At 63.8% G+C, this 56,907-nt stretch carries 53 protein-coding genes (2 of these 53 only partly in view); 28 read left to right on the top strand and 25 right to left on the bottom strand.

Going from position 1 to position 56,907, the window contains the following annotated elements; translation table 11 throughout:
• Together H6718_10315 and H6718_10310 are read right to left on the bottom strand one after the other, a co-directional pair.
• A protein-coding gene (locus H6718_10315) for a nucleotidyl transferase AbiEii/AbiGii toxin family protein (protein ID MCB9585785.1) crosses the window boundary here: on the bottom strand, positions 1 to 340 show its 5' portion. 248 nt of this gene lie to the left of the window's left edge; the window shows 340 of its 588 coding nt (coding positions 1–340); it begins with the start codon at positions 338 to 340; the stop codon falls past the left edge of the window.
• Positions 330 to 533 (bottom strand): hypothetical protein, encoded by a 204-nt coding sequence (locus H6718_10310; GenBank protein ID MCB9585784.1) that lies wholly within the window; start codon positions 531 to 533, stop codon positions 330 to 332. Before H6718_10310 ends, H6718_10315 begins: the two co-directional genes overlap by 11 nt.
• Positions 534 to 628: 95 nt before the next feature.
• On the opposite strand from H6718_10310, the gene H6718_10305 reads away from it, so the two are divergent.
• Both H6718_10305 and H6718_10300 read left to right on the top strand, forming a co-directional pair.
• The gene (locus H6718_10305) at positions 629 to 1,000 is read left to right on the top strand and encodes a hypothetical protein (GenBank protein ID MCB9585783.1); all 372 of its coding nucleotides are present in this window, start codon (positions 629 to 631) and stop codon (positions 998 to 1,000) included.
• Positions 993 to 1,424 carry a hypothetical protein gene (locus H6718_10300; protein ID MCB9585782.1) on the top strand — a complete coding sequence of 144 codons (432 nt, stop codon included), beginning with the start codon at positions 993 to 995 and terminating at the stop codon, positions 1,422 to 1,424. Before H6718_10305 ends, H6718_10300 begins: the two co-directional genes overlap by 8 nt.
• On the opposite strand, the gene H6718_10295 is transcribed toward H6718_10300, so the two are convergent.
• Positions 1,425 to 2,030: a TetR/AcrR family transcriptional regulator gene (locus H6718_10295; protein MCB9585781.1), complete on the bottom strand. Its 606-nt coding sequence runs from the start codon at positions 2,028 to 2,030 to the stop codon at positions 1,425 to 1,427.
• 213 nt (positions 2,031 to 2,243) lie between these two features.
• On the opposite strand from H6718_10295, the gene H6718_10290 reads away from it, so the two are divergent.
• Positions 2,244 to 3,800: an NAD(P)/FAD-dependent oxidoreductase gene (locus H6718_10290; protein ID MCB9585780.1), complete on the top strand. Its 1,557-nt coding sequence runs from the start codon at positions 2,244 to 2,246 to the stop codon at positions 3,798 to 3,800.
• 16 nt (positions 3,801 to 3,816) lie between these two features.
• Here the strand turns inward: H6718_10290 and H6718_10285 are convergent, their stop codons facing one another.
• Positions 3,817 to 5,103, bottom strand: coding sequence for a hypothetical protein (locus tag H6718_10285; protein MCB9585779.1), 1,287 nt, complete (start codon positions 5,101 to 5,103; stop codon positions 3,817 to 3,819).
• A gap of 88 nt (positions 5,104 to 5,191) precedes the next feature.
• Here H6718_10285 and H6718_10280 point away from each other — a divergent pair, with 88 nt between their 5' ends.
• Positions 5,192 to 5,716 carry a hypothetical protein gene (locus H6718_10280; GenBank protein MCB9585778.1) on the top strand — a complete coding sequence of 175 codons (525 nt, stop codon included), beginning with the start codon at positions 5,192 to 5,194 and terminating at the stop codon, positions 5,714 to 5,716.
• 7 nt (positions 5,717 to 5,723) lie between these two features.
• Here H6718_10280 and H6718_10275 read toward each other — a convergent pair whose 3' ends face one another.
• From H6718_10275 to H6718_10260, 4 genes are read right to left on the bottom strand one after another with little or no spacing between them, the layout of a single operon-like run.
• Positions 5,724 to 6,587 carry a hypothetical protein gene (locus H6718_10275; protein ID MCB9585777.1) on the bottom strand — a complete coding sequence of 288 codons (864 nt, stop codon included), beginning with the start codon at positions 6,585 to 6,587 and terminating at the stop codon, positions 5,724 to 5,726.
• Positions 6,588 to 6,629: 42 nt separating this feature from the next.
• Positions 6,630 to 7,460, bottom strand: coding sequence for a hypothetical protein (locus tag H6718_10270; protein ID MCB9585776.1), 831 nt, complete (start codon positions 7,458 to 7,460; stop codon positions 6,630 to 6,632).
• A gap of 34 nt (positions 7,461 to 7,494) precedes the next feature.
• A complete protein-coding gene (locus H6718_10265; GenBank protein MCB9585775.1) occupies positions 7,495 to 8,625 on the bottom strand; it encodes a hypothetical protein in 1,131 nt (376 codons plus the stop codon).
• 28 nt (positions 8,626 to 8,653) lie between these two features.
• Positions 8,654 to 9,826 carry an SGNH/GDSL hydrolase family protein gene (locus tag H6718_10260; protein MCB9585774.1) on the bottom strand — a complete coding sequence of 391 codons (1,173 nt, stop codon included), beginning with the start codon at positions 9,824 to 9,826 and terminating at the stop codon, positions 8,654 to 8,656.
• A 402-nt stretch (positions 9,827 to 10,228) separates the two neighbouring features.
• On the opposite strand from H6718_10260, the gene H6718_10255 reads away from it, so the two are divergent.
• Together H6718_10255 and H6718_10250 are read left to right on the top strand one after the other, a co-directional pair.
• Positions 10,229 to 10,900, top strand: a complete 672-nt coding sequence (locus H6718_10255) for a hypothetical protein (GenBank protein MCB9585773.1) — start codon at positions 10,229 to 10,231, stop codon at positions 10,898 to 10,900.
• 88 nt (positions 10,901 to 10,988) lie between these two features.
• Positions 10,989 to 11,639, top strand: a complete 651-nt coding sequence (locus H6718_10250) for a GNAT family N-acetyltransferase (protein ID MCB9585772.1) — start codon at positions 10,989 to 10,991, stop codon at positions 11,637 to 11,639.
• 64 nt (positions 11,640 to 11,703) lie between these two features.
• Here H6718_10250 and H6718_10245 read toward each other — a convergent pair whose 3' ends face one another.
• The gene (locus tag H6718_10245) at positions 11,704 to 12,573 is read right to left on the bottom strand and encodes an SUMF1/EgtB/PvdO family nonheme iron enzyme (protein ID MCB9585771.1); all 870 of its coding nucleotides are present in this window, start codon (positions 12,571 to 12,573) and stop codon (positions 11,704 to 11,706) included.
• Between the two features lie 16 nt (positions 12,574 to 12,589).
• Here H6718_10245 and H6718_10240 point away from each other — a divergent pair, with 16 nt between their 5' ends.
• Both H6718_10240 and H6718_10235 read left to right on the top strand, forming a co-directional pair.
• On the top strand, positions 12,590 to 12,886 hold the full coding sequence (locus H6718_10240; GenBank protein MCB9585770.1) for a hypothetical protein: 297 nt from the start codon (positions 12,590 to 12,592) through the stop codon (positions 12,884 to 12,886).
• Between the two features lie 257 nt (positions 12,887 to 13,143).
• Positions 13,144 to 14,055, top strand: a complete 912-nt coding sequence (locus H6718_10235; protein ID MCB9585769.1) for a hypothetical protein — start codon at positions 13,144 to 13,146, stop codon at positions 14,053 to 14,055.
• 153 nt (positions 14,056 to 14,208) lie between these two features.
• Here H6718_10235 and H6718_10230 read toward each other — a convergent pair whose 3' ends face one another.
• Complete coding sequence (locus tag H6718_10230; protein ID MCB9585768.1) at positions 14,209 to 14,646, bottom strand: hypothetical protein; 438 nt, start codon at positions 14,644 to 14,646, stop codon at positions 14,209 to 14,211.
• A 244-nt stretch (positions 14,647 to 14,890) separates the two neighbouring features.
• On the opposite strand from H6718_10230, the gene H6718_10225 reads away from it, so the two are divergent.
• Positions 14,891 to 16,963, top strand: a complete 2,073-nt coding sequence (locus tag H6718_10225) for a S9 family peptidase (GenBank protein MCB9585767.1) — start codon at positions 14,891 to 14,893, stop codon at positions 16,961 to 16,963.
• Positions 16,964 to 17,289: 326 nt separating this feature from the next.
• Entirely contained in the window at positions 17,290 to 17,994 is a 705-nt protein-coding gene (locus tag H6718_10220) for a metallophosphoesterase family protein (GenBank protein ID MCB9585766.1), read from the top strand.
• Between the two features lie 6 nt (positions 17,995 to 18,000).
• Here the strand turns inward: H6718_10220 and H6718_10215 are convergent, their stop codons facing one another.
• The 5 genes from H6718_10215 to H6718_10195 all read right to left on the bottom strand — a co-directional run bounded on the left by H6718_10215 (position 18,001) and on the right by H6718_10195 (position 24,817).
• Positions 18,001 to 18,618 (bottom strand): hypothetical protein, encoded by a 618-nt coding sequence (locus H6718_10215; protein ID MCB9585765.1) that lies wholly within the window; start codon positions 18,616 to 18,618, stop codon positions 18,001 to 18,003.
• Between the two features lie 191 nt (positions 18,619 to 18,809).
• Complete coding sequence (locus H6718_10210) at positions 18,810 to 19,430, bottom strand: hypothetical protein (protein ID MCB9585764.1); 621 nt, start codon at positions 19,428 to 19,430, stop codon at positions 18,810 to 18,812.
• A gap of 118 nt (positions 19,431 to 19,548) precedes the next feature.
• Positions 19,549 to 22,110 (bottom strand): hypothetical protein, encoded by a 2,562-nt coding sequence (locus tag H6718_10205; protein MCB9585763.1) that lies wholly within the window; start codon positions 22,108 to 22,110, stop codon positions 19,549 to 19,551.
• A gap of 56 nt (positions 22,111 to 22,166) precedes the next feature.
• Positions 22,167 to 23,153: a hypothetical protein gene (locus H6718_10200; protein ID MCB9585762.1), complete on the bottom strand. Its 987-nt coding sequence runs from the start codon at positions 23,151 to 23,153 to the stop codon at positions 22,167 to 22,169.
• A gap of 53 nt (positions 23,154 to 23,206) precedes the next feature.
• Complete coding sequence (locus H6718_10195) at positions 23,207 to 24,817, bottom strand: protein kinase (protein ID MCB9585761.1); 1,611 nt, start codon at positions 24,815 to 24,817, stop codon at positions 23,207 to 23,209.
• 761 nt (positions 24,818 to 25,578) lie between these two features.
• Between H6718_10195 and H6718_10190 the strand changes: the two genes are divergently transcribed.
• On the top strand, positions 25,579 to 26,601 hold the full coding sequence (locus H6718_10190; protein ID MCB9585760.1) for a zinc-binding dehydrogenase: 1,023 nt from the start codon (positions 25,579 to 25,581) through the stop codon (positions 26,599 to 26,601).
• Between the two features lie 64 nt (positions 26,602 to 26,665).
• Positions 26,666 to 27,622 carry a hypothetical protein gene (locus H6718_10185; protein MCB9585759.1) on the top strand — a complete coding sequence of 319 codons (957 nt, stop codon included), beginning with the start codon at positions 26,666 to 26,668 and terminating at the stop codon, positions 27,620 to 27,622.
• Here H6718_10185 and H6718_10180 read toward each other — a convergent pair.
• Together H6718_10180 and H6718_10175 are read right to left on the bottom strand one after the other, a co-directional pair.
• Positions 27,619 to 28,521, bottom strand: coding sequence for a hypothetical protein (locus H6718_10180; GenBank protein ID MCB9585758.1), 903 nt, complete (start codon positions 28,519 to 28,521; stop codon positions 27,619 to 27,621). The genes H6718_10185 and H6718_10180 overlap by 4 nt on opposite strands.
• A gap of 948 nt (positions 28,522 to 29,469) precedes the next feature.
• Entirely contained in the window at positions 29,470 to 29,814 is a 345-nt protein-coding gene (locus tag H6718_10175) for a hypothetical protein (protein MCB9585757.1), read from the bottom strand.
• 256 nt (positions 29,815 to 30,070) lie between these two features.
• Here H6718_10175 and H6718_10170 point away from each other — a divergent pair, with 256 nt between their 5' ends.
• Positions 30,071 to 31,420, top strand: coding sequence for a DEAD/DEAH box helicase (locus tag H6718_10170; protein ID MCB9585756.1), 1,350 nt, complete (start codon positions 30,071 to 30,073; stop codon positions 31,418 to 31,420).
• Between the two features lie 232 nt (positions 31,421 to 31,652).
• A complete protein-coding gene (locus tag H6718_10165) occupies positions 31,653 to 32,330 on the top strand; it encodes a hypothetical protein (protein MCB9585755.1) in 678 nt (225 codons plus the stop codon).
• A gap of 243 nt (positions 32,331 to 32,573) precedes the next feature.
• Here the strand turns inward: H6718_10165 and H6718_10160 are convergent, their stop codons facing one another.
• Positions 32,574 to 33,581, bottom strand: a complete 1,008-nt coding sequence (locus H6718_10160) for a 3-oxoacyl-ACP synthase (GenBank protein ID MCB9585754.1) — start codon at positions 33,579 to 33,581, stop codon at positions 32,574 to 32,576.
• Between the two features lie 652 nt (positions 33,582 to 34,233).
• Here H6718_10160 and H6718_10155 point away from each other — a divergent pair.
• The 4 genes from H6718_10155 to H6718_10140 all read left to right on the top strand — a co-directional run bounded on the left by H6718_10155 (position 34,234) and on the right by H6718_10140 (position 39,720).
• On the top strand, positions 34,234 to 34,980 hold the full coding sequence (locus H6718_10155) for a hypothetical protein (protein ID MCB9585753.1): 747 nt from the start codon (positions 34,234 to 34,236) through the stop codon (positions 34,978 to 34,980).
• Positions 34,981 to 35,046: 66 nt separating this feature from the next.
• The gene (locus H6718_10150) at positions 35,047 to 36,774 is read left to right on the top strand and encodes a hypothetical protein (protein MCB9585752.1); all 1,728 of its coding nucleotides are present in this window, start codon (positions 35,047 to 35,049) and stop codon (positions 36,772 to 36,774) included.
• A complete protein-coding gene (locus tag H6718_10145; protein MCB9585751.1) occupies positions 36,774 to 37,994 on the top strand; it encodes an alpha/beta hydrolase in 1,221 nt (406 codons plus the stop codon). The genes H6718_10150 and H6718_10145 overlap by 1 nt, the downstream gene beginning before the upstream one ends.
• A gap of 187 nt (positions 37,995 to 38,181) precedes the next feature.
• On the top strand, positions 38,182 to 39,720 hold the full coding sequence (locus tag H6718_10140) for a PHB depolymerase family esterase (GenBank protein ID MCB9585750.1): 1,539 nt from the start codon (positions 38,182 to 38,184) through the stop codon (positions 39,718 to 39,720).
• A gap of 60 nt (positions 39,721 to 39,780) precedes the next feature.
• On the opposite strand, the gene H6718_10135 is transcribed toward H6718_10140, so the two are convergent.
• A complete protein-coding gene (locus H6718_10135) occupies positions 39,781 to 40,413 on the bottom strand; it encodes a hypothetical protein (protein ID MCB9585749.1) in 633 nt (210 codons plus the stop codon).
• A 188-nt stretch (positions 40,414 to 40,601) separates the two neighbouring features.
• On the opposite strand from H6718_10135, the gene H6718_10130 reads away from it, so the two are divergent.
• On the top strand, positions 40,602 to 41,969 hold the full coding sequence (locus H6718_10130) for a PHB depolymerase family esterase (protein ID MCB9585748.1): 1,368 nt from the start codon (positions 40,602 to 40,604) through the stop codon (positions 41,967 to 41,969).
• Here the strand turns inward: H6718_10130 and H6718_10125 are convergent.
• The 4 genes from H6718_10125 to H6718_10110 are packed head-to-tail and all read right to left on the bottom strand — an operon-like array spanning position 41,919 to position 46,036.
• On the bottom strand, positions 41,919 to 43,025 hold the full coding sequence (locus H6718_10125) for an alpha/beta fold hydrolase (GenBank protein ID MCB9585747.1): 1,107 nt from the start codon (positions 43,023 to 43,025) through the stop codon (positions 41,919 to 41,921). The two genes, H6718_10130 and H6718_10125, sit on opposite strands and share 51 nt — an antisense overlap.
• Entirely contained in the window at positions 43,022 to 44,827 is a 1,806-nt protein-coding gene (locus H6718_10120) for a long-chain fatty acid--CoA ligase (protein ID MCB9585746.1), read from the bottom strand. Before H6718_10120 ends, H6718_10125 begins: the two co-directional genes overlap by 4 nt.
• Positions 44,802 to 45,122 carry a hypothetical protein gene (locus tag H6718_10115; protein ID MCB9585745.1) on the bottom strand — a complete coding sequence of 107 codons (321 nt, stop codon included), beginning with the start codon at positions 45,120 to 45,122 and terminating at the stop codon, positions 44,802 to 44,804. Before H6718_10115 ends, H6718_10120 begins: the two co-directional genes overlap by 26 nt.
• Positions 45,119 to 46,036, bottom strand: coding sequence for an alpha/beta fold hydrolase (locus H6718_10110; protein MCB9585744.1), 918 nt, complete (start codon positions 46,034 to 46,036; stop codon positions 45,119 to 45,121). Before H6718_10110 ends, H6718_10115 begins: the two co-directional genes overlap by 4 nt.
• 259 nt (positions 46,037 to 46,295) lie before the next feature.
• Between H6718_10110 and H6718_10105 the strand changes: the two genes are divergently transcribed.
• The 4 genes from H6718_10105 to H6718_10090 all read left to right on the top strand — a co-directional run bounded on the left by H6718_10105 (position 46,296) and on the right by H6718_10090 (position 49,579).
• Entirely contained in the window at positions 46,296 to 46,700 is a 405-nt protein-coding gene (locus H6718_10105) for a hypothetical protein (GenBank protein MCB9585743.1), read from the top strand.
• Between the two features lie 23 nt (positions 46,701 to 46,723).
• A complete protein-coding gene (locus H6718_10100) occupies positions 46,724 to 47,473 on the top strand; it encodes an SDR family oxidoreductase (GenBank protein ID MCB9585742.1) in 750 nt (249 codons plus the stop codon).
• A gap of 43 nt (positions 47,474 to 47,516) precedes the next feature.
• Positions 47,517 to 49,199 carry a sodium:solute symporter family protein gene (locus H6718_10095; protein ID MCB9585741.1) on the top strand — a complete coding sequence of 561 codons (1,683 nt, stop codon included), beginning with the start codon at positions 47,517 to 47,519 and terminating at the stop codon, positions 49,197 to 49,199.
• A 119-nt stretch (positions 49,200 to 49,318) separates the two neighbouring features.
• Positions 49,319 to 49,579 carry a hypothetical protein gene (locus H6718_10090; GenBank protein MCB9585740.1) on the top strand — a complete coding sequence of 87 codons (261 nt, stop codon included), beginning with the start codon at positions 49,319 to 49,321 and terminating at the stop codon, positions 49,577 to 49,579.
• Positions 49,580 to 49,603: 24 nt separating this feature from the next.
• Here H6718_10090 and H6718_10085 read toward each other — a convergent pair whose 3' ends face one another.
• The gene (locus tag H6718_10085; GenBank protein ID MCB9585739.1) at positions 49,604 to 50,887 is read right to left on the bottom strand and encodes an ergothioneine biosynthesis protein EgtB; all 1,284 of its coding nucleotides are present in this window, start codon (positions 50,885 to 50,887) and stop codon (positions 49,604 to 49,606) included.
• Positions 50,888 to 51,075: 188 nt separating this feature from the next.
• Between H6718_10085 and H6718_10080 the strand changes: the two genes are divergently transcribed.
• From H6718_10080 to H6718_10065, 4 genes are all read left to right on the top strand, one after another.
• A complete protein-coding gene (locus tag H6718_10080) occupies positions 51,076 to 51,426 on the top strand; it encodes a YciI family protein (protein MCB9585738.1) in 351 nt (116 codons plus the stop codon).
• A 173-nt stretch (positions 51,427 to 51,599) separates the two neighbouring features.
• Entirely contained in the window at positions 51,600 to 51,947 is a 348-nt protein-coding gene (locus H6718_10075) for a YciI family protein (protein MCB9585737.1), read from the top strand.
• A gap of 6 nt (positions 51,948 to 51,953) precedes the next feature.
• On the top strand, positions 51,954 to 53,309 hold the full coding sequence (locus H6718_10070; protein MCB9585736.1) for a sigma-70 family RNA polymerase sigma factor: 1,356 nt from the start codon (positions 51,954 to 51,956) through the stop codon (positions 53,307 to 53,309).
• Between the two features lie 139 nt (positions 53,310 to 53,448).
• Complete coding sequence (locus H6718_10065; protein ID MCB9585735.1) at positions 53,449 to 54,588, top strand: EAL domain-containing protein; 1,140 nt, start codon at positions 53,449 to 53,451, stop codon at positions 54,586 to 54,588.
• Positions 54,589 to 54,638: 50 nt separating this feature from the next.
• Here the strand turns inward: H6718_10065 and H6718_10060 are convergent, their stop codons facing one another.
• On the bottom strand, positions 54,639 to 56,069 hold the full coding sequence (locus tag H6718_10060; protein ID MCB9585734.1) for a hypothetical protein: 1,431 nt from the start codon (positions 56,067 to 56,069) through the stop codon (positions 54,639 to 54,641).
• Between the two features lie 89 nt (positions 56,070 to 56,158).
• Between H6718_10060 and H6718_10055 the strand changes: the two genes are divergently transcribed.
• Positions 56,159 to 56,907, top strand: partial view of a YcxB family protein gene (locus H6718_10055; GenBank protein MCB9585733.1) — the 5' portion only. It continues 223 nt past the right edge of the window; the window shows 749 of its 972 coding nt (coding positions 1–749); the start codon lies at positions 56,159 to 56,161; its stop codon lies beyond the right edge, outside the window.

The raw sequence follows: 56,907 nt of genomic DNA, 5'->3' as shown, positions 1-56,907 counted from the left end.
TGGACGCCGCATTGACGACCTCCGCCTCGATGCCACAAGACGCAAAGATCAAGTCCACGACCAGACCCGACGGGGAACGCAACCTAGCGGTGGCAAGCCGCTGGTGCCTCTCATGCTCCACGGTCGTGACCGGCGAGTACCCTGCGGCACGAAGGCGATAGATCACATCCTCCGCCTCGACATCATTGGCGACAGCCACGGCAAGGTCCACGTCCCGCGTAAAGCGCACCTCACTCCGCACGGAAATCGCTAACCCACCAACCAAAGCGAAACGGACGCCCAAGCCCTGCAGTGTGGCGGCGGCGTGCGCAAGCGCCGCCTCCGTCGTTTCACTCTTCACGGCACAGCCAGGCAAAGAAGCGCGCTTCTAGCTCCTCCTCGGAGGCGTTCGGATGGCGTATGCGAAGCTTGGCGCGCTGGAGGCGAAAGCCAGCGTCCATCAGCTCCAGCGCTTGGCGTAGCTTCTCCGCCGGAGGGGTCTCCCGACTGCGCTTGATGGCGTCCTCGTCCAACGCGTCCACGAGGTCCAGCATAGCGCACTCCTCACCCGTCGCTCGCCGAGTTTCGCGTACACTTACTGAATGCGGCGCCCGGGTTCCCCAGAGGTCGTGGTCACGGAGCTAGGGAAGTGACCCGCCCGCGCAAACGCCGCGGCTACCGTCGCATCAGCGTCGAGGGGCGCGAGTACTGGTGGCGCCTGCAGCCGGGCTACGACTCGAGCGAGCTGCGCGTGAGCGGGTCCGATTCCTCGGGGCAACGGCTGGTGATCAAGCTCAAGGACTGGCGGGACCCCTGGCTGAACCTGTGCGGGTTCGAGGAGCGCGACGGGATGCTCCACTTGCACAGCTCAGCGCGGAACACCCCCGCGCTCATCACGCCAGCCTTCGTGGCTCCGTTGATCCGGCGTGCACTCGCAGAAGGCTGGTCACCCGAACGCCGCTTGCCCACGTTTCGCCTCGAGCACACGGCGACGCCTAGCGTAGACTCGCCCCATGGGTGACTGGGGACCAGGACCGTTTCAAAACGACCACGCGATGGATCTGTTGAGCTTCGAGACAGAGCGCTGGCGCGAGGCGCTCACGGTGCTCGACGATGAAGAGTCGCAGTGGGACGACGTGCAGGGCTTGCTGGGCTACGTGGCGTTGCTTGGCTTCGCCGCGAAGGAAGCGGGTGCCTTTGGCTTGCTCGTAGACAAATCGAAACCCGAATCGAGTCGCGAAGTCGCCAAGCGCTGGAAGGCGCGCTTTCTCCAGATCGAGGACAAGATCAAAGAGGAGCCCGACTTTGAAATGAGCGACGGCTTCAAGGCGCGTCGCAGAGCCGTGACCAAGACCTTTGATGCCTTGATCCGGGCGCTGGATGAAGACGACGCGCCTCCCCCCCAAGAACCAAAGCAGCGCGCGAAGAAGGCTACCAAGAGGTAACTAATCCGCGCGGAAGAGCGCCACCAAATGCTGAGTGACGCGCTCAGCCGCCTTCTCGGCGCTCAGGGGCTTGCCATCGCCGACCAAGCCATCCAGGTAGAGCATGGCCACGCCGTGCACCAGCGCCCAGGCGAGCTCGGTCAGCTCTTGAACGCTAATGCTGGTGGCGATGCCTTCTTCATGCAGGCGCATCAGGGCGCGGGGCAAGTGCTCTGCCGACTGGCGACACGCCTTGTCAAGCTCGGGGTCGTGACCACTGGCTTGACCGATGGGACTGAAGATCAAGCGAAACAGATTTGGGTTCCGCGCGGCAAATCGAACATACGCGACGCCTAGTTGTTGCACAGCTTCAAGCGCGGAGGTCTCCGCGCACTGCTTGCTGACCTTGCCGAGCGCCTGATCGAAACGCTGGTAGCCCCGGGCGGCGACCCCCCGCAGCAGCGCGTCCTTGTCGGGAAAGTGACGGTACGGAGCGGCGCTGCTCACCCCGGCGCGACGCGCCAGCTCACGCAGGGACAAGGCGTCGATGCCAGCTTCTGCTACCAGCTCCACACCGGCATCGAGCAGCGTCTCCCGCAGGGAGCCATGGTGATAGGTCGCGCCCATTGCCGCATTCATATACCGGTCAAAGCTCGCGCTCGCAGGCTTTTGCGCGCGTTCGGCTGCGCTTTCAGCCAGATCGAGAGTTGGGGGAGAGGAAAAGCGTTTGCCCAACTTGACGTGCCCAGGGTCGCAATGTAAACACCAATAACATTGTTATCGCCGTTTACATGAGGCTCCGGGTTGACCGAGGCTAGGCGGCGAGTCCAGGAGATCGAGATGGCGAAGCGAGCGGTGGTGATCGGTACCGGGGCGGGGGGACTAACGGCAGCCGTCGGTTTGGCTCAAGCCGGCTTCGAGGTCGTGGCGCTCGAACGCGAAAAGCAGCTCGGCGGCTTCCTGAATCCGTTCAAGCGCAAGAAGTTCCACTTCGACCCCGGCGTGCACTACGTCGGGCAGTGCGATCCGGGCGGCGATATGTACCGCGTGCTGGAGCGCTGTGGGGTCGACCCCAGCGCACTGATGGCGCCGATGGATCCCGAGTGCTTCGACTTGCTGCGCTTCCCCGACTTCGAGGTGAAGGTGCCTCAAGGCGCCGACAACTATCGGGACAACCTGCTCGCGCTTTTCCCCGAGGATCGAGCGGACGTCGACCGCTACTTCAGCGTGGTGAAGGCCATGCTGCCGTTGATGCGCTCCGACGTGAGCGGCGCGAAGAAGCTCATGCAAGTGCCGAAGATCGCGCGCCTAGCCCTGGAGACGTATGGGCACTACCTGAACCGCGCGATCCAGAACCCGAAGCTCAGGAGCGTGCTCGGCGCCCAGTGCGGTGACTACGGACTACCGCCGAGCCAGGCACCTGCGCTGCTCGGCGTGGGCCTGCTCGCCCACTACCTGGATAGCGGCGGTTGGTTCCCCCGCGGCGGCAGCGGCACCTTGCGCGACGCCTTGGTCGACGCGGGCCGCAAGCTGGGTGTGGTGTACAAGCGGCGTGCAGAGGTCGCGAAGATCCACACCGAGGGCGGCAAGGTCAGCGGTGTGACGCTGAGCGACGGCGAACATTTCCCCGCGGATGTAGTAATCAGCGCGATCGATCCGACGCTCACCTACGGGCGCTTGCTCGAGCATGACGTGGTTCCCCAGAAGCTGCGGCGGAAGGTCAGCAAAAACATGCCGTCGGTGGGCTCGCTGTGCCTCTACTACGGCATGAACCGCGATCTACGCGATCACGGCATGGGCGCGTTCAATGTGTGGGACTACCACACCTGGGATTTGGACGAGGCGTTCGGCTACGCGCAGAAGGGTTCGAAGCTGCCCGAGGACCACGCGTTCTTCCTCTCCCCCAACTCGTTGAAGGACGACACTCACCAGATGGCGCCCGAAGGCATGAGCACCCTGGAGGTCGTCACGTTGGTGCCCTTTGCTCCATTCGCGAAGTGGCAGGACGCCAAGGCGCTCAAGCGCGGTGACGAATACGAAACCTTCAAGGCGGAAGCCGCGGCCACGCTGCGCGCCGCGGTCGACCGGCGCTGGCCAGGGATCATCGGAGACGTCGTGGTGGAGGACGTCTCGACGCCCCTCAGCAACATGCACTTCGCCGGGGTCGTTGCCGGAGGGATCTACGGCCCAGCCGTGATCCCCAGCCAGTTTGGCCCCAACGCCTATCAGACCAAGGGCGCGGTGGAGGGCCTGTACCTCGCCGGCTCCGGTGTGACGGGGCCCGGTGTCTCACCTTGCTTGGCTTCCGGCATCAAAGCGGCGCGCGCCGCGGCGAAGTCCCAGAGCAAGCGCTTTGGCTGGCTGCCCATGCGCACTCTAGCGCTCGCGAGATCCTAGGCTAGGCGCCAGGCCCTCATCCGGGGCGGCCACCCAGGGCGGTTACCAACGCCACGCAGCCCGTCACGACAGACGTCCATTCTGCCAATAGCTCCGGGTGCTTGCGCAACTGCTTCAGGCGCTCACCCTCGGCAGAAACGCTAAGGCCAGCTTCACTCACCCGGAGCTCGAAGCCAGCCCGCTCCAAGCCGAATCGCAGGTCACTCGCCGTTTGGTTTCCCTGAGGTAATGGAGCGCCAAGAATCGTCAAAGCGGCTTGGTGGTCGATATCCAGGGGCTTCACCCCGGGGATCTCCGCGGCGACGTGCAGCGTCGCACGCGTCACCATGTGCTGCGCCTTGCTCGGGTTGAAATCGATCAGGAACGGAAAGCCGTGGCAGTTGCCCGCCATGAACTGGTGGTTGACTCCGGTGTAGAGGCGCTGGATCGGAAACGGACCTGCCCAGTGCGTCAGAATCCAATCCGCAAGACCGCGGGTGCCGCTACCGCGCCTAGCATTGAAGGCGCGCTCGAGGGGCGCCATGCCACGCGCCGTCGCCTGTTGCTTGGACCAGCGTAGCCACAGGATGAGCCCAATCGTCCCCCACAGCCCGAGACTCACGCCGAGCAGAATCAGCAGCGGGGGCAACGGCAGCTCTTTGCCCTGCTGCAGCTGCTCAGCGGTGATCATCAGCGTCGGTAGCGTGAGCATCACCGCGAAAGGCACCAGCACGAAGAACACCACGTGCTTCCCGGAGCCACCACCGTACACGCTCGCAATCGTCTTTATTTCCGTACGATAGTGCCTCAGGGCCGCCTTGCGCCGCGCGCGAGCCGCGGCCTCCAACCCTTGCTGGATGGCCGTGCTGCCTGGGACCAGCGCAGCGTGACAGTGCGCGCAGGTGTCGATGGAGTCTCCCGGTGTGAGCTTGCCGGGTGCGCCACAGTTGGGGCAGGCCACCACGAGTTCGTCCAGCTGGCCGGGTTGAACGTTCCCCTTGCGGAACATGCTGATGAACATTCGGGCGTAAACCACCAGCGCTCCGCACATGAAGCCGCCCATCAGGACGACCGTCGGCATCAGCATCCAGTTCATCAGCCCCAAGCTGGCGAGTACTGCGCCCACCACGCCAGCGATCACGGCGCATACACCCGCGATCAGGAAGAACTCGGACGTTGTGTTGCGGCGATCCTCCGGGGTGCCGTACCACTTCTCGTACGCAGCCTGCTGGTCCGCGTGTTTCTCCGCGGCAATAAGATCGTGCTCGACGTTCGCTTGATAGTGCTGAAGTGCACGCAGCTTGTGGGGGTCCAACGCCTGCACGTGGGCGCAATACGGGCAACTCACGGCGTGCGCCAGCTGGGGCGGCCGGAACGCAGCTCCGCAACGCTCACATAGAACGGTTCCGGCGGTGGAAGGCGACGTGGGCGACTGCAAGAACTCGAGATTAGCCGACAACGTCGCCCACCGATACGGAATGCCGTGCGGTATCTCGAGCGGAGGCAGAGAGCAGAGCGTGCGTCGCAGCTCGGGACCGGCGAAGACGCGCGACGCGTGTCACACTACGTCCACCGTGTTCTGCCCCAACTGCAAGCGCGCGATGACGCCCCTCTTCGTTTCGTTCGTCTGCGACTTCTGCGACGGACTGGCCACCGACTCCAGCTATCACTGCGGGTTCGTGGTGTGGCGCAAGCGCCCCACGCCCGCAGAAGAGTACGTCTTTCGCACACGCCAAGATGCCGAAACTTGGCGGGCCGCCCGCGCCCTCAGTACGTGTGAGGTCGTCGAAGTGCGGTCCGTACATCCGTTTCGCTGGCGCACGAGCACCGGTAGCGTGCCGGATCTGGAGATGGCTGACGCCCTGATCAGCATCTGGCCAGATCATCGTTTCCCCGCGGTACCAAACAACGCCTTCCTGGTCGGTTCCGCAGCCTGACCAGTTGTCAGTTACAGCCAGGGAACTGACCGGCTCCGCTGACTTCCTGCGCCTCGGCGAACGCAATGTTGCTGTCCGTCAGCTGGTTTCCGTACACGTCGGTGATGCGGAAGGTGTAGGGCCCAGGGCCCATACCGGATGCCTGCACGAAGTAGTTGTAGTTCTCTCGAGGTATTTCGACGAAGGTGCCGCCGCCTGAGTCGTACTCGAACTTGGCGATCGCGTTCTTGTGGTTGCGCACCTGCACCGCGCTCCACCACTGGTTGGAGCCCTCCTTGAAGCGGTACTTCACGTTACCCGAAACGCCGCAGGGCACGTACTTCCAGCTGATGGCCACGCGCCCCGCCGAGATTGCCGCGACTTTCTCGAACGCCTGAGGGCTGAGGTCGATGTCGCCAGGTGCGCACTCTGGACACCGATCGACAATCCGTACGGTAACACTGCCGTTCGGTCCGGTGATGGCGGCGCAGCTCCCGCAGGTCGCCGAGCCTTGGTAGTCGGTTTGGTTCATCGCTCCGACCATCAGGTCGTTGGGCGACGCATCGAAGCTGCAGTTACCTGAGCCATCGGCGTTGTAGTAGGTGCCCTCGCCGGTGTGTTCCGGCTCGCCATCACAAGGCACCTGATTGCCTGAGCCCCCATTCCCACTGCCGCCGCTCGCGGTGCTACCGCCATTTGCGGTACTGCCGCCGTTGGCAGTCGAGCCGCCGTTTGCGGTACTGCCACCGTTAGCAGTACTACCGCCGTTCGCACTGGATCCGCCATTCCCGCTGCTTCCAGAGGTGCCGCCGGAGCCCCCAGTCGAGTTCCCATCGCTGCCACAGCTCAGGCACAACGCGCCTAACCCCCAAACCACGTGGGAAAGCTTCATGGCGATCATTCTGCCATGCATCGCGCCTTCGCGAACCGGACTTCAGCGACAGACGTAGTTTCCAAGGGTTGCGCACTCGGAGTCGCCGTTGCAACCGATGTAGCGGCACACCCCCTGGTCGCATTCGTAGTTGCTCGCGGTGTAGCCAGGCTGGCCGTTCGAGCAGTCTGCGGGCGTGGTGCACTCCGGGAAGCAGAAGGAGCCGCCGCCCAGATCGGCGCATGCGTAGGGCTTGTTCACCAACGCGCCGAGGGCGTCGCACTCCGCCTCGTTGTTGCAGCCTTGATAGAAGCAGCCGCCGTTCTCGCAGCTGTAGTTGTCGGCATCGTCATAGGCCTGACCGCTTCCGCAGTTGCTCGCGGAGCTACAGCCTTTCACGCAGGTGGACAGGCCGTATTGTTCTCGGCAAACGTAGTTCCCCAAGGAAGCACAGTCGGAGTCGGCCTTGCATCCCTGCCATTTGCAGACACCGGCGTCGCACGCATAGTGAGCCGCATCGTAGGGAGCCGGCCCGGACGCGCAGTCAGCAGGGGCGGAGCAGGCAAGCTGACAGACGGGAATGCTCTGGACGCTCCCGCCCGCCCCACCAGTCCCGTTCCCCGAGGAACCGCCGTTTGCACCTGAGCCACCGTCCGCGCCACTCCCACCCTGACCGGAGCCGGCGCTGCCACCCTGTGCGCCGCTGCCACCCTGTGCGCCGCTGCCGCCCTGTGCCCCGCTACTGCCCTGTGCGCCGCTGCCGCCTTGGCCTGAACCGCTGCTACCACCGCTTGCAGCGCTCCCGCCTTGGCCACCGCTCCCACCCGAAGAACTGTCGTCAGAGCAACCGACTCCGAGAACCAAAACCAAGACGCACCCAACCAAGCGACTCATGGCGAGATGGATACCGCTTTCCGGCGGCGTGTCGCTACTCCTCTTGGAACTCTACGATTTTGTCCAAGATCTCGGCGAAGCGATCAGGACCGAAGTGCGCACCGGAGGTCATCCAATCCGTATGCAAACTCCCGGGTGAGTCGTCGTGGAAGTGGCCGAGCATATCGAGGTGATCGCCCTCACCGACCCATAAGAGCTTGCCCCACAGCATGGAGAGTGTCGGCACGACGCCGTCGTTGCTGCGGTCGTCGACGTCAGTACGCACCCCATCAGCGATGCGCTGCTTCTCCTCAGCGGTGGGTGCGGCGTAGGGGTAACGCTTGTGAGCCTGAGACGCGAAGGTGTAGAGCGTGGTGTACACGCCCGCGGTGAGGGCGGCGTAGGGGGAACGCACACGCTTGGCCACTTTGAGTGAGGCAGGTGGCGGTGCCGCCGCAGCGACGCAGCCGTAGCGCACGTCGTCGTTGTCTTCGGTAGCGGCGTTGAAGAGATCGAGCGCCTCGGGCATGAGCTGAATCACGCCGCCTTGGTCGTGACGCACCTTCGACAGAAACTCACGGATCTCACCGCGGCCGCCCGTGTCGACGTAGCGCAGTACCATATCCGTGGCACGCCCAATCAGCCTCGAATCGCCACCGAGCAAGGAGTCGATGCCGCCAAGGGCAGCGAGCAGCTTGCTGAAGATCGCCAGGCTTGGTTCCCCCAGGGAAAGGGACACGACGGTGAACAAGCTCAGTGCGTACAACACGCGCGTACCCGAAACCGTCGCGAAATAGCCTGCGAGAGGCGTCCCGTAGTGAGGCGTGTTGAGCGAAACCAGCGACTGCACCCGCTGGGTCCACTCGAGCTGATCGTCCCGCACTGGCAAGTTCGTGGTTGGCGACAGCACAAGGCGCGCGTCGAGTCCACCCGTGGAATGTCCGATCAGGTGGATTGGCAACCCGTCGGTCGCGTGAGCGCTGACCTGCTCGGCCAACATTGCCGCACGGTAACGAATGGAGGAGGTCGGCGGCGTAGGCACCACCTCAATCACCACCTCTTTGCCACGCGCGCGGTAGCGATCAGTCAGCTCCCGCCGCATATGACTGAAGTAGTCGAAACCGGCCAGCGTCCCGAAACCGAACATCCCGGGGATCAGGTAGATGCGAGCAGCGGGTTCAGCCATGAGCAAGCATCGACGTTACCACGCCCGCTCACGCGTCTGGCAAGACCACAAGCACTGCCCCCACATGCAACGGGGCTGGCTTCTGGTCGGAATCAGGCTTTTTCTTGGGTTTGGGTGAGGTGCGCCGCAGCTCCACGCGGTAACTGCCAGGCTTCAGGTCCACGACCAGCTTGCGCGCATCACGCCCGACGCACGCGTCGGGCTGTGCCTCGTCGTAGATCTCGACATCACTCTCGAGGCCGCGGTCGAAGCCAAGCAAACGGTAACGCCCAGCGCGCTCGATCTTCACCCGATAGCTCACACCTTTTGTCGACTCGTCGTCACACGCCGAGGGCGCGAGCTCTGCCTGCAGGGGCTGAAAGTCGACCAACGGCAGCCCCGGCGCCACCCACGGTGCCTTACCACTGCCGTCGCCCGACCATGCCGCGACCTGATCCGCCCGGTACTTGCCAAGCTGCACCCGCCGGAGACGCTCGAGCACCTGCAGCGAGAGCCAGTTGCGCACGTTGTAGCCGAACTTCAGCCCCTGCTCGCTGAAGTCGCAGGGGTCTCGCCCCGCAGGTCCTTGGTAAGTCGATGGATGAATCCCATCGCCCGAAAGGCCGTGCTTGGGCAGCGGTTCGAGGGCGGCGTGGTAGTCGACCAGTGGGACCTGTAGCGCCGTCGCTACCCCACGGATCACTGCGTTGTAGCGCGGCACCTCGCGCCCCGCCTTGGCGCGGTCGGCCCGCCGCATGATCGTGTACAGGACCGGCAGTGTCCCGGCACGCTCGAGCTGCTCCACGAGATCGAAGAGCTTGTCAGCGTAGTGGTGTAGTGCCCCAATCTCGATGTCATTGGTGCCGAACTGCACGAGCGCGATCTGGGCGCTCATCGAGGTCTGTTCGCGCCACAGATGATTCTTCACGCCGTCGATGGCGTTCCAGGCACTCCAGCCCACGACTGCGGCTTGGCTCTCGTGGCCGAAAGAACCGCCGTACTTTTGCGTCGCACCGAAGTACTCGGCCACCGCGAACAGCTTTGGCTGCTGAGCTTCCAGCGACTTTAGGCTCGCCTTGCGCGGCACGCAGTACAGCGTGTCGCCGCTCGCAGTGACTGAGTCACCGACCTTGATGAAGCGATTGGCGTGGAGGTCCGCGTGCGCCGCCCAGGATTTTTTCCACGCAGTAATCTGTGCGTCGACAATGGGCGACTGAATCACTGCGCTGGGATAGCGCACGGGACCGGGAGGCGCCCCGGAGGGGGTCGCCGAGGAGGAAGCGGGAGGCGGCAGCGGTGTACTTGGCGGAGGTGACGGCGCTTGTGAGCTCGCACTCTCAGGTGCTCTCGGAGGAGCATCTTGATGGTCGCGAGCGTTGCACCCGCAACAGAGCACGATCAGCGCGCCAATGGTTCGCCAGGCCCTCATGTCCGAGCTTGTGTGCCAAAGATCGACGCAAGAACGCAAGCAAGTGCTCAAGCTCCGAACGCCGCCGCCGTTCCCCCGAGTACGTCGCGCTTGCGGCGTCGAGATTCGACCGCACCGGGTTCTGGTGACGGGTCGCCGGGGCACCGCCGTGGGCGGTGCGTTAGTCGCGCCTGTGCGCGGGGAATGGAGATCGCTATGAAGCGTAGCGCAGTTTTGGCCCTAGTGGGTGTCCTCAGCAGTGGTTGTGCGTTCGTTCCCTGGTCACAGACGGGCTCCGAAGAGAGCGATCCAGCCGCTAGGGGCACGGAGACGCCCGACGATCCGGTTGAAACCGATCCCGTTGACGACCCGACGGATCCCTTCGCTGCACCGACGCTGGGACACGACGGCTCTTTCTCCACGGATACTCCTGGTGAGGTCGTGGACACCCCTGAGCCCGGTTCCGACCTGCCCATGGACGGGGACTTCGTGTCGTTGGCCGTCGGAGAGCTCGACACGGTCGCCGTCGATAGCATCTACGATCAGAAGGAAGGCAGCGACCTCTGCGATTCGCATTTCCGCGTCACGCGCTCTGATGGCATGGGCAACAGTCTGGTGATCGAGGCTAACGAGAAAGACGGCGCCTACGAGTTTTCGGTTCGCCTCGACCAACTCAAGCGCGTCAATGGAGAGTGGCAGCGCCTGGTCGCCTATGTCGGGCCGAACTTCCAAGGCACGGAGTACACCGTCGATCTGCGCACTCAGGACGAGAACCAAGGCGACGTGGTGATCAAGATCACCCGCGCGATCGGCATCGGTCCGACGCAAAATGGCTGGGTAGAGGGCGACCTCTTCGTGCGCCTGCGCGGCACCTGCCTGAAAGACTGAACCACCCCAGCGCCAAACACACCGCTAGCGGGGCTCCTTGACGGCCCCGCTAGTCACGCGTGCGCGACCCGGTGTAGGGTTTGGCCCAATGAGGGGCGTCGAGATCCGGGACATCCAGGCGTCAGAGGTCGCAACGGCCGCGCGCGTTTTGGCGCGAGCGTTCACCACGAATCCTGGCATGCAGGCGATCTTCGATGACGTGAACGACGAGCAGCGCATCGACGTGCTCGAGCGCTTGTATCTGCGCTTCGTCGAGTCATGCCGCATCGGCGCCGTGGCGCGCTGTGCCGTGCGTGACGGCAAGCTCCTTGGCGCACAGCTCGCCTACGAACCGGAGCAGTACCCAGCCGAGGGTGATCCGGGTTGGATGATGCTGCGCGGCGTGTTCGAGACGGGGCTGCACTACGTGCATCGCATCGTGATCGCGGACATGTTCCTGCGCTCACGCCACATCGCCGAGCCGCATTGCTACCTCTTCATGCTGGGTGTGGACCCTATCGCCCAGGGCGGCGGCCTCGGAGGCGCGCTGCTCCGCGACTTCAACCAGCGCGCGATTGGCCGCGGCGTGGATGCCTACCTAGAGACGGATCGCCCGGCGGCGATGGCGATCTACCACCGGGACCACTACCGCATCCTGCGCGAAGAGGTGTTCAATCTGCAGGGGAACACCCGCACGTGGTTCATGCTCAAGCCGCTGAGCGCCCTGGAAGAAGACGAACGTCGGCGCGCCGCTCACTAGCGGTCTTTCGTACGCGGCCACAGGTTCCCCGGGGCAACGCAGCAGCTTCGAGCGGGACGCGGTTCTACTGCGGCTCGGTACAGCAGCGAAAGCCTTGATCGTAGCGCACGTAGTGTGGACCGTGGCCCCGGGTCTGCGGGCGACAGCGCTGGCGCGCTGGACCCCAGTGGCCGCCTTTCAAGATCATCTTGTAGCCATAGCGCCTGACGCTGCGGGTCCACTCGTCCACGTTGCCCGTGAGGTCGTATACGCCGTACGGGCTCACGCAGCGCGGGGACTCACCGGAGCGCTTACCTTGCCAGGCGAGGTCAAGGCCGCTCGCCGTGTGACCGGTGGTACGAGGCCTGAACGTGTCCTTATCAGGTCCGTTCGCCAGCACATCGATGTTGCAGGCTGCCTTGTCTCGCGTGTACCCGTACGGATACGGCAAGCCCTCTTCCCCTTCGCACGCTAGCGTCCACTCACTCTCGTCGCACAGGCGCTTGTTCACGCCTTTGCAGTACTTTTCTCCCTCCGCGAAAGTCGTGACGACGAGTGGGTACTCCCCGAAGGTGTTGGGGAACTCGAAGCGATCGATACATACATCAACCTCGCGGTTCTCCAGGCCTTGCTTGCGCTCGAGCCAGTCATCGCGATCGAACGCATCGCACAAGCCGTTGACGCCGTGGTCGTTGGTGCGCCACTTCTTGCAGCTCTGGTTCTGGGCAAGCTGCACGCCATCGGTATCCTCACGGCCCTGCTTGTCGAGCAGGAATTTGCCTCTTACCCGAAGCATCCCCGCTGGGCAGCCTGCCCGGTCGCCCGGAGTATCCGGCAGAGGCTGCAGCGCGTCCTGTTGCCCCACGGAAGCTTGCCAGTTCAAGCGCTCGACCTTGAACCAGGTAAAGCGCTTGCGTTCATAGCGCTCGCTGATTTCGAAGCCCAGCCTCTCCAACAGCGGCTTGGAACTCGTGGGCGCGCTGACCGTCGCCGTACTCGACGGCGCTACGGTCGGCGACGCGGTACTCGACGGCGACGCGCTCGCAGCTGCGCTCGGCGTCACCCTGTTAGCCGACGACACCCCGCTTGTTGACGCAGGCGTCTTGGCAATAGGACCGCCCGGTCCGTTGCTGCTTGCGGCTGGACCGCTATCCGAAGCAGCCTCGGTTTGTGAAGTTTTTGAACAGCCACCCCCAAACACCAAGCAAGCCAGCAACACGGTGATTCGCAACGGATATGAGGATGCTGTGTGGCTGGCCATGGCTTGAACGGCATCGAGCGAACGCCCGAACGCCCCACTGGCATTCCGGAGGACGGATCCGCAACGGGAAAACCCAACTGCGTATGTCCACGTGGAACCAAGGGAAAAACAGCGGCGCCGTTGGTACCTACCTATCCTGTCTCCGCGGCTTCGTGTAGCTTGCTTTGCGGGCGCTGGAGGTAGCGCCTGAGCTAGGGGACAACAGCATCGCGCCGGCTCGCTCGGTCCGTTGCTGTTCGTCCGTCAAAAGGAGACTGCTTTCCGATGGCAAACTATGGGTTCGTGCAGGTGCCGTGTTCCAAGTGCGGTACGACGGTTTGGATCAGTCCACAGGCGGGCATGGGGATCTGCCCTTCTTGCCACACGCAAAACAATCTCCCCCAGGGAGCAGCACCCCAAGCCGGTGCTCCCGGGGGCATGCCTGGGATGCCGAACACCTCGGCCCCACCCATGGCGATGCCGAATATGCCTGCGATGGGCGGCGGCGGCGGAAAGCTCAAGTTCATCGGTGGCGGTATCCTGGCCGTGCTGATCGCCGTTGGCGGTATTGGCTTCACCGTCCTGAAGAACAAGTTCATCGCCCCGAAGGGCAAGATGACCTACTCGTCCGCCGGCCTGAAGTCGTCGGACAAGCCCGACGGCGATGTGATGATGACCGGCGTCGCCGCGAACGCAAAGAAGTGGAAGAAAGACGCCTTCTGGTGGTCCACCAACTACCAGGCGGTGCGCAACGACGGCACCGTGGACGTCTCCAAGGGCGCACAGGTGATGTACGTCTCACCGAGCAAGGTGTCGTCGCCTTCTAAGACGGTGCGTAAGGACAGCATCCGCAAGTACGTCTTCACCTCGTCTTTCGTCGACCATTCCCGCAAGTGGAACGCCACCAACCAGTGGAAGGGTGTCGAGGCGCCAGCGCTGCCGACGTGCACCATCAAGCAACTGGCGAAGAACCTGGAGAAGGAGGGCTTAACCGCAGGGAAAACCGTGCGCATCTCCTTCGACCCCTCGTTCGACTGGGGCGCGGAGCAAGTTTGGCACGTGCGTGGCGAAGACCCGAAGATCGACCAGAGCTACTCCTTCAAGGATTGCTCCAAGGTCGACAAGAACGGCGCCCCCACCGGTAAGGGTGACGCCGCGGGCGGTGAAGGCGAAGGCGGCGACGGCGACGCCGAGTAAGTTCAGGCTGGTCTCGTAACGTTGGCTTGGAGCGGCCGCTGGGTATCACCTGGCGGCCGTTCGTCGTTTGTCGGCACGGCGCTCCTCCCCCCAAACCCTGGGGAAACGCTCGGAGGCCATACGCTCGGACTGCGTGGTGGGGCAGCTTGCTCGCTACTTCAGCGTGCAGCCTTTGCCACGGCAGCCGTCGATGTCCACGCGTCGCAAGCCCTTGATCGACTTCGACCAGCACCCGGCTTCGCTGGTGTCGAAGGCACCCGTGTACTTGCGGGCTCCCGGTTTGCGATTGAAGAAGGGCCCGGTGTCCACCTTCAAACCACCTTCCAGCTCTATATCACCACGGAAACGAAAGTAGCTCGCGCTGGCGTCAGGGCTCTTGTACAAGTTCTCTGGCGCGTTGAAGCGCAAGGTATAGATGACCTGGCAGCCGTTGCCGCGCACTTCGACGTGATGGAAGCGGTGCCCGTTGACTTGCGCGGTGATGGGCGCCTTGCGCACCCAAGAGCCGCCCTCGGCATCACCAGCCGCCGATGAGGACGCCAGCGACAGACATGCGGCGGCGGTCATGACCCAGATCCCCTTGCGAAACATACGCGGGAGCATGGCCCTGTTGGGGCGCTTGGCACAACCGCCACGGCGAAGTGTTCCGGCTCCAGACGCGATGGGGTATGAACGGCCCATGGCAGGTCACCTCCGCCCGTTCGTTCGCGGCTTTCGCGCTCTCAGTCGTCCACACTTGAGCAGCTTGCTCGGCCTCGGTTTCTTAGCCGCTTGCGGCGGCCCTTCCGAGCCCAAGATTGCCCCGGCCCCTAGTCCTTCGACCACCGCGAGCGCCATGATCGAACCCGCAGAGAAGCCCCATTTTGGTCCCCCACTAGCCAAGCGTGACGACATCGTCGACACCCTCCACGGCGTGCAGGTAGCCGACCCTTACCGCTGGCTGGAAGACGAGAAATCCGCAGACACCCAGGCCTGGATGAAGGAGTACGCGAACTTCACCAAAGCCTACCTTGCGAAGCTGCCCAGTCGCGATGCGCTCATGACGCGGCTCAAGGACCTCAGCTACATCGACTTCGTGGGCGCCCCGACCCACCGCGGGAAGCACTACTTCTTCGCGCGGCGTCACAAGGAAAAGGAAAAGACGGTCTGGTACTGGCGCGCCTCCAAGACGGCCGATCCGAAAGTGCTGCTCGACCCGAACACGATGAGCGACGACGGCAGCATCGCTCTGAAGCTGGTGGAGCCCTCCTACGACGGCAAGACGATCGTCTACTCCCTGAGCAAGAACAACGCGGATCAAGCAGCGCTCCACATCATGGACGTGGTGAGCGGCAAGGAGCGTGAGGCCGAAGTCATCGAAGGCGCGAAGTACGCTTACCCCTCCTGGAGCCCCGACAACAAAGGCTTCTACTACGTCAAGCTCCCCACGGATCCAAAGATCCCCGCGGCAGAGCTGCCAGGCTACGCGGAGCTCCGCTACCACAGGCTAGGCGACAAGCCGGAGGACGACGCGCTGATCTACGAGCGCACGAACGATCCCAAGCGCTTCCTCCACGGCGATGTGTCGCGTGACGGGCGCTGGCTGTTCGTCTACGAGAGCCACGGCTGGAACAGCCGGGACGTCTTCTACAAGGATCTCAAGAAGAAGGACGACCAGTTCAAGCCGCTGGTCGTGGGCATCGACGCGAAGTTCGATGTTTACGCATGGAAAAACAAGTTCTACATCCAGACCGAGTACAAGGGCCCGAAGGGTCGCATCCTGGCCGTTGACCCAGCGAAACCGGATCTGGAGGACTGGAAGGAGATCGTCCCGGAGCAGTCCGACGCAGTGCTCGAAAGCTTCAACATCGTCGGCGGTAAGCTCTCGCTGAGCTACCTCAAGAACGCCAGCACGGAGCTCCGCCTGCACGAGCTATCCGGAAAGCCTGTGCGCACCATCGAGCTTCCCGGCATCGGCAGCTCTTCGAATCTGAAGGGCAACCCCGACGAGGACGAGGCCTACTACACCTTCTCGTCCTTCACGACGCCCTACACCACCTTCGAAGTCAGCGTGAAGTCGGGCAAGAGCAAGCCGTACTTCGAGCTCGAGGTCCCAGTCGACCCGAAGAACTACGAGGTGAAGCAGGTCTGGTATCCGTCGAAGGACGGCACGAAGATCAGCATGTTCATCGTGTTGAAGAAGGACACGAAGCTCGATGGCTCGACGCCATTCCTGCTCTCCGGCTACGGCGGCTTCAACATCAGCGAGACACCGGACTTCGAAGCGTCCATCTTCGCGTGGCTCGAGAAAGGCGCTGGCTACGCGGTACCGAACCTGCGCGGTGGCGGCGAATACGGCGAGGAGTGGCACCGCGACGGGATGCTGCTGAAGAAGCAAAACGTGTTCGACGACTTCATCGGCGCCGCCGAGTACCTCGTCAAAGAGGGCTACACGAAGTCCGAGCGGCTAGCGATCTCCGGCGGCAGCAACGGCGGCCTCCTGGTGGGTGCGGCGATGACCCAGCGGCCGGATCTCTACAAGGCCGTGGTGTGCGGCGTGCCGCTCCTCGACATGGTGCGTTATCACCTCTTCGGCTCTGGCAAGACGTGGATCGAAGAGTACGGGTCCGCCGACGACCCTGAGCAGTTCAAAGCGCTCTACGGCTATTCCCCCTACCACCACGTCAAGCAAGGCACGGCTTACCCGGCGCTCTTGATGCTCAGCGCGGACAGCGACGACCGTGTCGATCCCATGCACGCGCGCAAGTTCACCGCGGAAATCCAGTGGGCGCAGAAGTCCGCAGAAGTCCCGGTTCTATTCCGCATGGAGACGAACGCCGGGCACGGTGGCGGCGACATGGTGGAGAAGCTGGTTGAGCGCCGGGCAGACACCTACGCCTTCTTGATCGAGCAACTAGGCGTAAAATAGCGCTGCACCGCGGGCAGCCGACTGGTCAAACCGGTTGTCGACGCCGCCTGCAGCAGTTCGTGTGCAAAGCCCCTGACATCGCTGTCATGAGGCTTGCGGCGTCAGGCCTTGGGCACCAGATGGTTCTGACTCACCGCCACTTCAGGTTTTGGATGGGGGTGAGGGCACGCCGCTTACTCCCACAACATCCTCCAAGACTTCGGTACGCGAGCGCTCTTCAGCAAGCGTGGGGAGCGGCCGTAGGTCATATTAGAGTTTGATTCGCAGGTCGCCGGGCAATCAGATCGGCACCTCCGCGTCGCTTTGTTCAGGCACGCTTTCCCCTCATGAAGATCGCAGTCATCAGTGACCTCCACCTCGGCGCAGGCGACGCTTGCGACTGGTTTGGTCACGATGAGCGCCAGTTCCTGCGCTTCTTGCGTTTCCTCGAGGATAATTTCGAGCGAGTCGTGCTCCTGGGGGATATCTGGGAGACGCTCACTTCGCGTAGCCATGGAGACTGGGTCGGCGGCCTAAAAGCAGCGAGAGAGGCGCATCGCGGCATCGCCCGGCGCTTCGAAGGGGCGAAGTACCAGTACGTCCACGGCAACCACGACCTGATCGCCGGGGCGGCTGAAGGGGTACCCGACCGCCTCCTGATCGACTCCGGCGACGCGCGCGTCGTGTTCACTCACGGGCACCACCACGACCTGTTGATCAGCAAGGCGCGCTGGTTGAGCGAGCTCGGCGTATGGCTCGGAGGTTGGATCCGCAGGGCGGGCCTAGACCCGCTCTACCGTGCGTTTCGTGGGATCGAGCGCCTGAGCGAGAACAACGCGGGCAATGACCAGCGGTTCCGCCGATGGGCGCTAGATGTGGCGCGTGATTACCGCGCGGATATTATCGTCACTGGACATACGCACCGCGCGCAGGTGTTCGAAGAAGGGCCTCGAGTATTCCTGAACAGCGGCTCCTGTCAGGAAGGGCGCTTCAGCTTTTCTGCCCTCGACACTGCGCGCGGCACGTTTGGGGTCCACGGCTACGAACCGTAGTGCGCCTTAGCCCTGGCAGGGCACACACACGTTGGGAACAACCCCAGTGCTGACTTCCGTGCAGCTCTGACCTCCAAACGCTGTGGCGCACGCTTCGACGTCGCAACCGCTGGGGGCTGAAGCCTTGGACGCTTCGCACTGAGCCACGCAGTTTGACTGCATGGAGGCCTCGACCTCACCGCAAGCCACGAAGTTGGCGCAGGCCGCCGCGCAACCACTGCTGCTGGTGCCGCCGCCATTGCTGCCGCCGCCATTGCCGCCGCCGTTGCCATTGCCGCCAGTGCCGCTGCCCTCGCAGATCGCTTGGCACTCGGGCGTGGCGTTGGCGATGACGGAGCACTCCGCGGTTCCCATCGAGTCCCCACACGCCTTGACTGCGGTGTCTGTCGGGGTGCAGGGCGGGGGGTTGTTGTTGCACTCCGTGCGGCAACTGGCTTGAGTTTCACCTTGCAGCAGGCCGCAGTCGTCGAGGCGCGCGCAGTAGGTGTTGCACAACGACGCGGTTGCGGCCTGAACGCCCCCGCCGCCACCTCCGTCACTGTCGCTACAGCCGGGAGCGAACAGGGCCAGAGTCACAAAAGAGAGGGAAAAGATGCCAGCCTTGGCTGATTGGAGGGTTTTCATACTGGCGGTATCTAAGCCGCCGCAGAGTACTCGGCCCGCGAAAAGTGACCAACCGGATACAAAACGAGCGGTCGGTCCCGCTTGTGGGACTGGCCAGGACGGCTGCTGAAGCTGCGACAAAACGCCGAGCGCCCGACAAGTCGGGCGCTCGATTCTGTCATTTCCGTGCAGCTATAAGTGCCGAGAGCCGCTCAGCCTTCGCTACACGCGTCGCACGCGGCGGGGTAACCGCCAGACGTCAGATCGTTGCACGACGTTGCACCGACGGCGCTGGCGCAGGCGTTGAAGTCGCAGCCCGCCGGAACGTTCGCTTGCTGGCAGCCAGTAACGCAGCCCGCTTGGTCCGAGGACTGGATGAATCCGCACTCCACGAACTTCGCGCAGTAGGTGTCGCACGCGCCGCCGCCGCCGCTGCCGCCGTTACCGCCGCCACCGCTGCCGCCGTTTCCGTTGCCGCCGTTGCCGCCGTTGCCCGAACCCTGGCAGAGGGTCGATTCCTCACACTGCGAGGGGAGCGTGCTCCCGACGGACCCACAGTCCAGGGACTTCAGCGCGCTGTCGCACGCTTGGTAGGCGGCGTTAGTGGGGGTGCACTGGGGAGCCGCGCTGCTGCAGCTCGACTGGCACTCCGCCATCGTGGTGGATCCAAGGGCGCCACACTCGTTCGCGCGATTGCAGTAGGTGGTGCAGAGACCCGCGGTGCCGGTGCCGCTGCCACCGTCGCTATCACTGCAGCCCACGCCGCTGCCGAACAGCGCGAGGCCCAAAGGAAAGATCAGCCAAACCCGTGAGGAAAAAGTCGTCCGCTTCATACGCTGAGCTTTTACGTACGCGAATAGCCGTACGTTCCTCAAGTGCAAAAGCGTGCAGCGAAGACCCCTCGCTGCGTCGGGTCAGTAGGCCCAGCGACCGATCATCTGCGGCAGCTTGCTAAGGCAGATATCGCTCGCCGGTGGCGACCGGACTATTACCGCCCGCTTGGCTGCCACCACCCCAGAGCACGAACTCACCCCCGGCGAAGGCGCCCACGCCGAAGCTGTGGGCGTGCCCAGAGGGCCAGCTGGGCACCGAGGTCCACGCGTTGGTGAACGCGTTGTAGGTCGCACCATTGGTCAAGAAGCTCGCGCCCACGCTCGAACGGCCACCCAAGAAGATAAGCTCCCCGTTGCGGATGCGAGCGGACCACCCCGTCTCCCGGTGGGGTGCCCAGCGCGCGCTCGGAGCGTTCGTCGTGGACATGTCGCCCCAGTGATTGGCTTCGCTATAGCGCTCACCGCTGTTCAGGATGCTGCCCTTGTCACGCCCACCCCAGAAGATGAACTCCGCACCGGTCCAGCCCCCAAACGCTCCGCGGCGGTTCCGCGAGGCATCGTCGAGCTGCTGCCACGTGTCGGGCTGATAGCGGAAGAGCTCCTTACTGTCCCCACCGGCCAACAACAGGGCAGCGCCATCCCAGGCCCAGGTCCAGTCGAGTCGCTCGTTGGGCGCGGCGGAACTCGTCACGTTGAGCCAGGTATCGCTGCCTGGCTCGTAGCGGGCCACTCCGGCTTCTGCCTTCCCACTGGTGTCCGTCCCACCCCAGATCAGGGCGCGGGTGCCAGTCCACACGCCGTAGGCGTCGGTACGGGCGCCCAACGCATTCCCCGGGCTGGCCATGGCACTCCAGCTGTTGGTGCTGGGGTCGTAGAGCGCACCGTTGCCTCGCAACGCGCCAGCCGTGCGATCCAGTCCGCCCCAAACGACCACCTTGCTGCCGGTCCACACCGCAACGGCGCCTTCACGCGCTGAAGGCGTGTTCGCGTCCTGTGCCACACTGGTCCAGGTGTTGGTCGCGACGTCGTAGATCGCACCCGTGGCCAGCGCCGTTTGGCCGCTGCTTCCGCCCCAGATGAACACCTGAGTGCCGTTGATCACGGCGTAGGCTGGATTCGTTCGGGGCGCGAAGCCACCCGGTGCCGCAGCCATGGTGACCCAGCGCGGCGAGCACTGACCGCCGCTACAGCTGCGTCCGTTTCCGCACGAAACACCGCAGCCACCGCAGTGGTTCGCATCGGTCTGGGTGTTGACGCAGCTACCACCACACAGGGTCTGCGGGGAGGTACAGCCGCTCACGCACTGGCCACCGCTACAGGTCTGCCCGGAGCCACACTGAGAGTTGTCGCAACACTCAAAGCAGCCGCTACCAGAGCAGCACATCGTGCCGCCGGTGCAGCCCGTGGAGAAGTCGCACTGACCTTGGGCGTTGCACACGTTCGCCGTGCAGGGATCCCCGTCGCTACAGTCCGAAGCACCGCAACACTGCCGACATTCGGAGCCGCAGTCCTTGGGCGTGGATGGCGCGCAACCGCAGCTCGAATCCGTGCACTGCGCACCCGGCTTGCAGGCGGTGGTGCAGTTGCCGCAGTGGCCGGCGTCGTTGGTCGTGTTGATCTCACAGCCGTCACCCGGCTGCCCGTTGCAGTCAGCCCAACCGACGTCGCACGTCGGCTGACCCGCTTCGCAGTGCTGGTTCGCGCCGACGGGTTGGTTGCAGCCACCACAATGGGAAGAGCTGGTGTCCGTGTCGACGCAGGACTGGTTGCAGAGGGTGCCGCTCGTACAGCTGGAAACGCAGCTAGCCCCATCACACACGGTGCCCCCGGTGCACTTGGTGGTGCAGTTGCCGCAATGGTCAGCGTCGCTGAGGTCCAGCTCACACCCCAGGGTGCTGTCGCAATCTTGGTAGCCCGTCTGGCAGCCACAGGTCGTGCCAGCGCAGGTGGCGTGAATGCCGCAGTCGTTGGCGCAGCTGCCACACGTCGCGGGCGCCGTGAGATCCGCCTCGCAGCCATTGTCCATCGTGCTGTCGCAGTCCGCGTAGCCATCCGCACAAGTGCACGAACCACCTTGGCAGACTTGATTCGGACCGCAGGCGCGACCGCAGCCGCCGCAGTTCTGGGGATCCGAGTCGCTCGAGGTCTCACAGCCGTTGCTCGGCTCGCCGTCGCAGTCGAGTGCACCCGTGGGGCACATACAAACACCGGAGACGCACGTCGCGTCCACGGGACAGGCGATGTCGCAGTTTCCGCAGTGCATCGGGTCCATCGCCGCGTTGACCTCGCAGCCATTGACGATGTTCTGGTCGCAGTCGAGGAAACCCTGGGCGCAACTGCTAGTGCAGGTGCCGCCCGAGCACGTCGTGCCAGGGCAACCGTTGCCGCAAACGCCGCAGTGCCGCGGCGAAGACTGGCGATTCACGCACTGGCCATCGCAGCAGTCCGCGGCAGCGCACTCAGAACAGGTGGCCGCATCGCTACCGCCATCGGTCGTGGTTCCTCCGCTGCCGCTCGTGCCGGCATTGCCGGAGACGCCTGCGCTGCCGGCGTTCCCGCCAACTCCACCGCTCCCGGCGCTCGCGTCGTTGTCGCTTCCACCAACTCCGCCGTTGCTGGCGGGGTCGACCACCTCGAAGTCATCGTTCGCGAGCTGCGGGCAGCCCGCCACGAGAAACATCAGGGGCAAACACCAAACGAGGAGCCGCAGCAGCTCGTGCTTCCGCGAGGTAACCATTAGAAGCTCCCCCAGACTCCGGCCTGACCCAAGCCAACGTAAGGCGAAACATGAGAGGCCGCCTTGCTGTCACCGCTTGGTGCCGTGGTGAACCACAGCACTCCGCCAGCGGCGATCCCCACCGCGCCCACGATGTACCCGATGGTCGACACGGTGCGCAGATCGCGGAAGGACTGCAGATCCGACTCCCCCTGGGAACCGCGCTCGCACTTCAGATCGGGACACGCGCTTTCGGCGCTCGAGTGCTTCGAAGTCGCCATCAGCCCGGTGATGACACCGACGGCCACCCCGGCGCCGCCAACACCCAAGGCGATGAAGGGCAGCGGTGAGCGGCCCTCCGACTGGGCCCCGGCGTCTTCACCGCTTGGCCCAGTGGGGCCGGGTGTTCCCGCGGGGATCTTGCTGGGGTCTACCTTCAGGGTCAGACTCACCGACTCCTTGGCTCGCTCAGCGACCTTGATGGTTTTCTCCACACGCGCGGCCCCAGGCGCTTCCGCATGGATTTTATACTCCCCCGGGTCAACCTTACGGTCAATGCCGACCAGCGCCGGCTCGAGGCGCACCCCGTTGAGCGTGACCGTGAACTCCTTGGCGCCCGCGACGCTGACCTTCAAGCGCGGCACCCGTGGACTGAGCTCCGCGAGATCCGCCTTCGCCACCTGAATCGCCTGCTTGAAGGCGTCCGGAGCATTGTCCGGCAACGGATAGCGCAGGGTCTTGATGTAGGCTTCCTCAGCCTCCACAAGGCGCCCCAGCTTGACCAGCGTCCGACCTAACCGCACGGAAAGCGTCGGTGCGGGATACAGGCTTTGAGCCCTCCGGTAGAGATCGACAGCGCGCGCGAAGTCACCGGCGTCGTAGGCTTGGTTGCCTTGGACGCCCAAGTCGCGCGCGGCGTTGCGACGTTCGTCTTCGGAAGACTGGGCGTAGCTCGGCGCGGCAGCCAGCGCGCTCGCTAGCAGCAATGCAGCAGGGGAAAATCGCATGGGAAAAGCTCGAGGGAGAAGCAAGCTCTACGCGAGATCCAGCAGCGCGCAAACTAGAAGCCTAGATCGCTGCCGAGTTTCGGCTTGCTGGGCTCACTGGGTTTAGCGGCAGGCTTTGCCTCGGGCTGCGCCGCTGGCTTTGCCTCTGGCTTTGACCCAGCCTTTGATGCCGTCGCCGCTGGCTTGGCGCTGGTGCCCGACTTGGACGCTTTCGCTGATTTCTCGGCTTTTGCGGCGCCTTGGGACGCTTCCTCCGCGGAAGCACTCGGCTGCGGAGCGGGCCGCGCGCTGGGTTCAGCCGAGCTGCCAGCCTGGTCGACGGGCTGCTTTGCGTGCTCTTCTGCCGCGTGACCTGACGCCGCGTGATCAACCGCCGCGGGCACTTCAGATGCGGCCTGGGTTGTCTCATGGGCCGCATTGCCGTGCGGCCAAAGCAACCAAGCAAGCGCCCCGACGATTACCAGGCCTCCGCCGATCGCAGGCAGAAGCCATCTGGTCGCGGTCTTTGGGCGAACGCTCAAGGTGTCGGGCCGGAGCGTCGAGCCCAAGTTGGAGACCCCACCTGCGTCCGCGGTAGGCGTCGTCTCGTCGAAGGTCGTGGCGCTGCTCATGCGCCCGCGAGGGTGGTCGCCGGAACGTCGCAACGCCCCAGATATCCTCGCGGAAACCGGCGGCTCCTCTACCAGGGAAACCCGTTCTCCGGATTCGGGGGATAGCCAGTTGGAGTACACGTTCTGCCCGAGGATGTCCTGAGCGATGTCGTGGGACTCGAGCCACTCCGCAAGCGCGACGCCCAGCGCGCGCATGCTTGGCCAGCGGTCCTTCGGCTTCTTTCTGAACCCGCGCTCGATAATCGACCACAGAGCAACATCCCCAGCGACGAGCTGATGGGTGGGCGTGGGTTGTTCCTCGATGATACGCCGCAGCAGCGCGTGGTAATTTCCGTCGTCTCCGAAGGGCGTCTGAGCGGTCAGCGTCTCGTAGAGCATCACGCAGAAGGACCAGATGTCCGTGCCCTGATCGAGCGCTTGCTCCCCGCGCGCTTGCTCCGGCGACATATAGGCAGGGCTGCCCAGTAGCGTCCCCGCTTGGGTGATGCGGTGGTCCGCCTGGCTCAGATCCATCGCCACGCCGAAATCGAGCACCTTCGGGCTGAGCTGGCCGTGATTTTCCGCAAGGAAAATATTGTCGGGCTTGAGGTCCCGATGGATGATGCCGCGGGCGTGGGCGCTGTCGAGAGCGTCTACAATCGGCAGCAGGAGCTGTACAGCGCGTGTCGCCGAGAGGCGACCATTGCGGATGATGTAGTCCGCTAGGCTCTGCCCCTTCAGAAGCTCCATCACGAGGAACGGGTCCCCGTGTCGCGTCGTTCCGACATCGAACACCCGCACGATCGAGGGATGCGTCATCCGGGCGCTGGCCCGTGCCTCGCGAACTAGACGATCCGCGAGCTGCGCCCGGTGCTGGTCGTTCAAGATCACCTTGATCGCGACGTCCGAGTCCAAGGCGAGGTTCCGGGCGTGCCAGACAGACCCCATCCCTCCAGCGCCCAGGGGACGCTCCAGCCGATACTTGTCAGCGATCACCTCGCCTTCGACGTACTGGTGCACCACGTCGCCTTGGACGTCATCAGCAACCAGGATGCTCGGCACAGAGGGAGACACGGCGTGATCTCTCTAGGCGATTTCCACCGACGCGCCCGGTGGGGACGGGTCAGTCGGGAAATTTCGCCAAACTTCGTGGAGTAGTCGGGGTGGGCGACGCGGATGTCGACCCAAGGGAATCAGTGGTGATTGAGTGCCAACGCTATCACTTTTTTCATGGTTGGTGCCACAGGCACATACATCCTGAGCGCGCTGACTCGCGGCTAAGGAATCCCGGATGGAAAAGCGGGAGCTGGGCTTGGATGCAGCGTACGGCGTCGAAAGTAGGCACCGTCCACTTCGCGTTACGTCGCGTGCTCAACACGCGCACCTGCTTCTAAAATTGTTGTCTGTTCGCGCCTCCCGGGCGCGAATTGTGGCACTGACCCTTGAACGACCATGGCTCCGATAACTGGACCGTTTCAGATCGACCCGTTGTCCGGTCCGGGGTCACCGGAGGTCCTGCCACGCCAATGGACCGATCAGGTGCTCATGCTGACTCGCGCCACCGCATGGTCATTTCGAGTCGGGCCCGTGTGTGTTCGCTCCCAAGCAAGAACGGGTAGGTTTTTGGAACCACGGGTGTGCGCGCGGCGTATCCAAGGACCTGAACCGGGCGCTCCTAGTCACCCGATGTAGGCGCGCAAATGCTAGTCCACCAAGTCAGGTGTCGCCTGTTTCGTCTTTTCGGGGGCTCGGGCAACTGATTCGTGACGATCGCTCAGGTTCTGCGCAGAGACGCGTTCTTCACTCCAGTCCAACAGTAAAAGGCACAGCGAGACATGCGAGCAATCTGGATTCGAAAGCACGGCGGCCCGGAGGTTCTAGAAGTCCGTGAGACTCCGGACCCAGAACCGAACGCGGGCGAGGTGCGCGTCAAGGCGCACGCGTGCGGACTGAACTTCGCGGAGATTTCCGCTCGGCAAGGTCTGTATCCCGATGCTCCCAAGCCCCCCTGCGTCGTCGGCTACGAAGGCGCCGGGTTCGTCGATAAGGTCGGCCCCGGCGTAACGGATCTGAAGGAGGGCGATCGAGTCGTGTACCTAACGCGCTTCGGCGGTCACTCGGACACCGTGGTTGTCCCGCACCGTCAAGCCTTACCAATGCCTGCAAGCATGAGCTTCGAGGAGGGCGCCGCACTGCCCGTCAACTACCTCACCGCCTATCACATGCTCGATCGCATCCATCGCACGCGTCCTGGCGAACATGTGTTGATCCACATGGCCGCTGGCGGCGTAGGCACCGCAGCGTTGCAGCTGTGTCGGCACATCGGCGACGTCACGACCTACGGGACTGCTTCCGCAGGGAAGCACGACTACGTGCGGTCCCACGGATGCACGCACCCCATCGACTACCGCACACAGGACTACGTCGAAGAGGTGCGAAGGCTGACAAACGGTCGGGGCGTGGACTTGGTGCTGGATGCACTGGGCGGCCTCGACTGGAAGAAGGGGTACGAGCTGCTGAAGCCTGCGGGGATGCTCATCGCTTTTGGACTTGCGAACACCAACACCGGGGGCAAGCGCAACCTCTTCCACGTCGCAAAGCAAATCCTGCGCGTACCCAAGTTCGGCATGATGAAGCTCTTGGACGAAAACAAAGCCGTCGCTGGAGTGAACGTGGGGCATATGTGGGGCGAGCTCGACTTGCTCACTCAAGAGATGCGCGAGCTGCTCGAGCTCTACGAGCAAGGCGCCATCAAGCCGCACGTCGACCAGGTGTTCCCCTTCTCCCAGGCAGCCGACGCCTGGGGCCAAATCGAATACGGCAAGAACAAGGGCAAAATCGTCCTTCGCCCCGACTGACGCGACCGGATGCGAGTTCGTATTGGGCGTGCGCCCGGGCGCGCCCTCAGACACACTCGCCGCCATGAAAGCTTGGCTTCGTCGTGGCTTGTGCACCATCTGCTGCCCTGCTGCGCTCTTGGTGGTCGCGTGTAGCTCGGATTCCGAGGGCGGGGGTGAGGGAGGCACCAGCACGGCTGGGAGCGCCGGTGCGTCGACGGGCGGCGGCGGCAGCGGAGGCGCCGGCGCGGCCGGGGGCAGCGGCGGTGCCACTGGAGGCACAGGCGCGACGGCAGGCACCGGCGGCAGCGGCGGTGCTGGCGGCTCAGCCGGTGCTGGAGCGACGGGCGGTTCCGCGGGGATTGGTGGTGGCGCTGGCGCGGCGGGCGCTGGGGGCGGACCGCCTCAAACCGTCACCCTCGACTACGATTTCAACCAGGGCCTCCAGGGGTGGAGCACGGGTTTTGCCGACTATGCCGAAGGCATGCAGGATCTTCAGCTCGACTCGGGGTCGCGCGCCCTGCCGTCGGAGCTGGGCAGCGGAAAGGGCTTGATGATTCAGGGGCACAACCGCTCCGACGACCTCTTCATGTTCATCAAACGCTCCGTCGGGCCCGAAGTCGGTCTGCGCGCGCTAGTGAAGTACCACGCCACGCTGCGCGTCGAGTTCGCCAGCAACGCTCAGTCCGGGTGCACCGGGATCGGTGGCGCACCGGGAGAGTCCGTGTTCTTGAAGTTCGGCCTCACCCCCACCAACCCGGTCCCGGTCCTGATGGGCGGGGTGTGGCGGATGAACGTCGACAAGGGAGATCAAGGCACCGCAGGCCCCGTCGGGACGTTGGCAGGCGATATCGCCAACGGTCAGACCTGCGATGGCAACCCCACCTACGAAACGCTCAGCCGCACGCGCATCCTCGATGTGGACGCTCAAGCGGACCAAACCGGCGTGCTCTGGTTCTTGATCGGCACCGACTCGGACTACCCGGGATCTACACAGCTGTACTACCTGAAAGTCCACGCCGTGCTTGAACCAACGACTTAGGGCCCAATTGCGGCGGCGAGAGACAACTTCATAATTCGATATGATTTCGCCGACGTCTCTACAGAGTAGAATACTGCGTCGCCGTCAATGACCAAGGACTTCACATGGTCGGTCGACTCAAGAAGCTGTTTCGGCGAAGAAGTCTGTGTGGAATCGAGCCAGAGCGACCCGGATGTCAGATCGGAATCACTAGCTAGTTCCGACCAAATCAACAGGTCCCCTGAGGTTTGGAGCGTCCGGACTTGGTGTCCGCTAGCCCACGGTTCCGGTGTACCGTTCTTTGCAACTCGCTTGAGCGCGCCCGCCCAGCTCTGCGCCCCAACGGTGTAGTAGGCAAGATCGGCGTTCATCACGAGCTGCCCAAGCGTTTGCCCACCGGATAGCTGTGAGGCAAACGTCGTCGCGCTCGTCCCACCGGATTTCCCAGCGTAAAGCACCGTACCGCCGTTAAGGATGTCCAGGAAGTACGCTGCACCCTTGTAGTAGTGGACGCCATGCGCGCTCGCGTTTGAAGAAACATCCTGGACCCCTCCCGAAGACCCAAGCGTTATCGATGTGATGTGCGCGTCTTTGAACAGTACCACCCCACCCCCCGCCACAAGCTCTTTGGCAAAGGTAAGGTTCTCGATAAGTGGGAGTCGCGCACTCCCATCAATTCCGGAAGTGGTTATTCCCTTGTTTCGGGTCCAATAGACACTATTCCCATCAACGTCGAGCAGGTATGCATTGGGCTGTTGGTCGGCGACCGTGCGCTCCGGGCCGCCGGCTTTGGGCACGGCAAGCACGAATCCCCCATCGTAGTCCGTGAACAGCACCTCCGAGGAGGAGACATCGATCCCATCGCCGCCGCTACGGCCGAGGACTTCGAAAAGCACGACGGGCTCGCACTTGGAGTTCAAGCACTCTCCCCCTAGGCAGCTCACGCCGCAGGCGCCGCAGTTCTCGGAACTCTTGGAGAGTTCGACCTCGCAGCCATCATCGGCAGCGCTACCACCGGGTGTTGCGCAGTCGGCGAAACCCGTGGTGCACGTGGGGCGACACACGCCGCCTTGGCAGTCGGTGCTGTCGGCCCCTGATGCCGAGCAGTTGTGTCCGCAAGCACCGCAATTTGATGAGTCATTGTCAAGGTTCGCATTGCATCCCCCGACTCCACCCGAAGCCCCGGGGCCAGATCCAGCGGTCGCGCCGGAACCACCGGTCGCTCCACTGGCCCCGCCTGCGGCGCCGCTAGCTCCTGCTCCGCCAGCACCTCCACCCGATGCACCACCTGTGGTGTCGCTCTGTGCGTGAAAATCGTCGAGGCCGAGAATGTTGCTGCACCCCAACGACACCAGGCCAACCCACAGCAAGCGTTTCACAGGCGAAAGCATAGCAGCTTCGTCTTGCGTTCACGCTAGAATCCCCGCTCGCTTGGGTTCGGCACTTAGTCTCAGCGCGAGTTGCGGCGTGGCCGCAGCCAACTCTCCCGACTCCGGTGATGTGAGGCGCGGAAACGCTCCGGACGGGATGCTGTCGGTGCCCAGCCTAGCATCAAACGCCAGGAGAAGCGGCCGTTCTCCCCCAACAGTCCCCAGTAACCGCGTAGCGACCAGCGGGAGACCGCGAGGCCTTGCTCATCTCTTCCCGAGCCCGAGTAAGCCGTTGCTACCTCCGCACCCCAGGGTCCCGTTACACGGATCCCGCCGGCGAGAGCCCCCCCAAACCCGACCCGCTGTGTGTCGAGCAGGACCAGCGGCCCCAACTGGAGCCAGGCACCCGGCCTCTGCGTGGCGTGAGTAGCGGGGAGCGCTGGCTGTGCCGCAGGCGCGGGCCGCGCCGGCTCGGCAGAGACTCTATTCCGCGTGGTATCAATGCCCCTCGTGGGCTCGGAGACCCTCACCGACGATTGTCGGAATCGTGTAGCCCACAGCGGTCCAACGTTCAGAGATCGAGTCCCCAAGGGTGAAGTTCAGGTCACGCCGATGCCAACTGACGCTCGAGCGCGACGTCGTGCGCTGCCCGACCTCGACTCGCGCAGTTAGGTGATCCGTTCCCAACCAGGATACGACTGCGAGTCCAGTCGGACTCTGGGGTTCGATATCGGCGGCGACGCAGCGCCCCTCTGGCAGGGCGGAGCTACACGCCTCGAGCATGGTAGCCACCGCAGCGGGCGGCTCCCCGACAGGCACTTCTACGGCAACCAGGGGTAGCATCGAGCCTCACAAAGCTAGCCGTCGCCGCCCCTCAGGCCAAGTCGCCAGGCGCCACCAATTCCGCACGGTATCTCGAGTTGCAGTCGGCGGACTCCCCCAAGCGCCCGCGCGCGCTTTCCGTTTCCACGCATCGAGCTTGACGAAACGCCCCTGTTGTTTCTTGCCCCAGCGCTGGGATGCGAGAGTTATGACGCTACATGGCCTCTAGGATGTCGAAACTCCTCGACTACTTGACAACCTCGTGTCACTCACGCGCGTGACATTTTCCGAACTGGGGCTTCACCCCAAGCTACTTCGCGCCGTCGCTGACGCCGGCTACGAGACGCCGACGCCGATCCAGAGCGCATCCATTCCTTCGTGCCTCGAGGGCCGAGACCTCCTCGGCTGCGCTCAGACCGGCACCGGCAAGACCGCCGCCTTCACGCTCCCGCTGCTCCAGCGCGTCTACGGCGCTTCAGGCAAGCAGCCCAAGCTGCGAGCGCTGGTGCTCACTCCCACACGTGAGCTGGCCGCGCAGATCGGCGATAGTTTCGCGACCTATGGCAAGCACCTCGACCTCTACCACACGGTGATCTTCGGAGGGGTCGGTCAGGCGCCTCAAGAGAAGGAGCTCAAGCGAGGCGTCGACGCGCTCGTCGCGACTCCCGGGCGCTTGCTGGACTTGATGGAGCAGGGACACCTGCACCTGAACGACATCGAGATCTTCGTGCTCGACGAGGCCGACCGCATGCTGGACATGGGTTTCCTCCCGGCAGTGAAGCGCGTGGTGCGTGCGCTGCCCAAGCAACGCCAGACGCTGTTCTTCTCGGCTACGATGCCGCCTGAAATTCGTGAGCTCGCCGAGAGCTTGTTGATCGACCCGGTGAGCGTAGCGGTCACACCCGTCTCCTCCACCGCGGAGCGCATCGAACAGCGCTTGTTCTTCGTCGACAAGGCCAACAAGCGCAAGCTCTTGACCCACGTGCTCAAGCAGCCCGGCGTGGGTCGCACCTTGGTCTTCAGCCGGACGAAGCACGGAGCCAATCGCATCGCGGAACACCTTGAAAAGTCGGGCATCCGCGCCGCAGCGATTCACGGCAACAAATCACAAGGGGCGCGAACTCGCGCGCTCAGCGGCTTTCGCGACGCAAGCATCCCCGTGCTGGTCGCGACGGACATCGCTGCTCGCGGTATCGACGTGACCGGTGTAACTCATGTGATCAACGTCGACCTGCCGAACGTCCCGGAGACCTATGTGCACCGCATCGGTCGCACCGGTCGCGCTGACGCCGCTGGCATCGCCTGGTCATTCTGCGAAGCCGAAGAGCGCCCCTACCTCATCGACATCGAGCGGCTGATCCAGCAACACATCCCTCGCGATGAAGACCACCCCTTCCCCCCAAGCCAACCGCCGCCTCCGATGACGGAGCTCTCGCGACGCGGCAACGGTCAGTCTGCAAACGGTTCTCGCGGTCCGCAGCAGAAGCCAGCCCGCCCCAAGAGTCGGCGTCCGGGCGGTGGCAGTCGCGGACCTTCAGGCCACCCACGGCCGGAGGGCAGCAAGGACCGGCGCGGTGGTGGCAATCGCTCGAACAAGGCCCCTCAGGGCCGCGCCCGCGCGAACTAGGCTGTATCCGCACGGTATAGCGGGGCGCTCCTGGGAGACCCCGCGAGCGCGCTTCGGCGACCGCCGGTATTGCGGCGCAACAAGTCACCATGCCCCGCGTTTCCAGGGCGATTTCTCCTCGCAAGCCAGGCTCTTCACCGCAGGGCTGCACGGATGTGGTGAGCTATGTTAGGCTTCGCGGCGGTCGGGTGTTGCACCGCAAAACAGCGGTCTCCCGACGCCCGCGCAGCTCATGATCGTCAAGAAGTACAGCAATCGGCGGCTCTACGACACCAGTGAGAGCCGATACATCACCCAAGAGGAGCTCGCCGAGCGCATCCGCGAAGGTGCCGACGTGTACGTGGTGGACGCCAAGTCTGGCAAAGACCTGACCCAGGCGACGCTGACTCAAATCATCATCGAGAGTCGCGGCGCCGCGAAGCTCCTCCCAGTACCGCTCCTGGTGCAGCTCATCCGCATGAAGGACGAGGCGCTCGCGGAGTTTTTGGGCCGCTACATGTCGACATCCCTCGAGCTTTACCTCAAGGGGCGCCAGAGCGCGGAGGCCATGAGTGGCGTGTTCCCCTTCGCCACCTGGCCCTACACTGCCTCAGATGCCTTCATGCGGCTGTTCCGCAAGGAAACTCCCTGGGCGGCGGGAGCACAGCCCGAGTACCAACCGCGGGAACGCTTTCCTGCGCCTCCCGAACCAGAGCCTGAGCCTGAGTCCGAACCAGAGCCTGAGCAGCAGAGCGAAGCGTCGAGCTCCGGCGAAGTCCGCCAGCTGCGCCAAGACATCGAAGATCTGAAGGCCGCATTGCAGGCCGTCGCGGGGCAACTCACCAGCGACGCCGCGCGCCCCACACGCGCAGCGAGTACAGCCAAAGCAGCCCCCAAGCCGCGAGCAAAGCGCACCAAACGCTCGTCGTAGGTGCCCCAGAGCTGAGACTGCGCCACCTCGGCGCTAGGCGGACCTCCACCCGCCCCCACTCGAGTGAGGGCGGGACTCCGGTCCGCCGCAAGCGATTCGGCTGCTTGTCTCCTTCTGGCCTTTTGTGAGGGGTCTGGCCGCAGACCCCTCCCCTGTGTCGCTCGCGGGCTCGCGCACAGGGTCCCCTCCCCAACGGCAAGCGCTGAAGTGAAGCCGGGTCAGAAGTTTGTTTGGCGCTGGCCGCTACCAGCGAATTGCGGTCGCGCTCCAGGTGTAGCCGGTGCCAGCGCCGAGCAAGACGATGAGATCGCCTGGCTTCAACATGCCGCGCTCCGCGGCAAGCTCGAGCGCCAGCACCTGATCGACCGACTGCACGTGTCCATAGTCCTCAAGGTAGATGGCGCGGTCTGCGGGGAGCCCAAGCTGGCTGAGTAGCGCCTCGTGAAATGAGCGCTTCATGTGCACAGCCCCCAGAAACGCGATCTCGTCCGGACGCTTGCCGGTGCCCGACAACGCCTTCCTAACGACCGCTTCGAAGTTCGGCATGCTGACTTCCGTCAGGCGTTCCCCCATCTCGTCCAAGCGAAACGTCGTCAGACGATGATCCTTCGGTTGCGTTTCCGCAGAGCAAGGGGTGCGACTGCCCCCAGCCGGCATTACGACGTTCTCGCTGAGAGAGCCGTCGCTGATCACCGCAGAACCGAGCACCTGATGTGTGGTGTCGTCGCGGGACAACAACATGGCGCCACCCCCAGCCCCAAAGCTGTACATGAATCGAGCGCCTGGGTCCTCGTAGCTGACGAGATCCGCCTCGCGGCTAGCGGTGACCAGCAAAACCTTGCGCAGTGATTCATCGTCGCGCATCAGGCCGCGGGCGATTTTCAAGGCAACTGGCGTCCCTGCACACAGCGCGTAGGCTTCGAACGCTGCCGCGCGGGAACACCCCAGCAACGCCTGCACCTTGGTAGCAGCGGACCACACGACGTAGTCCTTGAACTCGCTGCCGTGGTAGAGCACCAAGTCAACCTCTTCAGGCTTCACTCCGGCGCGTCTTAGCGCCACCTCGCCCGCCTTTGCCGCCATGACCGAACAGTGATCCTCTGGACCGGCGACACGCTTCTGGCGCACGCCAATCTTGTCTGCGATCACGTGCACGGGCAGCCCGCTGCGTTCGGCGATTTCACCTGCCGTCTGGATCTGCTCCGGCCAGTACGTGCCCCAGCCGATGATCCCAACTGCATACTCTGACATGGGTCCCTCGCTTCGCTGTCGTTAGTCTCCGTTCGAGGACACACGCGACAGGCCTTGGTTGCTCCCGCTCGGGTGCACGCTTTGGTGCAATCGACCGGTGTTGTGCGCGCCGGTGGGCGGCGAAATCAGCGTGGGGCACCCGACCGATGCGCGGTTGGGCCACTGATGCAAGTCAGGCGCCCCACGTCGGTCTTGCTAGCAGACGCCATTGTTGCACCGCAACACAAACAGTGCGCCAGCGGGTGCCGCCGCATTGCTGCGCCGCGGCAAGAACCGGCGTTCCTGGGCTCTCTAAACGACACGTAGTGTCGCGTCGCGGCGCGCAAACCATGCGGTTTTCGCGAATCTCGTGAGTTTCCAATGCTTTCATTGTGCGTTGCGGAAATGTTTCCTTTTGTCTTGACGGCCGAAATGTTGCTCTGCACAATCGGCCGCGGTGTTGAGGTGTGCCTCCGCACTGCGCCAACACACTGTTGGCGCCCAAGCGACGCTTCGCTGCGGTGAAGATCGCAGGCTCTCAACCCACGCGCGCTGCAGCCAAACCACGCTGCAGGCACGGGGAGGGCCCAAAGACGGTGTGTTCGGGGACCTGCCGCTGAGTGCGGCTCAGCATACGATGACGCAATGGGGCTCGCCCCAAGGGGAGAACGACATGAATCGAATCAAGCTTATCATGGGTACCACGGCAATCTTGAGCATGGTCGCCTGCGGTTCGGATCCGGACGCTGGCAAGTCTGCGAGCGGCGGCGCAGGTGGAACGAGCAACGGCGGCACCGCGGGCACGACCAGTGGTGGTACCGGCGGAACAGCGGGTAGCACGAGCGGCGGCACGGGCGGCACGGCTGGGACCGCGGGCGGCACCGGCGGCTCCGGTCTCGAGTTCCAGACACCGAGCCAGATCGATGCTTACCTGGACGGCAAGCTGCTGACCATGACCGGCGCTGACATCCCCTCGTCCCCCAACGGCATCCCGGAGAACCTCAACGCTGGCCAAGCCACGCAGTGCTACCACAAGACTGAGATGCGCCCGCTTGGCGGAACCATCGGGGTGAAGACCTCCGTCGGCACGCTCAACGACGCGCCGAACCAGGGCGACGTGGGCACCTGCGATCGCGACACGGCCGCCGCGGATCTCGAGTTCTCGAGCACCAGCTACGTGATCGAGAACGTCTCCGGTGGCGGCGACTGCTTCGACTTCACCGTCAACTACAGCGGCTTCGCTCAGGAAGGCCGTGGCTCCATCACCGCCGACGTACTGAAGCTCGAGCTCTACTTCGCTGATAGTGCCACGGGGATCCGCTGCGCCGATGGCGCCGTCGGTTCTGACAGCGTGATGTTGAACGGCAACGCCTTCACCGGCGATGCCGTGCAGGTCTACCGCATCACCGAAGACATGTGAGTGAGCGGCGGGGCCGCGGAGCGGCCTCGTTCGCAACGACTCGCAACGACGCAAGAGACCGAAGAGATGAGCATGATGGGTGGGGAGTTCAACGGTTCCCTGAAGAGTGACCAGCGCGCGCGACGCTTGAGTCGCGCGCGTCGGCGCTTTATTCCGCGTGGAGTTGGCGTTGCCCTGGGGCTCAGCGTATTGGGTACCGCGGGCTTTGCCGTAGCGGCGCCCACGGGACCCGCGCCTCCGGGTCTCGGCGCAGAAGCCTGGGAAGAAGACAGCGACCGTTCTGCCGAACCGGAGCATCAGGAGCTGTCGCTCCTGAACTACTTCTTCGTGCGCGGCTCGTTCACCAATCAGCTGGGAGATCCATCTGGGTTGCGTGGGGTCTCCCTCGGCCCGCTCGGCCCCGGGGAAGGCATCGGCAGCTCGACGTCCGTTGGCAGCAGCACGACCAACGCCTACGTGGAGCAACGCTGGATCCCGGTACTCAGCTACTCGCCAGCGTTCGCGGATGGCCTCGCCACGTTCCGCGCGCAGTTCGAGGTCGACTACACCTGGGGTTTGGCCGCCAACACGGTGCAGAACAATCAGGGCGGCGGCTTCAACGCCGACCAGGTCAACATCCAGACGAAGAACGTCAACGTCGCGCTCTATCCAACGCGCAACCCACTGCAGATGTCGATCCTGATCGGCACGCACAGCGTTTACGACAGCATCTTCGATCCCACCATCACCTCGCTCTTCGACATCATCCAGACCGGCTACAAGCTCTCGTACATCGGAAGCGATGCCACGGGGATCAGCCTGTTTGCCAACGGAGGCGCCTACGGGCGCGGCAAGCTGTCTTTCATCCCAATCGGAGCGGCACAGCCAGACAAAGCCTCCGAGGGCGACGCGCGCTTCTCCTACATCTACCTGGCGACCGCGGACTATATGTACGAGGTCGCGCCCGGCACGCGCATCGGCGCTTCGCTCTGGCACCTCGAAGACCAATCCAAGGGTGAAGCGTACGCCTATCAAGGCCTGGTCAAGAGCGGACCTTCATCGAACGCGCTGAGTGCCTACACCGGCACGGCGCCGTTCAACATCGACTCGCCGAGCGGAAACGTGAACTACCTCGGCGTGAACTTCCACCACAACATCAACTTCAAGACGAGCCCGTTCGCGGCCTCGGGCTTCGCGATGTACAACCGTGGCAAGTTCACGAGCGAGAAGGAAGACACTCAGAAGAACAAGTCCGTCGACGTCCGTGGCGCGGCCGCGAACCTCGAGTTGATGTACAACTGGGGCTTCACCAAGGATGACCGGGTCACCTTGGAGGGGATGTACACGACCGGCGACGACGACCCCAACGACGGAACCTACAAGGGCGCCTTCACGATGAACTATTACGGCTTGCCCGGCGCCGTCTGGTTCAATCACAAAGCCCTGATCCTGTTCCCTTTCACCAGCACCGTGAGCAACTATACCGGCGCCGTGACGGACATCAGCAATCGCGGCGCTGGTCTTACCGCGGGGATCTTCACCGTGGCTCACGACGTGATCCCGAACAAGCTGAACGTGAAGCTCGGCGGTGCCTACGCGCGGTCCGTCGAGCGCCCAATCTGGGCTGGCAACATCCAGGGTGGGCGAACCATCGGAGCGGAAGTGAACGCGGAAATCCGCTACAGCTTCCGCTACTTGATGACCGTCGGACTGCACGGCGCCTACATGGCGCGCGGCGACTTCTTCACTGGCAACCCACAGGTCGCGAAGGACCCCTGGGCGGCCTTCACCACCTTCACCTGGTACGCATTCTGATGGCACGCGCAACACTGGCTCGGCTTGCTAGTCTCGCGACTCGCGCCGCTTCAACGCTCACCTTCGCGCTGCTCGGCACTGGCTGTGTGTCGAGCTACGCCAGCCGTCCCGCTCTCGAGTACGCCGATGTCGAGTACTCGTCTCCCCAGGGCAGCGACTGGCCCGAGAGCCGCTTGGCACTCCCGGAGACCGCCAAGAAATACGGCCTTCCAGTCACGCCAGAGATCACCTACATCGAGCAAAACGCAGGCGCCGCGCCGACGGTGGTGATGATTCACGGCTTGGGCTCGTATCTCAAGTTCTGGCGCTACCAAGTCGATGAGGTGGCGAAGGCTGGGTATCACGTCATCGCCCTCGACATGGTCGGCTACGGCAAGAGCGACAAGCCCGCGACGTTCCCCTACACGATGGAGGCGATGTCCGAAGTCGTGCACGAGCTCGTGAAGGCCAAAGGCCTGCAGCGACCGATCCTCATGGGTCACTCGATGGGCGGGCAAACGGCGCTCAGCTACGCAATTCAGTTCCCTGAGGATCTGGGTGGCCTGGTGCTCGTGAGCCCCGCAGGCTTCGAGTCCTTCTCCCCAAAAGAGAAGCAGTGGTTCAGGAACGTCTTCAGCAGCAAGCTGATCCTGGCAGCCGACGAAGAGGCGATCTGGGGCAGCATTCGCTACGGGAACTTCTATCGTTGGGAGTCTGAATACGAGTGGTTGATCGAAGAGCGCGTGCGCGCGGTCAAGAACTCGCAGTTCAAGGCCTACGCTTATGCCAACGTGAAGAGTGTCCACGGCCTCCTCGATAACGAGTTCGTTCGCTCGAACCTCAAGCGCGTGAACGTGCCGACGTTGATCGTGCACGGCGACCGCGATCGCCTCATCCCAAATCCGTTCCTGCACGGCGGCAATACCGTCGATATCATGGAGTACGGGCACGCCAACATCTCCGGCTCCAGGCTGGTCACGCTGAGTGGCTGTGGGCACTCGCTGCAGCTCGACTGCCACGAAGAGTTCAATCGAGAGGCGCTGCAGTTCCTGAAAGCTCATTTCCCTGCGGGTACCCGAGAGGTTCCAACAGCGGCACCAGTCGAGTCCGAGGCTCCGCCGCCAGCGTCACCACCCGCACCAACTCCAGAACCAGACAGCGCTGCGCCGGAGGACGGCGACGTCACAGAGCCGGCGCCCGAGCCGGACGAAGAGCTGCCAACTGACCCGGCTGCCGAGTAGGCGAGCGTCGCTTTCGCATACGCAAAAACTCTTTGCGGCACCGCAACATTTCGTCTTGGTTTCGGCGCCCAATGGATGTAGGGTGCCCACGTATTCAGCGAGGTTGGGCGCTTTCAGCTGAACATTGCACCGCAATAGCCGACGTCGAACTCGGCGCCATTTTTTGCGGGCACTGGGGAGGATCGACATGCATCGGGGATTGATTCCTGGCGCGCGCGTGCGCCGTTTGTTGCGCCCGTTGAGCGCGGGTTTGGCGCTACTCGCGTTGAGCGCCTGTGGTGCTGCGGACGAACGTTGGAGCGAAGGCGAAGCTGAGCCGCTCGCCGAAACCAGCGAGGCCCTCGGTGCTGGCAGCTACCAAGAGGTCACGGGCTTCGGTTCGAACCCAGGTGGCTTGAAGATGTACCGCTACGTGCCGAACCCGGCACCGGCGCCGGGCGCACCGCTAGTGGTTGCGATGCACGCCTGCTCGCAAGACGCTGCGACCTACCGCACCGCGGGCTTCGAAGAAGTCGCGGATGAGAACGGCTTCTACGTGCTCTACCCGGAACAGCAGACCGCGAACAATGCGCTGCGCTGCTTCAACTGGGCTGGCGAATACGGCGTCACCGACAACCTGCAGCGTGGCAAGGGTGAGAACGAGTCGATCGTCGAGATGGTGCTCAAGATGGAGGCAGACTTCGACATCGACTCGAGTCGCGTCTTCGTGATGGGTCACTCCGGCGGCGGCGCTCAGACGTCGGTGATGATGGCAACCTGGCCTGATGTGTTCGCCGGTGCGGGCATCATCGCGGGCATCCCATACCACTGCACCACCAGCACATTCCAAGTCTCAACCTGCCTCTCCCCCGGTATCGACAAGACGCCGATGACCCATGGCGATCTCGTGCGTCAGGCATTCCCCGGCTACGGCGGCGCCTACCCGCGCCTGAGCATTTGGCAAGGCACCGGCGACACGCTGGTCAAGCCGATGAATGCCACGGAGCTGCTCGAACAGTGGAGCAACGTGATGGGCATCGACACCACCGCCGACGGCGAAGACGTGGTGGACGGCGCCAATCACAAGGTCTTCAAGGACGGCAACGGCAACGCACAGATCGAGCTCTACGAAATCCCCGGAGCGGGTCACGGCACCTTCGTGGACCCCGGCAGCAACTGCGGCTCCACCAGCACTTACATGCTGGACGAAGGGATCTGTGCGGCGCGCCGCATGGCGGAGTTTTGGGGCATCACTGCTTCCTCGGGGAACGGCGGCAACGGTGGATCTTCGTCGAGCGGCGGCTCGTCCTCCAGTGGCGGCAGCGGCGGCTCTTCGTCCAGCGGCGGCTCGTCCTCGAGCGGCGGCTCGTCTTCAAGCGGTGGTAGTTCGAGCTCCGGCGGGAGTGGCAACACCGCCTGCATTCCGGGACAGCAGCTGGCGTGCGCGTGCAGCGGTGGCCTAACCGGCGTGCAGATCTGCAGCCCGAGTGGCATCGGACTTGGACCATGCGATTGCAGCGGCAGCCCCGCTGCAGGCGGCTCCGGTTCGGGGCAGGGCGGAACCGCGAACGCGAGCGGCGGCAGCGACTCGAGCCCACCGGACACCAGCGCGTCTGGCGCCTGCGAGGCGTCGGTGGTCGGCAATCACGGGTCTCGGGGCGGTTCTCTTGCTATCTTGGCGTTCGCAGCTGGCCTGCTAATTCGACGTCAAAGGGGCGTGCGCCGCGGCTCGGTTTCCTCACGGTAGCACAAGTCCCTGAGCAGCCGGCAACGAGGCCACGCGGAGCAACCGCGTGGCCCATTCTGCTTACTCCCTCAGCACCGTTGCCCCAGCAAAGTCGGTAAGTGGTACTTCGGGGCCTTTGACGAAGTAGTCCCTGCCCTGCTCCAACGCCTTCGGTTGGCAGCGGTCCGTGTCATACGAGATTTGGTAGATCGTCGGCTGTTGGAGTTGATCCATCTGCCAAACCCTGAAGTCGGTGTCACTTGGCAACGCGTCGTTCGCCCTGCATTCGTCGGTCGAACCCTCAACCAGGTAGACCGTTCCCTCGCAACGGTAGCTTCGGGCGTTGTAGGCAACGACAGTGCATTCTGGGTCGCTGTACTCGTTGGAGTCCCAGTCCACGATGTCAGCCGCGGCCAACACGGGGAGGCATCTCGGGCCCTCCTTCGTGTTCCGCATCGTGCAATCTTCGTTGCGCTGCGTGTCGTGCCAACCCACAAACTGGCGCGAACCGTCCTGACCCGCGTAGTAGTTCGCCCTCAGCCTGGAGCCACTCTCATTCGCGGTCGCGTTTGGCACGGGGTCGGTCAAGCTACCGCCACTTCCACCCCCGCCAGGACCGTGGTGCGGTGATCCAGAAGAACCTGCTGATGAGCAGGCGGCCATCACGACGTAGATTGCTCCGCCCGCGACGAAGTATTCAAAGAACTTTCGCATTTTCAATACCTTATGAGCGCGGGCTGCCAATCACAAAATGTGACGGCCCCGTCGCAACATGGGCAAAGTACGGTCGGTATCCGAAAAGTCTTCCTCTTCTTGGACGTCGGCGCGGGCGTCCGAAAGCGCAGCGACGAGCACTTGCCTCCAAGTGCCAGAATTCTCTTACGGTAAAAGCACACGGAGCAATGAGCCCGCCCAAACCTTCGAGCATCCAACGCGCTCTCGTGGTCGCGCAACTCAGCAGCGCGTTGACGCTGGCGCTGGTGGGCTGCGGTGCTCCCCTCCCCCCCGATCAAGAAACGGAAGGGCAGACGAGCCTCGCATTCGAAGGCGCCGGGGCGTTCGAGCCAATCCAGAACTTCGGTTCGAACCCCGGTGCGCTCAACATGTATCGTTACGTGCCGAGCCCGCTTCCCTCGGGAACCGCCCCGCTCGTACTCGCGCTCCACGGCTGCTCGCAGACGGCTGCAGACTACCGACGCGTGGGCTGGGAACCACTGGCGGATGAGCTCGGCTTCTTCGTGGTGTACCCGGAGCAAACGGCCGCAAACAATGGCGCTCGCTGCTTCAACTGGTACGGCGAGTTCGGCGACCGAGCGAACCTGGAGCGCGGTAAGGGCGAGAATCAGTCGATCGTCGAGATGGTCCAGCGCATGCAAGCGGACTACGCCATCGATGCGTCTAGGGTCTACATCATGGGCTTGTCAGCGGGTGGCGCCGAGACCGCGTTGATGCTCGCCACCTGGCCAGACGTGTTCGCCGGCGGCGGCATCATCGCAGGGATCCCTTACGACTGCTCCACGAGCTTGACTCAGGTGGCGAGCTGCTTGTCGCCAGGCATCGACAAGACGCCCCAGCAACAGGGCGACCTGGTGCGCAACGCGCTACCAGGCTACACCGGTCCGTTTCCGCGCGTAACCATCTGGGCGGGCAGCTCCGACGCCGTGGTCAACCCGAACAACCAGCGAGAGCTGATGGAGCAGTGGACGAACGTGCACGGCATCGACCAGGCTCCTGACGCGTCCGAGAACCTCGGGTCGGTGCAGCGCGAGGGCTACAGCGCAGGCTCCGGCGAAATCCTGGTTGAGACCGTGCGGGTCAGCAACGCTCCCCACGGTAGCTTCGTCGACCCTGAGACGGGGTGCGGCGCGACGGGGACCTGGGCCGTCGACTTCGATGTGTGCGCAGCGCGCTCCATGGCGGCCTTCTGGGGTCTTGGTAGCGTGAGCAGCGGCGGAAATGGCGCAACCGGTGGAAGCTCGGGAGGCGCAGTTAGTTCGGGAGGCGCAGTTGGCTCCGGGGGAGCGCTGAGTAGCGGCGGCAGCGGGGGGTTAGGAACGTCGGGTGGCAGCCCGAGCACCGGCGGCAGTGGCAACAGCCACTGCTCCTCCGTCTCCGCGGGCGGCAGCTGCACCGAACCAGCGGGCGAGTCTTCTAGCGGCTGCAGTTGCTCGCTTCCAGGCGCTCTTTTGCCGCGCGGCAACGCACCTGCACAACTCAGCCTAGTTGGTTTGCTCGCGGCGCTCTGGTTGTACCGGCGTCGCAGCAACTGAGCGGTCCTCACGGTTCGCCCAGAACTCGCTCATTTGCTTCCACAGGCCGTCCCGTGCGCGTCTCGAGACGACGGCGCCGACGTGACCACCTGGCAGCTGCAAGATGTCCTTGTCTTCGCTGGAGATCAGCTCGTGAAGCCGTGCGGCGCCGCGCCAAGGTACGATGTGATCATCACGAAAGGTGACCACCAACGTCGGGCACTCGATCGAGTCGAGGCGTGCCGCGCGACCGCTCAGCACGAAGTCGCCGCGCACCAAGCGATTGTCTCGGTAGAGCTCTTGGATGTAGCGCTCGTAGCAAGCGCCGGGGAAGGAGACGTTGTCGTTGCCCCAGATCTCCGTCGCGAAGAAGCCCCGCAAGAACTCCGCGTCAGCGCGGCGATCGACCAACGTGATCAGCTTGCTGATTGCCAGCGTGGGCCGCAGCATGTGAAACGACGCCTGCATCAGCGGCCACGGCACGTTGGCGAAGGCCTTGACGAGCGCTGGGAGATCAAACGTCTTGGTCAACGTCCAGGCCGACAGCAAGCCGCCGTCGTGAAAGTCGATGGGGGCGGCAAGCGCGGTCAATGTGGCGACGCGTTCTGGATAAGCCGCTGCGTAGATACTCGTGAGCGTTCCCCCGAGGCAATAACCGAGGAGGTGCACGCGCTGGGCGCCAGAGTGACGACGGGCGGCGCGGATTGCCCGGGATATGTAGCGATCACAGTACACATCGAAGTCCAGGTGGCGGTCTTCAGCGGTCGGCGTACCCCAGTCGATCATGTAGACGTCATGACCTTGCTCCACCAAGAACTCGACGAAGCTCTTGCCTGGAAGCAAGTCGAGCACGTAGTTGCGGTTGATCAAGCTCGGCACGATCACAATCGGAGTCTTGTGACTGATGCCCTCCGGCCGCGGGGTGTAGCGAAGCACGCGGAGCTTGTTCTCCCGGTGCACGACGCGGGCCGGTGTCTGCCCGACCACGCTACGGGGCTTCTTCAACAGGTCGATCAGCTCGGCCCACTCAGCGCGCTGAAGTTCGGCTTCCCCGAGATCATTGGCTGGCTTAGTCATTCATAGAGCCCTTCGAATGCATCGCGGAACCGTTCGTATACCGCCTTGCGACGCAACTTCAGGGTAGTCGTGAGCATGCCGTCGTCCACGCTGAGGCTCGGCGCCATCAGCTTGAAGCGCTTGATCTGCTCGAAGCGCGCGAGGTCGTGATTCGCCGCTTCAATGCGGGACTGGATTAGCTCTTCGGCGGACCTGCCGCTCGCCTTGGTGCGCGCCTCGAGCTCCTCTTGATTCGGCCAGACACCAAGCACGATGTACTTTTTCGCGTCTCCATAGGCGACCGCGTGCTCGAACAGCGGGTCGTCGGCGAAGAGTTTCTCTATGTTCCCTGGGGCAACATTCTTGCCTCCCGCGGTGACCAAGATCTCCTTCTTGCGACCGATGATCTGCAAGAAGCCCCTTTCGGTGAAGCGCCCCAGGTCGCCCGTCTTGAACCAGCCTTCGCTGTCGAACGCTTCAGCGGTCGCTTCAGGGTTCTTGTGGTAGCCACCAAAGATGCTTGGCCCTTTGGCGAGGATCTCGCCGTCGTCGTCCAGCTTGAGCTCGACGGAGGGTAGTGGCTTGCCGACGCTCTCGAAGTCAAAGTCGTCGGGCCGGTTGAGGGTGAGCGTCGGAGAGCACTCCGTTAGGCCATAGCCTTCGATGATCAAGATCCCCGCGGAGAGGAACTGCTCCTTCACTTGGCGCTTCAACCCGGCACCGCCCGAGAGGCAGAACTGCAAGCGCCCACCCGTGACCGCCTGCAGGCGCTTCGCGCGGGCCGCTTCGTCCGCTAGCTCGATGACCGAGGCCGCCAGTCGTTCCCAGTACACCGGCACACTCATGAAGACGTTGGGGCGAATCCGCGGCATCAAGTCGAGCACCGTTTTTGGATCCGTGAGGTAACTCAAGAAGCCCAGACGGTTGCCGATGATGGTCTCGCCGTAGCCGAAGATGTGGCTCATCGGGAGCCATAGCAGGTCCACGCCGTCTTCCGGCAGGCGTGGCGCGTTGTTCACGAACCAGTCGCGCCAGTTGATGCCGAGGTTCTCGTGGGTGAGCGGCACGCCCTTGGGGTGACCCGTGGTGCCACTGGTGTAGAGCATCATGCCCGGCGCAGTGACAGGTACGCTCGCGGCGCTCCTGGTCGCAAGCTCTACCTCGGTGTCGCCCATCGCTGACAGCAGGTCGTTCCAGGGCGCGGTGCGCTCGAGCAGTGCCCGTGCGCTCGGCTGCTCGAGGCGTGAGGCCAGCTGGTCCCGCGCCACATCGAGGCTGAGATCCGGATCGATGAGTTGGACCCGCTCCACGGTCCCAAGCTCTTCGGCTTGGTCAAGCAGCCGCCCAAGCAACTCCACGGAGTCCACGAAGACCACTCGCGCGTCACTGTGATTCAGGATGTAAGCCGCCTGGGGCGCAGTCGAAGCGGGGTAAATCGGAACGCAGACGCCACCAGCGGCCTGAACGCCAAGCGCCGCAGCCATCCACTCCACGCGATTGTGCCCGAACACCGCCGCGCGCTCCCCCCGAGCGAGACCGAAGTCGCGGAGCATGCGCCATACGGCCGCGACCTGCTTGCCATGGGCGAGCCAACTCAAAGGTGCGAAGCCGCTGTAGTTGTTTCCTCGAGGTACTTCGGAGGTAGGCAGCATGAACCGCGACAAGTCCCCGTGGCGCGCGGCAGCCTCGAGCAGAATCAATGCAGCATTTTCGACTTTCAGATACGGCGTAACGTCCATGGCTCCCCCAGGAAACGGCGCGTTCGTGCGGCGCGCCTCGGAAACGCTGCGAAGCGAATCACTCTCGCGGCGCAGCAGCAGCACCTTGGAGATCTTCCAAGCGCTCCTCGAGATCGATCAGACGGCTCTCCAGCTCGTGGAGAACGTGCAACGTGCGCTCCTGATCCCGGCGCGTCGGCAGGCCCATCCCCGACCACACGCCAGCGCTCAGGCTGTCCGCTGCGCGCTTGAGCTTGGTGGCTGCACCCAAGCAACCAGCGACCGGCTCGAGTAACAACGGGTTCTTGAGCACACTATCGAGATACGGCGTGGTCGCGTTGTCCCACGCCTTGAAGTAGCGCTTGAACGCGCCCCACGGACCGACGGTTTGAAAACTCATGGCGCCCTCCTGCGCTTGAGCTCCGATCCTAGCGCGTCCGCCTGAGCCGCTTCGACCTCCACTTCGAGGAAACCCGCGAGGTCGCGGTTGGATTCTTCCAGGGCCTCGACCATGGGGAAGTGACCGCAGCGGGGATACACCTTGAGTTCCGCATGCCTGAGCTGCCGCATGAGCCGATACGCCACCGGCAGCGTGGAGATGCAGTCTTCCTTGCCCCAGAGCAACAACACGGGCTGACTCAGTTCCCCGTAGCGTTGCTCCTGACGGCGAAACTTCTGGGCGCGCAGCGTTGCCAACGCCGCGGCTTTGCTACCCGGGAGCTCCAGCAGCTGCTCCACGCGGCGCACTCGATCGGAGGTGATGCGACGCCGGTCGTAGTAGGCAATGGGCATGGTGCGCTCCACGTGCCCGTGACCGCTCCAGCCAAACATCCACTCACCAATGCCATCGGCTCGGGCCAGCACCATCCACGCTGGGAGCTGATCTTCATAGACCCACGCATCGTAGAGGGCCACGCGACTGATCCGCTGAGGCACTGCCAGGCTCGTCGCGAGCGCGACCGACGCACCCCACGAGTGACCCACGATCGCGGCGCGAGGGAGCCGCAAGTGGTCGAGGAGGGCCACCACGATTCGTGCTTGGGCTGCGGGTGAATAGTCGCCCGCGCCGCGACTGCTGTAGCCAAAGCCCTTCAAGTCGACAGCGATCACCTGATGGCGCGCCGATAGGGCTGGGACGACGTCGTCCCACGCATCGAGGGAAGACGCGTAGCCGTGAAGCAACACCACCGCGGGCCCACTTCCAGACACGCGATAGCGAATACGCGCTCCACACACGTCGGCGTAGCTGTCCTCTTCGGGAGCCCCAGGTAGGGGACCTTCGTAAAAGTTCGGACTGCTAAACCGCCAATGCACATCGCCTCCTGGACGGCGCTCGGCCTCGATTCACGAGCTTCGAACCCCGCCATGTTGCATCGCAACAACGTCGTCTGTCTTGCTCCATCCGACGGGTCAGCGTCAAGCCCTTTCGTTTCGCGACGCACCATACCCTCAGAATCAGCTTTCTAGCGTAAATCGGCTCAGCCAAAGGGACCCAGCGGTCGCGACCGGCAGCACCGTGTTGCAATGCAACATTTCAATTGACGACCCAATCGCCGTCCCGTAGTTTGGCGCCGTGTTCAACCAGCAACCCAAGCACGGCGTGATCTGGAGCAAACTGCTCGGCGAGTGGTCGCGCCTGTTCGGGGGGACCCAAGTGGCGGCCCAGCTGCAAGAACAGTGGCTACGCGCGCTACAGAGCACGCCTTGGCCTGGCGTGTTCCCTCCAGGATTCGCTCCATCCTCGAACCCGTTCAGTGGAGCGTACGCTGAGACACTGCAGCAGGCTGAAACACTGCAGCCGGCGGCGACGCTGCACGCGGAACTGGCGAGTCAGGCGCTTGGCCGCTGGCTACACTGGGTCGACGCGAGCGCTTGGCTCGCGAAGGACACGCTGAACTACGTCCAGCGTCTGCAGGTCGAGTTCATCAAGGCAACCCAAGACCTCCAGGCTCAGAGCCTGGACCGCGAGCACTTCTGAGCTCGAGCTACGAGGAACCGCGTATGAAACTGGAAAGCTGTCGCGCAATCGTCACTGGTGGAGCCAAAGGCATGGGACTCCACTTCGCAATGCGTCTCCACGAGCTGGGGGCGCAAGTCGCGGTAGGCGACGTCGATGAGGCCGGGCTCGAAGCATTGCCGAGCGGAATTCACAAGCGCCGCCTGGACGTCAGCCAGGAGTCAGATTGCGAAGGCTTTGTCGCCTGGGCCCAGGAGCAAATGGGCGGGCTGAACGTGCTGGTGAACAACGCTGGCATCATCCGCGATGGCTTGCTGGTGAAGAAGGCGCGGGACACCGGTGCGCTGACGAAGATGTCGAAGGCGGACTGGGACGCCGTCACCGCCGTCAACCTGAGCGGCGCGACCTTCATGGCCCGCGAGTTTGCCTTCCGAGTCGCCGAGAGCGAGGAACGCCCAAGCTTGATCGTGAACATGTCTTCGGTGTCTCGACACGGAAACCGCGGGCAGTCCAGCTACGTCGCGGCGAAGGCGGCCCTCGCGGCAAACGCCGTGACCTGGGCGCGCGAGCTGGCGAAGTTTGGCACCCGCGTGGTCGGTATCGCGCCGGGCATGGTGGAAACGCCGATGACTCAGGGCATGAATCAGAAGGCGCGCGATGCGCTGGTCGCCGCCATCCCCGTGGGTCGAATTGGTGTGCCCGAAGACCTGTGGCTCGCCCTGCGCTTCTGCATCGAGTGCGAGTACTTCAACGCCCGGGTACTCGACGTCGACGGCGGCTTGGTGATGACCTGAGATCGATTGCTCGCGCCAGAGGGCGCGGGGTGCGGGGGAAGACATGCGTTACATCGACTTGATCGCCGAGCGGCCGCTGATTTGGGGTCTGTTCATCGTCTACATGCTGGGTACGAGCTACCTCGCGTGGCTGGGGCACAAGCGCACCACGGACATTCGCTCCTTCGCGGTGGGTAGCGGCAACATGAACCCGTGGGTGGTGGGCATCACGCTGGCCGCGAGCATCGCCTCGACCGCGACCTTCGTGATCAACCCCGGGTTCGTCTATGTGCACGGCCTCTCGGCGTTCATGCATCTTGGGCTAGCCGCTGGCCTCGGTATCGCAGTTGGCCTCTTGGTGATGAGCGCCGGGTTTCGCGCGATTGGCGAGAAGCACAAAGCCATCACGCTGCCTCAGTGGACCGGCAAGCGCTACGACTCACGGGCGCTCTCCATCTTCTTTGCAGCAGTGAACTTGCTCAGCTTGAGCTTCGTCGTGCTGATCGTCGGCGGCTTGTCGATCGTGATGCAGCAAACCCTGGGGCTGAGCAACCTCGAGAGCCTGCTCCTGATCGTTGGCTTCGTCTTCAGCTACGTCTTCGTCGGCGGCACCTACGCGCACGCTTACACGAACACCCTGCAGGGTGTGATCATGCTCATCGTCAGCGTGGTGATCATCGGCAGCGGCGCACACTACCTGAGCGGTGGCATCGGCCCGTTCATGGACAAGATCGCCGCCCAAGATCCGAACCTGGTGATGGGCGTGAACCCGAAGAGCCCGCTGTTTTCCAGCCCATTCACGGTCTACGTCGCCGGTTTCATCATCGGTTTTGCGCTGGTGTGTCAGCCGCACATCATGACCAAGGCGCTCTACGTGAAAGGCAAGAAGGAGATCCGTCAGTACCTCGCGGTAACGCTTGTCAGCTTCGGCATCTTCACAGCGCTGCTCTTGGTGGGGCTCTACGCCCGAGTGATGGAGCTTCCGAAGGACGCGCTCCTGGATCCCACGACGGGTGCCTTTCGTCAGGACCAGGTGATGGCCGCTTACCTGGCGAATAGCTTCGGTCCAGGGATGCTCTCCGTGATCACCGTGGCGCTGCTCGCCGCCGGCATGAGCACCTTGGATGGCATCCTGGTGGCGCTCTCCAGCATCGCCGCGAACGACCTGTTCTTGAACCTCACGGAAAAGAACCTGCTCAAGAACTACGAGGAGGAGCAGCGCGCGCGCATCGCACACCGCGCCTCCCAGGCCATCTTGCTGGCCATCGGTGTCGCCGCGCTGCTGATTTCGATTCATCCCCCGAAGCTCCTCGGCATCTTTGGTCAGGTGGGCGTCTACGGCATCGTCGCGGCCTCCACGGTGCCGATCCTGTTCGGCATCCTGTTCAAGCGCATGGACAAGCGCGCAGCCTTCGCCGCCGCTGCCACGGGCCTCGCGGTTCACTTCAGCCTCTACAGCTGGGCCAGCTGGGCAAAGTCTCACGGCGTGCAGCTCGCGGACGGCGTGCTCGGTAGCACCGCCCTTGGGTGGATGTTCGACCACGGCGCCGTTCAGCTGGGGTTGTTGAACCCCGGCGTCACCGCAACCTACGGGCTCATCCTGAGCAGCGTCGTCGGCCTCCTGGGCGTCGCGTTGGCCCCCAAGTCGGTTCCCGACGGCAATGCGCAGCAGGACAGCGAGCTAGGTTCAAAGCCCGAAGAGGCGCGCTTCAGCTCGAGCGACGCCCAGAGCAGCGCGGGCGCCTAGCACCCCCTCGGGGGCGCTTTCACAAACTCTCGATCGCGTGGTTGGGCCACCGCATCGGAACACAACGTCGCGACCCTCGCCTCACGTAGAACAGGGCGCGAACAACCAAAGGACTAGCCATGTTTCCCAACCAATTCTTCGCAGCCAATCCCTACACCGAGACCTACAGCAAGCTGATGCGCGCTCAGACCGCTCGCATGGAGAGCCTGAACAGCCAGTTCAACGAGCTCAGCGCGCAGCAGACCAAGCGCGCGTGCGAGTCCATCGACGAGACCGCCAAGCTGATGAAGGACTCCCTCCAGGCATGGGGTGAACTCGGCAGCGCATGGCAGCGCTTCGCCCTCGAGCTGACTCGCGTGCCGAACATCAGCGAAGGCTGAGAACGGTCGCGCTCTGGGGATCCGTCAGCGCGCGAGGCGGATCCCTGAGAACATCCAGCGCTGGCCTGGATAGAAGAAGTTCCGATAAGTGGGACGGAAGTGGCTCCCGCTCGTCACGCACGCGCCGCCGCGCAGCACCTGCTGGCTCACCATGAACTTACCGTTGTATTCCCCCAGGGCGCCATCCGCGACCTTGAAGCCCGGGTACGGCGCGTAGGCACTCGCGGTCCACTCCCAGACGTCGCCGTGCATCTGGCGGAGGCCTTCGCCGCGCGCCGCGCTGGGATGCAGGGCACCGCTCTCAACAAAATTTCCGCATGGTTTATCCCGGACAGAGCCCAAGCTTCCCGCCGCCGCCTCCCACTCGGCTTCGCCGGGGAGCCGCGCCTTGGCCCAGCTAGCAAACGCGTCTGCCTCGAAGTAGCTGACGTGGCACACCGGCGCAGCTAGATCGAGCGGTTCGAGGCCGCGCAGGGTGAACTCATAGAACTCGCCCTCACGCTCCACCCAGTAGAGCGGCGAGCTCCAGCCTTCGGCGCGCACGCTGGCCCAGCCGTCGCTGAGCCACAAAAGCGGCTGGGAATAGCCGCCGTCTCGCATGAACTCGAAAAACTCCCCGTTGGTCACGAGCCGCGACCCGAGCTGGTAGGCCTCGAGGTGGACCTGGTGCCGCGGCCCCTCGTTGTCGAAGTGAAAGCCTGGGCCGTCGGTTCCCAGCGCCTTCAACCCTCCCCCAAAATCCAAGAACTCAGTCGGACCGACATCGCTTGAGCCAGCCCTGGATTGATTCCTCGCGGTATCAGCTGAGTACACTGGAAAGCTCGGGCTTTGAAACAGCACGTGCTTGATGTCCATCAGCAAGAGCTCTTGGTGCTGCTGCTCGTGGTGTAGCCCTAACTCCACGACCGCATGCTCCTCGGCCGAGAGCTCTGTCCCAAGCACCTGGGTCATCGCTTGATCGACGTGTTGACGATACGCGAGCACCGTCTCCAGGTTCGGTCGCGTGACGAGACCACGCCGCGCCCGCGGGTACTGCGCACCCACGCTGTTGTAGTAGGAGTTGAACAGGTACTCGAAGCTCGGGTCGAACACCGAGTAGTCCAGGCCCCGAGCCGCACGCGGCTTGAGCACGAAGGTCTCGAAGAACCACGTCACATGGGCGAGGTGCCACTTGGTGGGGCTCACATCAGGCATCGACTGCACGATGCAGTCCTCGGCGGACAGCGGCGCGCGCAGCTGTTCGGTGAAGCGCCGCACCTCCAAGTAGCGTTGAAGCAGGGACGACTGACTCGGCACCGGCGCACTCATGAGCGTCAAACCCTAAGGCCAAGCCCAGCGCCTGCGAAGCCACCCCAGGCGCTTTTGTTTGGGGTGAGGGGCGGTGTTTTCAGCCCAATCCACCTAGAAATGGCGTTTTCCCCTTCCACCACACGCCGCCCACAGAAAAAATCCGCCCGCCGGCTGTCGATCTGAAGCCCAGCCTGCGTCGAGGCAACATGCAGTACCTACTCCTCATCTATGCGGCAGAGTCCATCGACGAGAACATGAGCGAAGCCGATCAGGCTACGCTGATCGCGAACTACGAGACCTACACCCAAGAGTTGATCGCGGCCGGAGCGCTCAGGGGCGGCGAAGCGCTGATGCCGACCTCGACGGCCAAGACAGTCCGCATGCGCAATGGGGATACGCTGGCGACGGATGGCCCCTTCGCGGAAACCAAAGAGGCGCTGGGAGGGTTCTACCTCATCGAGGCGGCCGACGAAGCCGAAGCGCTCAAGTGGGCGGCGAAGATCCCCAGCGCGACGTACGGCTGTGTCGAGGTGCGCCCCATCATGAAGTACGACTGAAAGCGACGTTGCGATTCGCTCTCACGCCAGCCCCATCGGGCTGGCGTTCTTCATTTGTCGTTCGTTCGCGCCTCCCGGCCGCACATTCGGAGGCGCGAAACACGAGGATCTGCTCGACGAAAAAAAAACATCCGGGACGTGTCGAATCGACGCCTACCCTGCGTCGACCCAGCATGCAGTACCTACTCCTCATCTACTCCGACGAAAAAATTGGCGCCAACATGAGCGAAGCCGAACAGCAACAGCTCATGGCCGACTACCACGCGTACACCCAAGAGCTGGTCACAGCCGGTGTGATGCGCGCCGGCGACGCCCTGAAGCCGACAACCACCGCGACCACCGTGCGCGTTCGCGGCAGCGAGACCATGACCACCGACGGTCCATTCGCTGAGACCAAAGAAGCCCTCGGCGGCTACTACCTGATCGAGGCCCCGAACCTAGACGAGGCGCTGAAGTGGGCCGCCAAGATCCCGACCGCGAAGTACGGGTCGATCGAGGTCCGTCCGATCATGGTCTACTAGGAAGCCGTGAGCCAGACGGCACTTGCAGTGGAGCGGGTGTTCCGTGAGGAGTCCGGGCGGGTGATCGCCGGGCTCATCCGGCTCACCCGCGCTGGCGCGAGTCGCCATGGTGAAGACGCCTTCCAGGTCGCGGAAGACCTTTTCCAAGAGGCCCTAGCCCGCGCCCTCGACCGCTGGCCAGTCGAGGGCGTGCCCGACAACCCAGCCGCCTGGATCACCCGGGTCGCCCGCAACGCGGCCATCGACCGCATGCGGCGCTGGAGCAGTCGAGAGCGTTCCCTCGCGGAACTGAGAGACGTCTCGAGCGAACCGCCCGAACCGGCTGAAGCCGACGCGGCAGACGCTGACGTCTTCCCAGACGACCGCTTGCGTCTGTTCTTCACTTGCTGCCATCCCGCCTTGCCCCAAGCGGCGAGCGTGGCATTGACCCTGCGCACCCTCGGCGGACTCACCACACCAGAAATCGCGAAAGCATTCCTGGTGAGCGAGGTGACGCTGGCCCAGCGCCTGGTGCGAGCGAAGCGCAAGATCGCGGACGCGGGGATCCCCTACCGCGTGCCCCCCGCGGAGCTCTTGCCCGAACGACTCAAGGCAGTGCTCTCCGTGATCTACCTGATCTTCAATGAGGGCTATCTCGCGACGAGCGGAGACCGCCTGGTCCGCGCGCAGCTCTGCGAAGAGGCGCTGCGCCTTGGCGGCGTGCTGGCCACTCTGCTGGAGGGCGCCAGCGCGGACGACTCGATTCATGAGGCTCGAAAACAACGCGCGGAAGTGATCGGCCTCTTGGCGCTGATGCGTTTGACTCACGCTCGCCACGACGCGCGCGTCGACGCCGCCGGCGGCCTTGTCCGGCTGGACGATCAAGATCGAGCGCGCTGGGACGGAGCGGCGATCCAGCGAGGCTTGGCAGAGTTGGATCTAGCGTTGAGCCTGCGGGCGGCCGGTCCCTATCAGGTCCAAGCGGCGATCGCTGCGCTGCACGCGCGCGCGACGACTCCGGACGAAACCGACTGGCCGCAGATCGCTGGGCTGTATGCGGCACTGCTTCACTTCGCGCGTGACGGAGCAACTGAACAAGCAACGCCGATCATCGAGCTGAACCAGGCGGTCGCGATCTGGAAAGCGGACGGTCCCGAGCGTGCGTTGCCCCTCGTGCAACGCTTGGCCGACAGCGGCAGGCTCGCGAACTACCACATGCTCTACGCCACGCTCGGACACCTCTCGCGCGCCCTCGGTCGTCTGGACGAAGCGAAGGCCGCGTTCGCACGCGCTCTCGAGCTGACAGACAACAGCTCCGAACGGCGCTTCTTGGAGGGCCAGATCCTGGATCTCACCAACGGCGCCGCTGGTGGTGAACCTTAAATACCCACGGCCCAGGTACGGAGCACAGGTTCAGTATTCAGCGAGTGGCGTGTGAAGCGCAGGTGCGGAATGCTGCGCCCCGCACGCCACCTGAGCTTCTGATTAGGGTTTTGCCTACTTTGGTTGTACGCTCGGGTTTGTGCCCGAAGACGCTGCTACCCGCGAAAAAACCCGCGTTTTGGTAGTTGATGACGAGCGCTTCATCCGCGAAGTGCTTGCCGACTTCCTCGGGATGGAGGGGTACCAAGTCCGCACCGCCGAGGACGGCGCTGCTGCGTCCCGAGAGCTGGACCGCAGCAAGTACGACGTCGTTATCACCGACCTGAAGATGCCCAATATGGGTGGGCTGGATTTGCTCCGTGAGATCGAACGCAAGAGCCCCGACGCGGTCACCATCGTGATGACGGGTTTCGGCACGGTGGAGACGGCGATCGACGCGATGAAGCGCGGCGCCCACGACTACGTGCTCAAGCCATTCAAGGTGGAGCAAGTGCTGGAGATCGTTCGCCAGGGCCTCGAGGCGCGCAGCAACGGAACCGGGCCCCACTCACGACGCGCCCAGGTTGATTCCGCAAGGAAAGAGCTTAGCGAGCGCTTCTCGCGCATGATGGACACGCTGTGGCTGGCGTACCATCCCATCGTGACGGTGGATGGCAACATCTACGGCTACGAAGCCCTGATGCGTTCAGAGGAGCCGAGCTTTCCGGATCCGAGCCTGGTCCTCAGCGCCGCAGAGGATCTCGATCAGCTCCACGCGCTTGGTCGGCGGATTCGCGATCGCGCGGTAGAAGGCTTCAAAGAGGCTCCTGAAGGCTCACACCTGTTCGTCAACCTGCATCCAGCGGACTTGATGGACTCTCAGCTCTTCTCGCCCACGGCGCCGCTCTCCAAGATCGCACCTCGGGTGGTGCTCGAAATCACAGAGCGTGCGTCTCTCGAGAAGCTCGACGATGTGCCCGGCCGCGTTGCCAGCCTTCGCGCACTTGGCTTCCGCGTGGCAATTGATGACCTGGGCGCTGGCTACGCAGGCCTTGGCTCGTTCACCGAGCTGGAGCCAGATATCGTCAAGCTCGACATGTCCCTGGTGCGTGGCGTGCACCTCCACCGCACCAAAGAAAAGGTGATCTTGAGCATGATGAGTCTCGCGCGCGAGCTCGGGACCACGGTGGTTGCGGAAGGTGTAGAGACCGAAGAGGAGCGTGCCAAGCTCACCGAGATTGGCTGCGACCTGCTCCAAGGCTTCTTCTTCGCCAAGCCGCGGCGCTTGTCCCGGCGCTAGGGCGCGCCGTTCAACTCCTCCACGATATCGCTCGCTGCCGCGATATCGACCTAGCGGTTTTTCTCGCAGACTTCGACGGTGTCCTTTGCCACCCGCTCGCGCTTCCCAGTGTTCGCGCACACCGAGAAGGATTTCTTCGCGCGTTCTTGCAGCGGTGCGCTCGACTCCGCGATGGCCTTGCGAAGGTTCTTCACCGAGGTTGCGTCCTTCTCGACCGCGGCAGGAAACTTGATGCCGTTCATTTCCTCAGAGAAATCTCGCCACATCTCGCCCACTCGGCGCATGCCCTCAACGACCCAGCGCGCGGGAAACACGGGCTTGATGCGAGTGATCTCAACGTAGGCGCGCATCGCGTCTTCCAGCGCTGCGTGGCGCTCCTTGGACCAGCCTTGAAACGTCTTGTAATAGTCCTGCAGCTGGTCACTCGACTTGAGCGACTTCGTGCTCGGCGCCTTGAGCTTCTCCGCTTCCAGGCGTAATTTTTCCGCCTGCAAATACATCGCTGCCCCCACTGCGCCAATCACCGCTTCTCGACCAATCAGTGGGTAAGGCTCCTTGCGCATCAGTGCCTTCGCTTTGCCCGGTGCGTCCCAGGATTCCCATGCCTGGATGACCTCCTGGGCGTTCTGCATGGCCAAGGCGGTTTCGCCGGCCGCGAAGTGCTTGCGAGCCTTTTGGGCGGCCCACGCCAGCGCGAGGCCTGGCTCCGCGGGCTTCGCCGCGGGTAGCACCCCAAGTGCCTCTCGAGCCATGTCGGAATCGTTGAAGTAGCTACTCGAACCAATCCGTGCGGATATTGCCAAGGCATCGGTCGCCTTCATGCTGGCGGCATACGACCAAACCTTGCGCGGGTCCCGCAGCACCACCAGCGCCGCGAGCACCAGCGCCGGATTCTTCGCGTCCTTGATCAGCGCCTGTAGCCGTGTGTCGTCGATGGTAGCGCCTTCAGAGCGCCAACGCGGATCGCGCAGAACGAGCTGGGCGTAGAGCTCCGCATCGGGGTCCCTGGCCAGCTTTGCTTGGGTAATCCAGCTTGGGACCAGGGCAGAGCTGCCCTCGCACACCAAGTCGGGTCCGTGGGGCTGGCTGAGCAAGCAGCCCCGCCACGCGACCTCTGCCGCAAGCGTCGCCTTGGCGGCGAACGCCGCCTCGCCGTCGGTGCCCGCTAACCCGCTGACCTTTTTGGCGATCACGTCCGCGGCGCTGAGCAGCGTCTTACACTCGTTGCTGCAAACGGCCGGCTCTTCGGGCTGCGCTTCGTCGATGTCGGGGTCCGTCTGGGGCGCGCTGGCGCTGGGCAGTGCGCCAGCATTGGACGCAGCGCTTGCGGTTGGTACCGCCTCCGGCGCGCGAGCGGGGGCAGAGCCGCAGTGGGTGGAGGCGAGCGCGAAGGCACCTAGGGCGCCTAACCCCCAACCCCTGAAGGAACGCGGAGAGCCGAGAGCGGTGCAGCGACGGAGCGGACTCGTACGACCAACCATGGGCTGCTTGTAGAGGATCCGCGGGGAGGAGCAAAGGCGCGAGGTCGCATCACCCCAGTCGCCCTGCTGACGACGCTATACTCCGCGGTGTGGAGCTGAAATTCACACCGACCGTCGCGGACTACCGCGAGCTCGTGCGCGCAAACCTCGCACGGCGTCCGTTTGGTGTGATCCTCCTCGCCTTCGCGTTGTGCGCTCCGTTGCCCGTTTTCTGGTTGCAGACCAGCTTGCCCTGGTTCGTCGGAGCAGTCTGGGCGGTGTTCGTCTTCTTCATGCTCGCGACGATGCCGCATCGCTTGGCGAACCAGCTCGTGCGTCGGAGCCCGCACCTCGTTCAGCCCCATCGCATCCGCACGGATTCGCGAGGCTACGAGCTGCACAGCCCAGGCTACGATGTCAGCTTGCACTGGGCAGCGTTTCGCGAGCTGAGGAGCACCAGTCACCTCTGGCTGCTCTTCCGTGAGAGCGAAGTCTTCGTGGTACCGAAGCGGGCGTTCGCTTCGAGGGATGCCGAGCGTGGTTGGGTCAGCGCCGTGCGCGACTACATGAAGGCCCCGCCTGACGCAGCCCCAGAGGCCGCTGACTTGACGTTCTCGCTGACGCGTCGGGACTACACCGAAATCTACAGCGCTGCGCAGCCGACGCAGCTCAAGTTCATGCGTTGGTTCCTCACGGTACCGATTGTGATCGGAGTGATCGCGAACGCGCGCTTCATCCAGCTGGGGCACGACATCGCCTGGATGATTAGCTTGCCCTTCACGCTGTTGTTTGCCGTCGCAATCGCCCTGATGACGCCGTGGGTCCAAGCCAGGCTGCTCAGAGCGGAGGCTTTCAAGCC

The sequence above is a fragment of the Polyangiaceae bacterium genome (genome assembly GCA_020633205.1).
Taxonomy (GTDB): domain Bacteria; phylum Myxococcota_A; class Polyangia; order Polyangiales; family Polyangiaceae; genus JAHBVY01.
Note: the sequence above shows the minus strand (reverse complement) of the source record. Positions and strands in the feature narration are given on the sequence as shown.

What these genes read in the sequence shown, in the direction of transcription:
- H6718_10210 (MCB9585764.1), bottom strand. Translation starts at nt 19,430, where the DNA reads ATGAAGCGGACGACTTTTTCCTCACGGGTTTGGCTGATCTTTCCTTTG.
- H6718_10135 (MCB9585749.1), bottom strand. Translation starts at nt 40,413, where the DNA reads ATGCGAAAGTTCTTTGAATACTTCGTCGCGGGCGGAGCAATCTACGTC.
- H6718_10230 (MCB9585768.1), bottom strand. Translation starts at nt 14,646, where the DNA reads ATGTTTCGCAAGGGGATCTGGGTCATGACCGCCGCCGCATGTCTGTCG.
- H6718_10225 (MCB9585767.1), top strand. Translation starts at nt 14,891, where the DNA reads ATGATCGAACCCGCAGAGAAGCCCCATTTTGGTCCCCCACTAGCCAAG.
- H6718_10185 (MCB9585759.1), top strand. Translation starts at nt 26,666, where the DNA reads ATGAAAGCTTGGCTTCGTCGTGGCTTGTGCACCATCTGCTGCCCTGCT.
- H6718_10090 (MCB9585740.1), top strand. Translation starts at nt 49,319, where the DNA reads ATGTTTCCCAACCAATTCTTCGCAGCCAATCCCTACACCGAGACCTAC.
- H6718_10125 (MCB9585747.1), bottom strand. Translation starts at nt 43,025, where the DNA reads ATGACTAAGCCAGCCAATGATCTCGGGGAAGCCGAACTTCAGCGCGCT.
- H6718_10200 (MCB9585762.1), bottom strand. Translation starts at nt 23,153, where the DNA reads ATGCGATTTTCCCCTGCTGCATTGCTGCTAGCGAGCGCGCTGGCTGCC.
- H6718_10175 (MCB9585757.1), bottom strand. Translation starts at nt 29,814, where the DNA reads ATGCTACCCCTGGTTGCCGTAGAAGTGCCTGTCGGGGAGCCGCCCGCT.
- H6718_10080 (MCB9585738.1), top strand. Translation starts at nt 51,076, where the DNA reads ATGCAGTACCTACTCCTCATCTATGCGGCAGAGTCCATCGACGAGAAC.
- H6718_10155 (MCB9585753.1), top strand. Translation starts at nt 34,234, where the DNA reads ATGAATCGAATCAAGCTTATCATGGGTACCACGGCAATCTTGAGCATG.
- H6718_10310 (MCB9585784.1), bottom strand. Translation starts at nt 533, where the DNA reads ATGCTGGACCTCGTGGACGCGTTGGACGAGGACGCCATCAAGCGCAGT.
- H6718_10130 (MCB9585748.1), top strand. Translation starts at nt 40,602, where the DNA reads ATGAGCCCGCCCAAACCTTCGAGCATCCAACGCGCTCTCGTGGTCGCG.
- H6718_10160 (MCB9585754.1), bottom strand. Translation starts at nt 33,581, where the DNA reads ATGTCAGAGTATGCAGTTGGGATCATCGGCTGGGGCACGTACTGGCCG.
- H6718_10095 (MCB9585741.1), top strand. Translation starts at nt 47,517, where the DNA reads ATGCGTTACATCGACTTGATCGCCGAGCGGCCGCTGATTTGGGGTCTG.
- H6718_10255 (MCB9585773.1), top strand. Translation starts at nt 10,229, where the DNA reads ATGAAGCGTAGCGCAGTTTTGGCCCTAGTGGGTGTCCTCAGCAGTGGT.
- H6718_10270 (MCB9585776.1), bottom strand. Translation starts at nt 7,460, where the DNA reads ATGAGTCGCTTGGTTGGGTGCGTCTTGGTTTTGGTTCTCGGAGTCGGT.
- H6718_10150 (MCB9585752.1), top strand. Translation starts at nt 35,047, where the DNA reads ATGAGCATGATGGGTGGGGAGTTCAACGGTTCCCTGAAGAGTGACCAG.
- H6718_10140 (MCB9585750.1), top strand. Translation starts at nt 38,182, where the DNA reads ATGCATCGGGGATTGATTCCTGGCGCGCGCGTGCGCCGTTTGTTGCGC.
- H6718_10085 (MCB9585739.1), bottom strand. Translation starts at nt 50,887, where the DNA reads ATGAGTGCGCCGGTGCCGAGTCAGTCGTCCCTGCTTCAACGCTACTTG.
- H6718_10275 (MCB9585777.1), bottom strand. Translation starts at nt 6,587, where the DNA reads ATGAAGCTTTCCCACGTGGTTTGGGGGTTAGGCGCGTTGTGCCTGAGC.
- H6718_10190 (MCB9585760.1), top strand. Translation starts at nt 25,579, where the DNA reads ATGCGAGCAATCTGGATTCGAAAGCACGGCGGCCCGGAGGTTCTAGAA.
- H6718_10205 (MCB9585763.1), bottom strand. Translation starts at nt 22,110, where the DNA reads ATGTTTCTCGTGGCGGGCTGCCCGCAGCTCGCGAACGATGACTTCGAG.
- H6718_10145 (MCB9585751.1), top strand. Translation starts at nt 36,774, where the DNA reads ATGGCACGCGCAACACTGGCTCGGCTTGCTAGTCTCGCGACTCGCGCC.
- H6718_10295 (MCB9585781.1), bottom strand. Translation starts at nt 2,030, where the DNA reads ATGGGCGCGACCTATCACCATGGCTCCCTGCGGGAGACGCTGCTCGAT.
- H6718_10075 (MCB9585737.1), top strand. Translation starts at nt 51,600, where the DNA reads ATGCAGTACCTACTCCTCATCTACTCCGACGAAAAAATTGGCGCCAAC.
- H6718_10220 (MCB9585766.1), top strand. Translation starts at nt 17,290, where the DNA reads ATGAAGATCGCAGTCATCAGTGACCTCCACCTCGGCGCAGGCGACGCT.
- H6718_10060 (MCB9585734.1), bottom strand. Translation starts at nt 56,069, where the DNA reads ATGGTTGGTCGTACGAGTCCGCTCCGTCGCTGCACCGCTCTCGGCTCT.
- H6718_10300 (MCB9585782.1), top strand. Translation starts at nt 993, where the DNA reads ATGGGTGACTGGGGACCAGGACCGTTTCAAAACGACCACGCGATGGAT.
- H6718_10115 (MCB9585745.1), bottom strand. Translation starts at nt 45,122, where the DNA reads ATGAGTTTTCAAACCGTCGGTCCGTGGGGCGCGTTCAAGCGCTACTTC.
- H6718_10235 (MCB9585769.1), top strand. Translation starts at nt 13,144, where the DNA reads ATGGCAAACTATGGGTTCGTGCAGGTGCCGTGTTCCAAGTGCGGTACG.
- H6718_10265 (MCB9585775.1), bottom strand. Translation starts at nt 8,625, where the DNA reads ATGGCTGAACCCGCTGCTCGCATCTACCTGATCCCCGGGATGTTCGGT.
- H6718_10100 (MCB9585742.1), top strand. Translation starts at nt 46,724, where the DNA reads ATGAAACTGGAAAGCTGTCGCGCAATCGTCACTGGTGGAGCCAAAGGC.
- H6718_10250 (MCB9585772.1), top strand. Translation starts at nt 10,989, where the DNA reads ATGAGGGGCGTCGAGATCCGGGACATCCAGGCGTCAGAGGTCGCAACG.
- H6718_10290 (MCB9585780.1), top strand. Translation starts at nt 2,244, where the DNA reads ATGGCGAAGCGAGCGGTGGTGATCGGTACCGGGGCGGGGGGACTAACG.
- H6718_10215 (MCB9585765.1), bottom strand. Translation starts at nt 18,618, where the DNA reads ATGAAAACCCTCCAATCAGCCAAGGCTGGCATCTTTTCCCTCTCTTTT.
- H6718_10165 (MCB9585755.1), top strand. Translation starts at nt 31,653, where the DNA reads ATGATCGTCAAGAAGTACAGCAATCGGCGGCTCTACGACACCAGTGAG.